51 protein-coding genes (2 of these 51 running past the window's edge) are annotated in these 56,775 nt (G+C 75.5%); 11 read left to right on the top strand and 40 right to left on the bottom strand.

Annotation, left to right across the window (positions count from 1 at the left end):
- The 3 genes in view from ACI79R_RS04760 to ACI79R_RS04750 are tightly spaced (at most 10 nt apart) and all read right to left on the bottom strand, a layout consistent with a single transcriptional unit that may run on beyond the window.
- Positions 1 to 261, bottom strand: partial view of a CaiB/BaiF CoA transferase family protein gene (locus tag ACI79R_RS04760; RefSeq protein ID WP_456572431.1) — the beginning only. 939 nt of this gene lie to the left of the window's left edge; only the first 261 of its 1,200 coding nucleotides appear in the window; its start codon is at positions 259 to 261; its stop codon lies off the left edge, out of view.
- A complete protein-coding gene (locus tag ACI79R_RS04755; protein ID WP_456572430.1) occupies positions 254 to 1,378 on the bottom strand; it encodes an acyl-CoA dehydrogenase family protein in 1,125 nt (374 codons plus the stop codon). Before ACI79R_RS04755 ends, ACI79R_RS04760 begins: the two co-directional genes overlap by 8 nt.
- A 10-nt stretch (positions 1,379 to 1,388) precedes the next feature.
- On the bottom strand, positions 1,389 to 2,567 hold the full coding sequence (locus ACI79R_RS04750) for an acyl-CoA dehydrogenase family protein (protein ID WP_456572429.1): 1,179 nt from the start codon (positions 2,565 to 2,567) through the stop codon (positions 1,389 to 1,391).
- A 202-nt stretch (positions 2,568 to 2,769) separates the two neighbouring features.
- Here ACI79R_RS04750 and ACI79R_RS04745 point away from each other — a divergent pair, with 202 nt between their 5' ends.
- Complete coding sequence (locus ACI79R_RS04745; protein ID WP_456572428.1) at positions 2,770 to 3,780, top strand: TIGR03617 family F420-dependent LLM class oxidoreductase; 1,011 nt, start codon at positions 2,770 to 2,772, stop codon at positions 3,778 to 3,780.
- Between the two features lie 141 nt (positions 3,781 to 3,921).
- Here ACI79R_RS04745 and ACI79R_RS04740 read toward each other — a convergent pair whose 3' ends face one another.
- From ACI79R_RS04740 to serA, 11 genes are all read right to left on the bottom strand, one after another.
- Entirely contained in the window at positions 3,922 to 4,737 is an 816-nt protein-coding gene (locus ACI79R_RS04740; RefSeq protein ID WP_456572427.1) for an enoyl-CoA hydratase/isomerase family protein, read from the bottom strand.
- Between the two features lie 13 nt (positions 4,738 to 4,750).
- The gene (locus tag ACI79R_RS04735; protein WP_456572426.1) at positions 4,751 to 5,659 is read right to left on the bottom strand and encodes an LLM class F420-dependent oxidoreductase; all 909 of its coding nucleotides are present in this window, start codon (positions 5,657 to 5,659) and stop codon (positions 4,751 to 4,753) included.
- 5 nt (positions 5,660 to 5,664) lie between these two features.
- A complete protein-coding gene (locus ACI79R_RS04730; protein ID WP_456572425.1) occupies positions 5,665 to 6,543 on the bottom strand; it encodes a TIGR03619 family F420-dependent LLM class oxidoreductase in 879 nt (292 codons plus the stop codon).
- Between the two features lie 11 nt (positions 6,544 to 6,554).
- The gene (locus ACI79R_RS04725) at positions 6,555 to 8,063 is read right to left on the bottom strand and encodes an acyl-CoA carboxylase subunit beta (protein WP_456572424.1); all 1,509 of its coding nucleotides are present in this window, start codon (positions 8,061 to 8,063) and stop codon (positions 6,555 to 6,557) included.
- The gene (locus ACI79R_RS04720; RefSeq protein WP_456572423.1) at positions 8,060 to 8,914 is read right to left on the bottom strand and encodes an enoyl-CoA hydratase-related protein; all 855 of its coding nucleotides are present in this window, start codon (positions 8,912 to 8,914) and stop codon (positions 8,060 to 8,062) included. The genes ACI79R_RS04725 and ACI79R_RS04720 overlap by 4 nt, the downstream gene beginning before the upstream one ends.
- On the bottom strand, positions 8,911 to 9,735 hold the full coding sequence (locus ACI79R_RS04715; RefSeq protein ID WP_456572422.1) for an SDR family NAD(P)-dependent oxidoreductase: 825 nt from the start codon (positions 9,733 to 9,735) through the stop codon (positions 8,911 to 8,913). Before ACI79R_RS04715 ends, ACI79R_RS04720 begins: the two co-directional genes overlap by 4 nt.
- Positions 9,732 to 10,361, bottom strand: coding sequence for a PaaI family thioesterase (locus tag ACI79R_RS04710; protein WP_456572421.1), 630 nt, complete (start codon positions 10,359 to 10,361; stop codon positions 9,732 to 9,734). Before ACI79R_RS04710 ends, ACI79R_RS04715 begins: the two co-directional genes overlap by 4 nt.
- Positions 10,358 to 11,497 (bottom strand): steroid 3-ketoacyl-CoA thiolase, encoded by a 1,140-nt coding sequence (locus ACI79R_RS04705; RefSeq protein ID WP_456572420.1) that lies wholly within the window; start codon positions 11,495 to 11,497, stop codon positions 10,358 to 10,360. The genes ACI79R_RS04710 and ACI79R_RS04705 overlap by 4 nt, the downstream gene beginning before the upstream one ends.
- 87 nt (positions 11,498 to 11,584) lie before the next feature.
- On the bottom strand, positions 11,585 to 12,292 hold the full coding sequence (locus ACI79R_RS04700; protein WP_456572419.1) for a hypothetical protein: 708 nt from the start codon (positions 12,290 to 12,292) through the stop codon (positions 11,585 to 11,587).
- Between the two features lie 172 nt (positions 12,293 to 12,464).
- Positions 12,465 to 13,487 carry a 3-isopropylmalate dehydrogenase gene (locus ACI79R_RS04695; protein ID WP_456572418.1) on the bottom strand — a complete coding sequence of 341 codons (1,023 nt, stop codon included), beginning with the start codon at positions 13,485 to 13,487 and terminating at the stop codon, positions 12,465 to 12,467.
- Between the two features lie 37 nt (positions 13,488 to 13,524).
- Positions 13,525 to 15,117, bottom strand: coding sequence for a phosphoglycerate dehydrogenase (gene serA, locus ACI79R_RS04690; RefSeq protein ID WP_456572417.1), 1,593 nt, complete (start codon positions 15,115 to 15,117; stop codon positions 13,525 to 13,527).
- A gap of 96 nt (positions 15,118 to 15,213) precedes the next feature.
- On the opposite strand from serA, the gene ACI79R_RS04685 reads away from it, so the two are divergent.
- The 3 genes from ACI79R_RS04685 to ACI79R_RS04675 all read left to right on the top strand — a co-directional run bounded on the left by ACI79R_RS04685 (position 15,214) and on the right by ACI79R_RS04675 (position 17,102).
- Positions 15,214 to 15,918 carry a hypothetical protein gene (locus ACI79R_RS04685; RefSeq protein ID WP_456572416.1) on the top strand — a complete coding sequence of 235 codons (705 nt, stop codon included), beginning with the start codon at positions 15,214 to 15,216 and terminating at the stop codon, positions 15,916 to 15,918.
- Positions 15,919 to 15,943: 25 nt separating this feature from the next.
- On the top strand, positions 15,944 to 16,402 hold the full coding sequence (locus ACI79R_RS04680) for a hypothetical protein (protein ID WP_456572415.1): 459 nt from the start codon (positions 15,944 to 15,946) through the stop codon (positions 16,400 to 16,402).
- Positions 16,403 to 16,565: 163 nt separating this feature from the next.
- Complete coding sequence (locus ACI79R_RS04675) at positions 16,566 to 17,102, top strand: hypothetical protein (protein ID WP_456572414.1); 537 nt, start codon at positions 16,566 to 16,568, stop codon at positions 17,100 to 17,102.
- A 101-nt stretch (positions 17,103 to 17,203) separates the two neighbouring features.
- Here the strand turns inward: ACI79R_RS04675 and ilvC are convergent, their stop codons facing one another.
- The 6 genes from ilvC to ilvD all read right to left on the bottom strand — a co-directional run bounded on the left by ilvC (position 17,204) and on the right by ilvD (position 28,140).
- Positions 17,204 to 18,232: a ketol-acid reductoisomerase gene (gene ilvC, locus ACI79R_RS04670; RefSeq protein ID WP_456572413.1), complete on the bottom strand. Its 1,029-nt coding sequence runs from the start codon at positions 18,230 to 18,232 to the stop codon at positions 17,204 to 17,206.
- Positions 18,233 to 18,285: 53 nt separating this feature from the next.
- Positions 18,286 to 18,813: an acetolactate synthase small subunit gene (gene ilvN, locus ACI79R_RS04665; RefSeq protein WP_456572412.1), complete on the bottom strand. Its 528-nt coding sequence runs from the start codon at positions 18,811 to 18,813 to the stop codon at positions 18,286 to 18,288.
- Positions 18,814 to 18,826: 13 nt separating this feature from the next.
- The gene (locus ACI79R_RS04660) at positions 18,827 to 20,698 is read right to left on the bottom strand and encodes an acetolactate synthase large subunit (protein ID WP_456572411.1); all 1,872 of its coding nucleotides are present in this window, start codon (positions 20,696 to 20,698) and stop codon (positions 18,827 to 18,829) included.
- 276 nt (positions 20,699 to 20,974) lie between these two features.
- On the bottom strand, positions 20,975 to 23,668 hold the full coding sequence (locus ACI79R_RS04655) for a putative bifunctional diguanylate cyclase/phosphodiesterase (protein ID WP_456572410.1): 2,694 nt from the start codon (positions 23,666 to 23,668) through the stop codon (positions 20,975 to 20,977).
- Positions 23,665 to 26,304: a putative bifunctional diguanylate cyclase/phosphodiesterase gene (locus ACI79R_RS04650; protein ID WP_456572409.1), complete on the bottom strand. Its 2,640-nt coding sequence runs from the start codon at positions 26,302 to 26,304 to the stop codon at positions 23,665 to 23,667. The genes ACI79R_RS04655 and ACI79R_RS04650 overlap by 4 nt, the downstream gene beginning before the upstream one ends.
- A gap of 129 nt (positions 26,305 to 26,433) precedes the next feature.
- Complete coding sequence (ilvD, locus tag ACI79R_RS04645; RefSeq protein ID WP_456572408.1) at positions 26,434 to 28,140, bottom strand: dihydroxy-acid dehydratase; 1,707 nt, start codon at positions 28,138 to 28,140, stop codon at positions 26,434 to 26,436.
- An 82-nt stretch (positions 28,141 to 28,222) separates the two neighbouring features.
- Between ilvD and ACI79R_RS04640 the strand changes: the two genes are divergently transcribed.
- Entirely contained in the window at positions 28,223 to 29,044 is an 822-nt protein-coding gene (locus ACI79R_RS04640; protein ID WP_456572407.1) for a helix-turn-helix transcriptional regulator, read from the top strand.
- Positions 29,045 to 29,068: 24 nt separating this feature from the next.
- A complete protein-coding gene (locus tag ACI79R_RS04635) occupies positions 29,069 to 29,446 on the top strand; it encodes a PH domain-containing protein (RefSeq protein ID WP_456572406.1) in 378 nt (125 codons plus the stop codon).
- Between the two features lie 5 nt (positions 29,447 to 29,451).
- Here the strand turns inward: ACI79R_RS04635 and ACI79R_RS04630 are convergent, their stop codons facing one another.
- A complete protein-coding gene (locus tag ACI79R_RS04630) occupies positions 29,452 to 30,183 on the bottom strand; it encodes a DUF2332 family protein (protein ID WP_456572405.1) in 732 nt (243 codons plus the stop codon).
- Positions 30,183 to 31,133, bottom strand: coding sequence for an NAD(P)-dependent oxidoreductase (locus ACI79R_RS04625; protein ID WP_456572404.1), 951 nt, complete (start codon positions 31,131 to 31,133; stop codon positions 30,183 to 30,185). Before ACI79R_RS04625 ends, ACI79R_RS04630 begins: the two co-directional genes overlap by 1 nt.
- 50 nt (positions 31,134 to 31,183) lie before the next feature.
- Here ACI79R_RS04625 and ACI79R_RS04620 point away from each other — a divergent pair, with 50 nt between their 5' ends.
- Complete coding sequence (locus ACI79R_RS04620) at positions 31,184 to 32,350, top strand: PQQ-dependent sugar dehydrogenase (RefSeq protein ID WP_456572403.1); 1,167 nt, start codon at positions 31,184 to 31,186, stop codon at positions 32,348 to 32,350.
- A 135-nt stretch (positions 32,351 to 32,485) separates the two neighbouring features.
- On the opposite strand, the gene gatB is transcribed toward ACI79R_RS04620, so the two are convergent.
- The 4 genes from gatB to gatC are packed head-to-tail and all read right to left on the bottom strand — an operon-like array spanning position 32,486 to position 36,034.
- Positions 32,486 to 33,988 carry an Asp-tRNA(Asn)/Glu-tRNA(Gln) amidotransferase subunit GatB gene (gene gatB / locus ACI79R_RS04615; RefSeq protein WP_456572402.1) on the bottom strand — a complete coding sequence of 501 codons (1,503 nt, stop codon included), beginning with the start codon at positions 33,986 to 33,988 and terminating at the stop codon, positions 32,486 to 32,488.
- On the bottom strand, positions 33,985 to 34,185 hold the full coding sequence (locus ACI79R_RS04610; RefSeq protein ID WP_456572401.1) for a hypothetical protein: 201 nt from the start codon (positions 34,183 to 34,185) through the stop codon (positions 33,985 to 33,987). Before ACI79R_RS04610 ends, gatB begins: the two co-directional genes overlap by 4 nt.
- Entirely contained in the window at positions 34,182 to 35,714 is a 1,533-nt protein-coding gene (gene gatA / locus ACI79R_RS04605; RefSeq protein WP_456572400.1) for an Asp-tRNA(Asn)/Glu-tRNA(Gln) amidotransferase subunit GatA, read from the bottom strand. The genes ACI79R_RS04610 and gatA overlap by 4 nt, the downstream gene beginning before the upstream one ends.
- Complete coding sequence (gatC, locus tag ACI79R_RS04600) at positions 35,711 to 36,034, bottom strand: Asp-tRNA(Asn)/Glu-tRNA(Gln) amidotransferase subunit GatC (RefSeq protein ID WP_456572399.1); 324 nt, start codon at positions 36,032 to 36,034, stop codon at positions 35,711 to 35,713. Before gatC ends, gatA begins: the two co-directional genes overlap by 4 nt.
- A gap of 216 nt (positions 36,035 to 36,250) precedes the next feature.
- Here gatC and ACI79R_RS04595 point away from each other — a divergent pair, with 216 nt between their 5' ends.
- From ACI79R_RS04595 to ACI79R_RS04585, 3 genes are all read left to right on the top strand, one after another.
- Positions 36,251 to 36,922 carry an ACT domain-containing protein gene (locus ACI79R_RS04595; RefSeq protein WP_456572398.1) on the top strand — a complete coding sequence of 224 codons (672 nt, stop codon included), beginning with the start codon at positions 36,251 to 36,253 and terminating at the stop codon, positions 36,920 to 36,922.
- Between the two features lie 76 nt (positions 36,923 to 36,998).
- On the top strand, positions 36,999 to 38,717 hold the full coding sequence (locus ACI79R_RS04590; protein ID WP_456572397.1) for a DUF222 domain-containing protein: 1,719 nt from the start codon (positions 36,999 to 37,001) through the stop codon (positions 38,715 to 38,717).
- Between the two features lie 28 nt (positions 38,718 to 38,745).
- The gene (locus tag ACI79R_RS04585; RefSeq protein WP_456572396.1) at positions 38,746 to 38,958 is read left to right on the top strand and encodes an HNH endonuclease signature motif containing protein; all 213 of its coding nucleotides are present in this window, start codon (positions 38,746 to 38,748) and stop codon (positions 38,956 to 38,958) included.
- Between the two features lie 36 nt (positions 38,959 to 38,994).
- On the opposite strand, the gene ligA is transcribed toward ACI79R_RS04585, so the two are convergent.
- The 9 genes from ligA to cds1 form a co-directional block, all read right to left on the bottom strand.
- Complete coding sequence (gene ligA / locus ACI79R_RS04580; protein WP_456572395.1) at positions 38,995 to 41,160, bottom strand: NAD-dependent DNA ligase LigA; 2,166 nt, start codon at positions 41,158 to 41,160, stop codon at positions 38,995 to 38,997.
- A 55-nt stretch (positions 41,161 to 41,215) separates the two neighbouring features.
- Positions 41,216 to 42,253 (bottom strand): methionine synthase, encoded by a 1,038-nt coding sequence (locus ACI79R_RS04575; protein ID WP_456572394.1) that lies wholly within the window; start codon positions 42,251 to 42,253, stop codon positions 41,216 to 41,218.
- A 44-nt stretch (positions 42,254 to 42,297) separates the two neighbouring features.
- Complete coding sequence (locus tag ACI79R_RS04570; RefSeq protein WP_456572393.1) at positions 42,298 to 42,663, bottom strand: DUF6221 family protein; 366 nt, start codon at positions 42,661 to 42,663, stop codon at positions 42,298 to 42,300.
- Positions 42,660 to 43,745: a tRNA 2-thiouridine(34) synthase MnmA gene (gene mnmA, locus ACI79R_RS04565; RefSeq protein WP_456572392.1), complete on the bottom strand. Its 1,086-nt coding sequence runs from the start codon at positions 43,743 to 43,745 to the stop codon at positions 42,660 to 42,662. The genes ACI79R_RS04570 and mnmA overlap by 4 nt, the downstream gene beginning before the upstream one ends.
- A 2-nt stretch (positions 43,746 to 43,747) precedes the next feature.
- Positions 43,748 to 44,935 (bottom strand): cysteine desulfurase family protein, encoded by a 1,188-nt coding sequence (locus tag ACI79R_RS04560; RefSeq protein ID WP_456572391.1) that lies wholly within the window; start codon positions 44,933 to 44,935, stop codon positions 43,748 to 43,750.
- Positions 44,932 to 46,344, bottom strand: coding sequence for an MFS transporter (locus ACI79R_RS04555; protein WP_456572390.1), 1,413 nt, complete (start codon positions 46,342 to 46,344; stop codon positions 44,932 to 44,934). Before ACI79R_RS04555 ends, ACI79R_RS04560 begins: the two co-directional genes overlap by 4 nt.
- Positions 46,345 to 46,510: 166 nt before the next feature.
- Positions 46,511 to 47,473 (bottom strand): electron transfer flavoprotein subunit alpha/FixB family protein, encoded by a 963-nt coding sequence (locus ACI79R_RS04550; RefSeq protein ID WP_456572389.1) that lies wholly within the window; start codon positions 47,471 to 47,473, stop codon positions 46,511 to 46,513.
- Between the two features lie 33 nt (positions 47,474 to 47,506).
- On the bottom strand, positions 47,507 to 48,286 hold the full coding sequence (locus tag ACI79R_RS04545; RefSeq protein ID WP_456572388.1) for an electron transfer flavoprotein subunit beta/FixA family protein: 780 nt from the start codon (positions 48,284 to 48,286) through the stop codon (positions 47,507 to 47,509).
- 115 nt (positions 48,287 to 48,401) lie between these two features.
- Positions 48,402 to 49,577: an L-cysteine desulfhydrase Cds1 gene (gene cds1, locus ACI79R_RS04540; protein WP_456572387.1), complete on the bottom strand. Its 1,176-nt coding sequence runs from the start codon at positions 49,575 to 49,577 to the stop codon at positions 48,402 to 48,404.
- A gap of 175 nt (positions 49,578 to 49,752) precedes the next feature.
- On the opposite strand from cds1, the gene ACI79R_RS04535 reads away from it, so the two are divergent.
- Complete coding sequence (locus ACI79R_RS04535; protein ID WP_456572386.1) at positions 49,753 to 51,912, top strand: protein kinase domain-containing protein; 2,160 nt, start codon at positions 49,753 to 49,755, stop codon at positions 51,910 to 51,912.
- A 5-nt stretch (positions 51,913 to 51,917) separates the two neighbouring features.
- Here ACI79R_RS04535 and ACI79R_RS04530 read toward each other — a convergent pair whose 3' ends face one another.
- The 5 genes from ACI79R_RS04530 to ACI79R_RS04510 all read right to left on the bottom strand — a co-directional run.
- Complete coding sequence (locus ACI79R_RS04530; RefSeq protein WP_456572385.1) at positions 51,918 to 53,051, bottom strand: ABC transporter ATP-binding protein; 1,134 nt, start codon at positions 53,049 to 53,051, stop codon at positions 51,918 to 51,920.
- Positions 53,048 to 53,932, bottom strand: coding sequence for an ABC transporter permease (locus ACI79R_RS04525; protein WP_456572384.1), 885 nt, complete (start codon positions 53,930 to 53,932; stop codon positions 53,048 to 53,050). Before ACI79R_RS04525 ends, ACI79R_RS04530 begins: the two co-directional genes overlap by 4 nt.
- Positions 53,929 to 54,759 (bottom strand): ABC transporter permease, encoded by an 831-nt coding sequence (locus tag ACI79R_RS04520; protein ID WP_456572383.1) that lies wholly within the window; start codon positions 54,757 to 54,759, stop codon positions 53,929 to 53,931. The genes ACI79R_RS04525 and ACI79R_RS04520 overlap by 4 nt, the downstream gene beginning before the upstream one ends.
- 116 nt (positions 54,760 to 54,875) lie before the next feature.
- Entirely contained in the window at positions 54,876 to 56,030 is a 1,155-nt protein-coding gene (locus tag ACI79R_RS04515; RefSeq protein ID WP_456572382.1) for an ABC transporter substrate-binding protein, read from the bottom strand.
- A gap of 130 nt (positions 56,031 to 56,160) precedes the next feature.
- Positions 56,161 to 56,775: the 3' portion of an enoyl-CoA hydratase/isomerase family protein gene (locus ACI79R_RS04510; protein ID WP_456572381.1), read on the bottom strand. Its footprint extends 153 nt past the window's final position; only the last 615 of its 768 coding nucleotides appear in the window; the start codon falls outside the window, past its right edge; its stop codon occupies positions 56,161 to 56,163.

The following is a 56,775-nucleotide window of genomic DNA, read 5'->3' as shown; positions in this document are numbered from 1 at the left end:
GTCGTCGTCGGCCCGCAGGTCGAGGGCGACGGAGCGCTTGTTGGTGTTCAGGTGCAGGAACAGGGCGCTGCGCTCGGGATCGGGGACGTCGTCCGGGAACGGCCCCCAGGCGCGGGTGAGGCTGCCCTCCCCCGGCTTCTCCACCTTGTCCACCTGCGCGCCGAGGTCGGCGAACAGCTTGGTGGCGAACTCACCGGCCACCCAGCGCGACAGGTCCACGACCCGCACGCCGGAGAGCACCTGGCGGGACGGCTCAGCCACGGCGCAGCTCCTCCTGCAGCCGGCGGGCGGCGACGTCCGGTCCGCCGCCCAGCGTCGACAGCGTGCGCGCCCGCTCCGACCACAGGTGCAGGTCGGTCTCGAGGACGTAGCCCATCCCGCCGTGCAGCTGGTGGGCGTCGAGGGTGATCCGCCGGTAGGCGGTGCCGGCGTGCAGCACGGCGATCGCCGCCTCCCGCGGCGCGGGCCGGCGGCCCACCCGCGCGACGGCGCTCTGCGCGGCCAGCCGGGCGGCGGCCAGCGCGATGTGCATGTCGGCGACCAGGTGCTGGGCGGCCTGGAAGGAGGCGATCGGCCGGCCGAACTGCCGGCGGTCGCGGGTGTAGGTGACGGTGCGCTCGAGCACCGCCTCGCCGCCGCCCACCATGTCGAGGGCCTGCAGCGCCATCGCGGTGTCGGCGGCCCGGCGCAGGTCGGCCTCGGCCAGGCCGGCGCCCTCGGGGCCGGCGAGCACGTCGGCGGCGGCCACCGCGACGCCGTCCAGCACGACGCGGGACAGCCGGTCGCCGGCGCTGGTGGCCATCGGCTCGATCCGCAGCCCCGGCGCGGACGCCGGCACCAGCAGGCCGACCGAGCGCCCGCCGTCGCCGGCGGAGACCAGCAGCAGGTCGGCGAGGTCGGCGTCACCCACGAAGCGCAGCGATCCGTCGACGACCAGGCCGCCGTCGGCGCCCGCGCGGGCGGTCAGCCGGGGCCGGACGTCGCCGGCGTCGGCCGGGTTCCACAGCGCCACCGTGCCGCGCAGCTCCCCGGCGCACAGCCGCGGCAGCACGCGGGCCCGCTGCTCGTCGGTGCCCAGGAGGTCCAGGGCCAGGCCGAGCTCGACGGTGCGGTGCACGACGGTCGGGCACAGCGCCCGGCCGCCCTCGCGGTAGAGGACGCCGACGTCGTCGAGCGTACCCCCGGAGCCGCCGTGCTCCTCGGCGATGCCCAGGCCGAGGGCGCCGGCCGAGGCCAGCGCCGACCACAGGGTCTTGGGGAACCGCTCGCCGCCCGGCTCGGCCAGCGCGCGCACCAGCGTCGTCGGGCAGTGCGTGGTGAGCAGGTCGCGCAGCATCGCCGCGAGGTCCCGCTCCTCGTGCGTGGCGACCAGCCTCATCGGTGTCCCCTCATCGCCCGTAGCCGGGCATGCCGTGGCCGCGCTGGGCGATGACGTCGCGCAGCACCTCGTTGGTCCCGGCGCCGAAGCGCAGCAGCGGCGCGGCGCGGTACAGCCGCTCGAAGCGGCCCGCGCCGGGGGCCTCGGGGTTGCGGTGGGCCAGCAGCCCCTCCGGGCCGAACAGGTCCAGCGCGACGTCGGCGATGCGCTGCCGCAGCTCGCTGGTGAAGATCTTCTCGGTGCTGACCTCGACGGTCGGGATGGTGCCGTCGGCCAGGAGCGAGGAGGCCTCCCAGCCCATGAGCGTGGCCACCTCGACGTCGGCGTCCAGCCGGGCCAGGCGGTCGAGGACGGCGGGCCGGTCGGCCGGCACGCTGCCGTCGGGCAGCGGGCGGTACGCCGCCTCGATCAGGTCGTCGACGGCGCGGCGGAGGTCGCCGGCGTTGGTCAGCGCCCCGCGCTCGAGGTCGAGGGCGCCGGTGATGTACCGCCACCCCTCGTTCACCTCGCCGATCAGGTTGGTGGCCGGCACCCGGACGTCGTCGAAGAACGCCTCGTTGGTGCGGTAGCCCGACCACGCGATCAGCGGGCGGATGGTCACGCCCGGCGCGTCGATCGGCACGATGATCACCGAGATCCCCTTGTGCCGCGGGGCGTCGGGGTCGGTGCGCACGCAGAGCCACTCGTGGGTGGAGCGCTGGGCGCCGCTGTTCCAGATCTTGGAGCCGTTGATGACCCACTCGTCGCCGTCGAGCACCGCGCGGGTGCGCAGGCTGGCGAGGTCGGTGCCGGCGTCGGGCTCGGAGTAGCCGACCGCGCAGATCATCTCGCCGCGGGCGATCGGCGGGAGGAACTCCGCCTTGTTCTGCTCGGTGCCGTTGCGCATGATCATCGGCGCCACCGAGGTGACCGTGAGGTCGGGCCCGGGCACGCCCCAGTACTCGAACTCGGTGGCGAGCAGGTGCAGGTGCACCGGGCTGAGGCCCAGGCCGCCGTACTCCCGGGGCCAGCTCACGCCGAACCAGCCCTTGGCGCCGATCTTGCGACGGAAGGCGGCGACCTCACCGCCGGGGAACTCCAGGTCGTGCTCGGCCATCTCGGCGCGCAGCTCGGGCGTCACGTTCTCCCGCAGGAAGGCGCGGATCTCCTCGACCCAGGCGCGCTGTCCGGCGTCCAGCTCGAACTCCACCCACCCCTCCTCTCAGCTCGCCCGTTTGGTTCGAACTATGCCGAACAGGCATAGCGAGTCAACTGGAGTCAGGACCCGGCTGTCAAGGCACCTGGTGGCCCGCGGCACACACCAAGCAAATGCTAGATTGCCGACCCCGTCGCTGACCAGGGCCGTGCCGGAACGCCGCCGGTCCGGTCGTCCCGCCGCCCGAGGAGGCCCCGTGCGCGTCGACGTGCAGCTCGACGCGCCGCCCGACCGCGCGGCCGCCCGGGCGCGCGAGCTCGCCGACACGGGCGTGGACGGGGTGTTCACCTTCGAGGGCCGGCACGACGCGTTCCTGCCGCTCGCGCTGACCGCACCGGTCGTGCCGACCGACCTGATGACCAACGTGGCGATCGCGCTGCCGCGCAGCCCGCTGCACCTCGCGCACCTCGCCGCCGACCTGCAACTGCTGTCCCGGGGCCGGTTCCGGCTGGGCCTGGGGTCGCAGACCCGCCCGCACATCGAGCGGCGCTACGGCAGCACCTGGTCGCGGCCGGCGGCCCGCATGCGGGAGGCGGTGCTGGCGGTCAGGGAACTGCTGACCGCCTGGCAGGAGGAGCGGCCGCCGGCCTTCCGCGGCGAGTTCACCGAGCACACGCTCATGCCGCCGATGTTCGCTCCCCCGCCCAACCCCTACGGCGTGCCCCCGGTGCTGCTCGGCGCGCTGGGTCCGCTCATGACGGCCGCGGCCGCGGAGGTCGCCGACGGGCTGCTGGTGATGCCCTTCCACAGCAGCCGGCACTTCCGCGAGCGCACCCTGCCGGCCGTCGCCGAGGGGCTCGCCCGGGCCGGCCGGACCGAGGGGGAGCTGGCGATCGTGCCGCAGGTCGTGGTCGCCACCGGGCGGACGCCGGCGGAGCTCTCCGCCGCGTCGGACGGCGCCCGGCGGCTCATCGCGTTCTACGCCGCCACCCCGGCCTACCGGCCGGTGCTCGAGGTGGAGGGCTGCGGGCACCTCCAGCAGGAGCTGCACCGCCGCTCCCGCGCCGGGGACGTCGACGGCATGGCCGCCCTGGTCGACGACGAGCTGCTCGCGACGTTCGCCGTGCGCGGCACCCCCGAGGAGTGCGCCGCCGAGATCGCCCGCCGGTTCGGGGACGTCGCCGAGCGGGTCTGCGTCTACTTCCCCGGCTACGAGGTGGCCCCGGAGGCGATGGCCGCGCTCGCCGCCGCGCTGCACGAGGCCTGACCGCCGCCACCGGCCCCGCCGGCGTCCGCACCGCGCCGGGCGGCAGGTGTGTCCCTCCGGACGCTCGTGCTCTGCCCACCACCGTGGGCAGAGCACGAGGATCGGCCGGTACCGATGCCGGCCGTGTCCGCCGTGCGGTCCTCAGCCCGGCCCCTCCTCCGGGAGGGACCAGTCGGTGACCCGGCCGGTCCACCGGGGCGCGCGGCGGTCGAGGAACGCGCGGACGCCCTCCCGGGCGTCGTCACCTCCCATCAGCCGCCGATGCCAGAGGGTCTCGCCGCGCTCCACGGCGGCCGCGTCGGACTGGAACGACGACCACAGCAGCGCCTTGCTGGCCGCCACGGCGACCGGCGCCGTCGAGACGGCGATGTCCCGGGCCGTCTCCAGTGCCGCCGGTAGCACCTCGTCGGCCGGGAGCACCCGGCTGCACAGGCCGAGCTCGCGCGCCCGGTGCCCGTCGAAGGTCGCGCCGGTCAGCAGGATCTCGGCTGCTGCGGCGATGCCCACCAGCCGCGGCAGCACCCAGTGGGAGTACGCGTCGCCGAGCACCCCGCGGCGCACCTGGACCACGCCGTAGCGGGCCTCGGCGGCCATGAACCGCAGGTCGCACTGGAGAGCGAGGGTCAGCCCGATGCCCAGGGCGTGCCCGTTGACCGCGGCCAGCACCGGCTTGCGCACCCGCCAGGCCGGCATCGCGGTGCCCGCGGCGGAGAACGCCGGGTCCTCCGGCGCGGCGAAGGTGCCCTCGCCGGCGCTCATGTCGGCCCCGGCGCAGAAGGCCGGCGGCGCGCCGGTGAGCACCACCGCCCGCACCGCGTCGTCGGCGTCGCAGGCGCGGTAGGCCGCGGCCAGCTCCGCGCCCATCCCGGCGGAGAAGGCGTTGCGCTTCTCCGGCCGGTCGAGGGTCACCACGGCCACGCCGTCGGCGACCTCCAGCCGCACGGAGGGGCGGGTCATCCGGAGGGCCGTGTCACGGCGCGGCGGCGCCGGCCGCCACCGGCAGCCCGGCGATCTCGGCGTAGGCGGCGAGCTGGTCGAGGTAGCGCTCCAGCGAGTCGTGGACGACGGTCAGCCGGAACACCGTGCCGCCGGACTCCGCCACCTGCCCCAGCACGTCGCGCACCTCCTCCGGCGAGCCCATCGGGTCCAGCGGCGCCGCGGCGCCGACGAGCACGTCGAAGCCCTCGGGCAGGTCCGCCTCGGCCAGCGTGGCGCGCAGCGACCCGGCGTCCGGCCCCCGGAAGGCGACCGGCGCCGGCGCCCAGCCGTCGCCGAGTTCCACCGCGCGGCGCAGCGCCCGCCGGGTGTGCCCGCCGACCCAGATCGGCAGCCGCTCCTGCACCCCGTGCGGGTCGACGACCATGTCGGTGAAGGAGAAGTACTCCCCCGCGTAGCTGACCACCCGCCTGCCGAAGGCCGCCCGCAGCGCGCGCAGCGCGTCGTCGGTCCGCGGGCCGCGCTCGGCGAACGGCACGCCGAGCTGGGCGAACTCCTCCTCCAGGTGCCCCACGCCGACGCCGAGGGTGAGCCGGCCGCCGCTGAGGTGGTCCAGCGTCCCGTACCGCTTGGCCACCTCCAGCGGGTGCAGGTAGGGCAGCACCAGCACGAAGGGCAGGAACCGGATCCGCTCGGTCACCGCGGCGAGGAAGGAGAAGGTGGCCAGCGGGTCGTAGAAGCGCTCCTCCTCCGGCAGCCCCCGCGACCACGCGGCCGGCACCGCCACGTGGTCGGGGCAGGTGAGGAACTCGTAGCCCAGCCGGTCGGCGGTGGTGGCGACCCGCAGGATCTCCGGCGCACCCGCGTCGTGCTCCCAGCGCGGGCGGCCGCCGGAGAGGGCGAGGACGGGCGAGGCGATGCCGGTGCGCATGCCGGTGCGCATGCCGGTCACCGCACCCGGGTGCCGGCGGGCAGCCCGGCGATCTCGGCGTAGGCGGCCAGCTGGTCGAGGTAGTGCTCCAGCGACTCGTGGACGACGGTCAGCCGGAACACCGTGCCGCCGGCGTCGGCCGCCTCGCCGAGCACGTCGTGCACCTCCTGGGCGTCGGCCATCGGGTCCAGCGGCCGGGCCGAGCCCACCAGGACGTCGAAGCCCTCGGGCACGTCGACCTCGGCCAGCATGCTGCGCAGGGTCCCGGGGTCCGGACCGCGGAAGGCCACCGGCGCCGGCGCCCAGCCGTCGCCGAGGGTCACCGCGCGGCGCAGCGCCCGGCGGCTGTGCCCGCCGACCCAGAGCGGCAGCCGCTCCTGGGCCGCGTGCGGCTGGACGACCCACCGGTCGAACGAGTAGTACTCGCCGGAGTAGCTCACCTCGCGCCTGCCGAGCGAGGCCCGCAGCGCGCGCATCGCGTCGTCGGCGCGCGCTCCGCGGTCGGCGAACGGCCTGCCGAGGAGGTCGAACTCCTCCTCGAGGTTGCCCACCCCGATGCCGAGGGTGAGCCGGCCGCCGCTGAGGTGGTCCAGCGTCCCGTACCGCTTGGCCAGCTCCAGCGGGTGGTAGAGCGGCAGCACGAGCACGAACGGCAGGAAGCGGATCCGCTCGGTCACGCCCGCGAGGAAGGAGAAGGTGGCCAGCGGGTCGTAGAACTGCTCGCCCCGCTCGATGCCCGGGGGCACCGCCACGTGGTCGGGGCAGGTGAGGAACTCGTAGCCCAGCCGGTCGGCGGTGGTCGCCACCCGCAGGATCTCCGGCACCCCCGCGTCGTGCTCCCACTGCGGCCGGGTGCCGGAGAGGGCGAGGATCGGTGAGCTGATGCCGGTGCGCATGGACGGGCTCCTCAGGGCAGGTAGCCGGTGCGGACCACCGGCTCGGGCGGCGCCGACAGCCGCGCGCGGGCCAGCCGCAGCGCGTCGAGCAGGGCGTTGCGCAGCTCCCGCGGATCGATGACGTCGTCGTAGGTCACCGAGCCGGCCAGCCGCCACGGACCGCCGGCCTCGTTGGCGACCAGCGCCTCCCGCGTGGCGTCGTCCTCCTTGGCCGTCGCCCCGCCGACGGCGGCCGGGATGCCCCCGAGGACGGCGCCGGGGAAGGCCAGCGAGACGGTCTGCTCGTCGAAGGCGTTCTGGCCCATGACCGAGCTGCCGAAGCCGAAGGCCTTGCGCAGGGTGACGTGCAGCTTGGGCACCCCGGCGCGGTGCTGGGCGGCGAACATCCGGGCGCCGGCCCGGAGGATGCCGGCCCGCTCGGAGATGCTCCCGGCCAGCACGCCCGGGTTGTCGGCGAGCTGCACGAGCGGGAGGTGGAAGGCGCTGGTCCGCTCGACGAACCGGGCGGCCTTCTCCGCGGCGGCGACGTCGATGGCGCCGGCCAGCACCGCCGGCTGGTTGGCCACCACCGCGACGGGGTGCCCGCCGAGCCGGGCGAGCGCGGTGACCAGCGAGGGCCCGTAGGCGGCGCCGACCTCCAGCAGGGAGCCGGCGTCGACCAGCTCGCCCAGCACCTCGTGCACGTCGTACGGACGGCGGGGGTTGGGCGGCACCACGTCGAGCAGCCGGTCGAGGGTGCGCGGCCCGGTGTCGACGGTGCCGGCCGGCGGCCGCGTCCAGGCGCTGGAGGGCAGGTAGGAGAGGTACCGGCGGACGGCGGCCAGCGCGGCGTGCACGTCGGCGGCGACCTCCTGGGCGATCCCGGACAGCACCGCGTGCACCGCCGGCCCGCCGAGCTCCTCCTTGGTCACCTGCTCGCCGAGGGAGGCGCGGACCAGGGGCGGTCCGGCGGTGAACAGCGCGGCGTCGCCGTCGACCATGATCGTGTGGTCCGACAGCGGCGCGGCCAGCGCGCCGTGCCCGGCCGAGGGGCCGGTGACCACCGCGACCGTCGGCACCAGCCCCGCGAGGTCGGCCATGGCCTGCAGGTCGTTGGGCGCGGGGCGGTGCGCGGACAGGGCGTTGGTCGCCCGGTGGCCGGCGCCCTCGAGCATCATCACCAGCGGCACCCGCTCCTGGCGGGCCAGGTGCGCGATCCGGGCCCGCTTGGTCGCCCCCGCGGTGCCGATGGAGCCGCCGGCGACGCTGAAGTCCTCCGCGCCGACCAGCACCGGCCGGCCCTCGACCAGACCGGAGCCGGCGACGAACGCGTCCGCGGGCACGGAGCCGTCCCCGGCGAGCAGGCCGACCTCGGTGAACGTGCCGGGGTCGAGCAGCTCGGCGATCCGGGCGCGGGCGTCGAGCCGGCCGGCGGCGCGCACGCGGGCGAGCTTCTCGGGGCCGCCCATCTCCCGGGCCGCCGCCCGGCGCCGGCCGAGGTCGGCCAGCAGCGGCGCCCACTCGTCCCGGTGACCGCTCATGCGCCGGCGTCCTCCCGGCCCGCGGTGCGGCCGTCGCCGAAGACGCCGTCCCGGGCGTCGAGGGCGCGGGTGACCCGGCCGCCGGCGGCGGCGTCCATGAACGCGGCGAACGCGCCGGTGGTGGTCGACAGCGCGGAGGTCTCGGTGCCGGCCCGCACCGCCGAGCGCATGCCCATGGCCTCCATCGCACGGTGCACGGTGCGCTTGTTCAGCTGGGCGACCTCGCTGGGCACCGCGGCGATCCGGACGGCGATGCGCAGCACCTCCGCGTCGAGGTCGGCGGCCGGGAAGGCGCGGTTGGCGAACCCCGCGGCCACCGCCTCCTCCCCCGTCATCGTGTCGCCGGTGAGCACCGCCTCCATGGCCCGCCGCATGCCGAGCAGCCAGGTGTGCCACTGCAGGTCGGGCACGCCGAACCGGACGGCGGGATAGCCGATCCGGGCGTCGGTGGCGGCGTAGACCAGGTCGCAGGAGGCGGCCAGCTCGCTGCCGCCGGCCAGGCAGTGCCCGTGCACCTGGGCGATCACCGGCACGCCCAGCTCCGCCAGCGACAGCCAGCCGTCGACGACGGCGCGCTGGAAGCGCCCGGCGCCGGACCCGATGCCGCCGTAGCGCTCCTCGTCCGAACCCGGGTCGAGGTCGTAGCCGGCGCAGAAGTCCCGGCCGGCGCCGCGCACCACGACCACGCCGACCCCGGGGTCGGCGTCGGCGGTGCGGATCGCGGCCAGCAGCTCCCGCCGCAGGGAGGCGTTCAGCGCGTTGCGCTTGGCCGGCCGGTCGAGGGTGACCCGGCGGACCCGGGGCGCGGGGTCGTCGACGCGCACCAGCGGCGCGCTCCCGGGCGCGCTCACCGGATCGTCAGCTGCCCGCCGTCGACGTTCCACGACTGCCCGGTCACCCAGGCGGCCTGGTCGCTGGCGAGGAAGACCGCGGCGTAGGCGACCTCCTGGGGCGCGCCGACGCGCTGCAGGGGCAGGTTGGCCCGCACGTAGGCCTGCCAGGTGTCGTCGGACCAGTCGTCGAGCCGGCTGGTGCCGGTGACGCCCGGGCAGATGGCGTTGACCCGGATCCCGTGCGGGCCCAGCTCCTTGGCCATCGAGGAGGTCAGCGACTGGACCCCGGCCTTCGACGCCGAGTAGGCCGCCGTCCGCGGGCCGCCGAGCTTGCCGCCGATCGAGGAGATGTTGACGATGCTGCCGCCCTCCCCCTGCTCGACCAGGTGGCGGCCGAAGGCGCGGCTCATCAGGAAGGTGCCGCGCAGGTTCACCGCGATCACGGTGTCCCAGGCCTCGACGTCCAGCTCGACCACCGGCACGCGGTCCTGCCCGCGGTTGGCCGCGGCGTTGTTCACCACGACGTCCACCCGGCCGTACTCGGCGAGGGTCCGGGCGAGCAGGTCCTCGACGCCGTCCTCGGAGGCGACGTCGGCGACCACCGGCAGGGCCCGCCGGCCCAGCGCGCGCACCTCCTCCGCGACCGAGTCGATGTCGCGCCAGCCCGCGGCCTTCTCGTCGTCGGGGTACCGGGACGGGTCGCGCCCGGTGCCGGTGAGGACGACGTCGCACCCGGCGCGGGCGAACTCGACGGCGAGGGCCCGGCCGATGGAGCGCATCCGGCCGGCGCCGGTGACCACGGCGACCCGGCCGTCCAGCCCCGTGAGCTCCAGGCTCACGAGGGGTTCCGCAGGTCGACGAACAGGCCGCGGGCCTCGACGGCGCGCACGCCGGCCTGCTCGATCCATCCCTCGACGACGGTCTTGCGGCCGTCGCGGGAGGCGATCCGCGAGCCGAGGTCGATCCGCTCGTCCAGCCGCACCCGGTTCCGGTAGTCCAGCTGCAGGCTGGCGGTGACCGCCCGGCGGCCCTGCGCCTGCACGAGGACGCCGAGCATGGTGTCCATCAGCCAGGCGCTCCACCCGCCGTGCAGCGAGTCCGGCGGCCCCTCGGCCAGCGCCCCGGGCACGAGGGTGCCGCGGGCGCCGTCCTCGACGAAGCGGATGAGCACCGGCAGGCCCAGCGGGTTGTGCTGGCAGATCGGGTAGGCCGCGCCGGCGCCGGCCGCCCGGGCCTCCCCCGGCCCCTCGAAGTCCGGCCGCAGCGCGCGCGGCCGGGTGGCGGCGGTGAGCAGCGCGCTCGCCTCGGTCACCAGGGCCCGGGCGGTGGTCAGGACGCCGTCGTCCACCTCGGTGACGGCGGCGGCGGTCATGAGGTCGCGGACGGCGCCGATCAGCTCCGCGGTGGCCTGCCGGCGCGGCAGCGGCACGTCCGAGACGCGTTCGACGGGGAGGGTGCCGGTCATCGGATCCGCTCGATGATCATGCCGGTCGCCATGGCGCCGCCGGCGCAGACGCAGACCATGCCGACGTTCTGGTCGGTGCGCTCCAGCTCGTCGAGCACGGTGGCGATCAGCCGGATGCCGGTGGACCCGACGGGGTGGCCCAGCGCGATCGCGCCGCCGTTGACGTTGAGCCGCTCGGGGTCGACGTCGTGGACCTGCGCGAAGGACATCGGCACGGAGGCGAAGGCCTCGTTGACCTCGAAGACGTCGATGTCGCCGATCTTCATGCCGGTGCGCTCGAGCATCCGCTCGGCGGCCTGCACCGGGCCGTCGAGCAGGAAGTGGGTCTCGGCGCCGACCAGCAGCGAGGTGACGATCCGGCCGCGCGGGCGCAGGCCGAGGTCGCGGGCGCGCTGCTCGTCGACGACGAGCGCGGCGGTGGCGCCGTCGGAGATCTGCGAGGCCGTGCCGGCGGTGTGCAGACCGCCCTCGAGGATCGGCTTGAGCCTGGCCAGGGCCTCGAGGCTGGTCTCGCGAAGGCCCTGGTCGCGGGTGACGACGTCCCCGTCCGGGGTGGTCACCGGGAGGACCTGGCGGTCGAAGCGGCCCTCGTCCCACGCGCGGCGGGCCCGCTGCTGCGACTGCAGCCCGAAGGCGTCGATCTGCTCGCGGGTCAGGCCGCGCCGGCGGGCGATCCGGTCGGCGGCCTCGTACTGGGCGGGGAGGTCGACGTCCCAGCCGGCCGGCCGCGGGCGGCCGTAGTCGCCGACGCCGATGTTGGCCAGCAGCGGCACCCGGCTCATGACCTCGACGCCGCAGGCCACGCCGGCCTCGATGCTGCCGAGCGCGATCTGGCCGGCGATCAGGTGCACCGACTGCTGCGCCGAGCCGCACTGGGCGTCGATGGTCGTGGCGCCGGTGGCCTGCGGCAGCCCGGCGTGCAGCCAGGCGGTGCGCACGAGGTGACCGGACTGCTCCCCGGCCTGGGTGACGCAGCCGCCGATGACCTCGCCGATCAGCTCCGGGTCGATGCCGGTGCGCTCGAGGAGGCCCTTCTGGGCGAGGCCGAGCAGCTCCGCCGGATGCAGGCCGGACAGGACGCCGCCGCGCCGGCCGTACGGGGTGCGGACTGCGTCGACGATGACCGGGGTGGGCATGGCGGTTCTCCTCGGGAGTGCTGGGGTTCGGCGGACGCTAGCTCCGGGGCGCCGCGGGCAGGCGTCGCGTCCCGGTGGACGAACGGGTCAGGAGCCGGGGGCGAACAGGACGACGGCGACCTCAGCGAGCTCGCCGTCGTCGTCCGCGGCGCGCAGCCCGGCCAGGTCGGTGACGGTCTCGAGGTCCACGAGGCTGCCCTCGGGCAGGGTGCGCCCGCCGGCGACCACCGAGCCGGTGAGGACGACGGCGTAGCCGGGCGCACCCTCCGGCAGCCCGCCGACGTCGAGCGCCTCCCCTGCCGGCAGCCGCACGCCGGCGGCCAGCGCGCCGCGGTCGGTGCGGGCCAGGACCGTCGGCCGCGGTCCGGCGGGGACGGCGTCGTCCAGCACGCAGGTGAAGTGCCCGCCGAGGCCGCCCGCGAGCCGGCGCTTCTCGCGCTCCTCGGGCATGTAGTTCAGCCCGGTGGCCGGCTCCCGGCGCAGCGTCAGGTAGGCCAGGCCGGCCGAGGGCTCGGTGCGGATCGGCCCGTAGGGGGTGAAGGCGTCGGCGTAGTGCAGCACGCCGCGGCCGACCGGCTGCCGGCCGAGCGTGCCGGTGCCGCCGATGACCACCTGGAACTGGTCGACCTCGTGGAAGTGCGGGCGCAGCTCCGGCGACTCCTGCTGGACCAGGTAGGCCTGGGGCCGGCCGGGCTCGGGCGCCCGGAAGCTGCCCAGGTAGTCGGTCATCACGTAGCGGTTGCCGTCGTGGCCCACCGCGACCGACTCGGTCTCCGCGGGGGTCACCGTGCGCATCCCGCTCCTCCCGCCGCCACCCCCGGCCGGACTGTCGGGCTGGGGTATTACGAACAGGCATACCCGAGCGAGGTCGGCAGCGTCAACCACCGGCCCGCGCAGCGGTCCCCCGCAACGCGACGCGCCCGCCGGCAGCAGCCGGCGGGCGCGTCGAGGGGACGTCGGGGGCGGGTCAGCCGCCGGCGAGCGCGGCGAGCCGGTCGCCGACCTCCGCGGTGCGCACCGGGCCCTGCGGATCACGCGTGGACAGGTCGAAGGCGACGGCGGCGTTGACCTTGCGGGCCTGGTCGGCACGGCCCAGGTGGTCCAGCAGCATGCCGACCGAGAGCACCGCGGCGGTGGGGTCGGCCTTGCCCTGCCCGGCGATGTCGGGCGCCGAGCCGTGCACCGGCTCGAACATGCTGGGGTTGGTGCCCGAGGCGTCGAGGTTGCCGCTGGCGGCCAGGCCGATGCCACCGGTCACCGCGGCGGCGATGTCGGTGACGATGTCGCCGAAGAGGTTGTCGGTGACGATGACGTCGTAGCGGGTCGGGTCGGTGATGAAGAACATCGACGCGGCGTCGACGTGCTGGTAGGCCACGGTGACCTCGGGGAACTCCGCGGAGACCTCCTCGACCGTGCGCGACCACAGCGACCCGGCGTGGGTGAGCACGTTGGTCTTGTGGATCAGCGTCAGGTGCCGGCGGGGGCGGGTCATGGCCCGCTCGAAGGCGTAGCGCACCACGCGCTCGACGCCGAAGGCGGTGTTCAGGCTGACCTCGGTGGCCACCTCGTGCGGGGTGTCCTTCCGGAGCACGCCGCCGTTGCCGACGTAGGGGCCCTCGGTGCCCTCGCGGACGCAGAGCATGTCGATCGGGCCGGGGTCGGCCAGCGGGCTGCGCACGCCGTCGTAGAGCTTGGCCGGGCGCAGGTTGACGTGGTGGTCGAGCTCGAAGCGCAGCCGCAGCAGCAGGCCGCGCTCGAGGATGCCCGGCGGCACGCTCGGGTCGCCGATGGCGCCGAGCAGGATCGCGTCGTGCTGGCGCAGCTCGTCGATCACCGTCTCGGGCAGCAGCTCGCCGGTGCGCTGCCAGCGGGCGGCGCCGAGGTCGTAGGGGGTGCTCTCGATGTCGGGAGCCACCTCGCGGAGGACCTTCAGGGCCTCACCGACGACCTCGGGGCCGATGCCGTCTCCAGGGATCACTGCCAGGCGCATGGGGACCGACACTAGTGGTCGGCCCCCACGCGTCCGGTCAGAGGTCGGCGGAGCGCGCCTCGCGGGCGCCGATCCGCCCGGCGATCTCGGCCAGCAGGTCGGCCGGGACGGGGCTGTCCACGGTCACGGCCATGAGCGCCTCGCCGCCGCGGGTGGTGCGGCTGACCTGGGCGCCGGCGATGTTGATCCCGGCCTCGCCCAGCGCCGCGCCGACCGCGCCGACGACGCCCGGGCGGTCGGTGTAGACGAAGAACAGCAGCGAGCCCGACGGGTCGATGTCCATGTCGAAGCCGTTGACCTCGACGAGCTTGGACACCTGGTTCTTGCCGAACAGCGTGCCGGAGACGGTCACCTCGGTGCCGTCGGCCATCGCGCCGCGCAGCCGGATGAGGTTGCGGTAGTCGGGGCTCTCCACGTCGCTGGTCAGGGCGACCTCGAGGCCGCGCTGCTCGGCGAACAGCGGCGCGTTGACGTAGGTGACCTGGTCCTCGACGACGTCGGAGAAGACGCCCTTGAGGACGGCGAGCTGCAGCACCGACACGTCGAACTCGGCGAGCTTGCCGCGCACGTCGACGGTGACCGACTGGGCCAGGCCGCCGGCCACGGCGGTGAACACCCGGCCGAGCTTCTCGGCCAGCGGCAGCCCCGGGCGGACGTCCTGGGCGACGACCCCGCCGGCCTGGACGTTCACCGCGTCGGGCACGAACTCGCCCTGCAGCGCCAGGCGCACCGAGTGCGCCACGGCGGTGCCGGCCTTGTCCTGGGCCTCGGTGGTGGAGGCGCCCAGGTGCGGGGTGACGACGGTGTTCGGCAGCCCGAACAGCGGGCTGTCGGTGCACGGCTCCTTGGCGTAGACGTCGAGACCGGCCGCGCCCACCTGGCCCGAGCGCAGCGCGTCGGCCAGCGCCGCCTCGTCGACCAGCCCGCCGCGGGCGGCGTTGACGATGATGACGCCCTTCTTGGTGGTCGCCAGCTCCTCGGCGCCGATGAGGCCGAGGGTCTCCGGCGTCTTGGGCAGGTGGATGGTGATGAAGTCGGCCTCGCGGAGCAGCTCCTCCAGCGACACCATGCGCACCCCCAGCTGGGCCGCGCGGCCGGGCTGGATGTAGGGGTCGTAGGCGATCAGCGTGACGCCGAAGGCGGCCAGCCGCTGGGCCACGAGCTGGCCGATCCGGCCCAGGCCCACCACGCCGACGACCTTGTCGGTCACCTCGACGCCCATGAACTTCGAGCGCTTCCACGCGCCCTCGCGCAGCGAGGCGTCGGCGGCCGGGATCTGCCGGGCGGCGGCCAGCAGCAGGGCGACGGCGTGCTCGGCGGCGCTGACGATGTTCGACGTCGGGGCGTTGACCACCATGACGCCGCGCTCGGTGGCGGCGGCGACGTCGACGTTGTCCAGGCCGATGCCGGCGCGGGCGACCACCTTCAGGTTCGGCGCGGCGGCCAGCGCCTCGGCGTCGACCTGGGTGGCGCTGCGGATCATGATCGCCGCCGCGTCGGCGAGCGCCGGCAGCAGCGCGGACCGGTCGGCTCCGTCGACGTGACGGATCTCGACGTCGTCGCCGAGGACCTCCAGCACGCTCGGGGCGAGTTCTTCGGCGATCAGGACGACGGGTGCGCTCGTGGTCACGGGACCACAGCCTAGGGGCGCGCCCGGGACAGGCCGCCGCCGCCCCGTACACCCCATCGGACGCATGCGTTCCGGCGACATGCCGCGTAGGGGGTGATGACCTTGCCCCTCCCCTGCCCTGCCGACATCCTGGCCCGCAGCGCCGGCGTGGCCGGCCCGATGGAGGAGAGCATGAGCACCTACGGCAACGAGCAGCAGTCCGGCGCGGGGGCGTACGGCCAGCAGCCCTACGGCCAGCAGGGCTACGGGCAGCAGGCCCAGCCCTACGGCCAGCAGGGGTACGGGGCGCAGCCCCAGGCCTACGGCCAGGCCGCGCCGCAGGCCTACGGGCAGTACGGCGGAGTCCCCGCGCGACCCGGGGGTGTCGTCACCGCGGCGGTGTTCGGCTTCATCTGGGGCGCCCTGGGCGTGCTGGTCACCATCTACATGTTCTCGGTCGGCGCCGTGGCCGGCAGCGTCGCCGGTGACGCCGGCATCTTCGGTGACGCGCTGGGCGCCTTCGCCGGCGTCCTGGTCGTCGTCGGCATCCTCGCCCTGGCCTGGACGGTCATCACGATCTGGGGCTCGATCTGGGCGCTGACCGGCCGCAGCCGGGTCATGCTGATCGTCAGCGGCTCGATCGCCATCGCCTTCACCGCGCTGGTGTTCTTCGGCGGCATCGGCAGCCTGGACACCGAGGGTCCCGGCGGCCTGATCGTGGGCCTGATCGGCCTGGTGATCTCGATCCTCATCGTCGTCCTGCTCAGCAACAAGCAGGCCGCCGACTTCTTCGCCGCCCACCGCGCCCGCCGCGGCCGCTGACCCACGTCCCGACAGAGGAGATGGCATGACCACCCCCGACCCGAACGCCCCGCAGGGGCAGCCCGGCTACGGCCAGCAGCCGGCCTACGGCGGCCCCGCCGGCGGCGCCGCCCGGCCGCCGCAGGTCCTGACCGCGGCCATCCTGGGCTTCGTCACGGCGCTGCTGCTGCTGCTCGCCGCGTTCGCCTACTTCGCGTTCTCGAGCATCGTCGGCTTCCTGGCGCTGTTCGGCGTGCTGTTCCTGGCCCTGGCGGCCGGCTGCATCACCGGCGGGGTCCTCGCGATCACCGGCAAGGGCGGCCAGGTGCTGACCATCAGCGCGGCGGTCGCCGGCGCGCTCGTGCTGCTCGGCATCATCATCGCGCTGGCCGGCGGGGCGGGGTTCGACACCTTCTCGCTGCTGGTGCTGGTGATGTGCGTCGGCATCGTCGTGCTGCTGAACCAGGCGCCGGCCAAGCAGTACTTCGCGAGCAAGCGGCGCTGACCCGCACCGTCCGACCGGGCCCCCGCTGCACCGCAGCGGGGGCCCGGTCCGTTCCGGGGCAGGTCACCCCGTGTCCCGGGACTCCCCACGGTGCGTCGCGGCCCCCTATGCTCCGCCGCCGACCGCCAACACGGCGGAGGTCTGCACCAGGAGGAGCCTGCCCATGTCCAGCCCCGACCCCAACTACCCGCCGCAGGGAGCTCCGTACGGGCAGCCTGGCCCGGGACCGCAGGGCTACGGCCCCGGCCCCCAGGGATACGGCGCGCCCGTCCCGGGCTACTCCGGCGCGCCCGCCGGCTACGGCGGAACGGGTGGCCAGCGGCCGGGCATGGCGACCGCGGCGGCGATCGTGGCCATCGTCTGGGGCGGCCTGGGCATCCTGCTCGGCCTGCTGGCGCTGAGCCTGGCGTTCCTGATCGGCGCGCTCTACGGCCTCATCATCCTGCTGTCGGTCGCGATGTCGGCGGCGCTGCTGGTCGGCGGCATCTTCGTGCTCCAGGGCAAGTCGCCCAAGCTCCTGCTGCTGCTGTGCTACATCGCGATCGCGGTGAACCTGCTGTCGCTGATCATCTCGCTGGCGCAGAGCGGCGGCTCGGTCTTCAGCGGCCTCCTCGGGTTCGTCATCCCGGGCGTGATCATCGGCCTGCTGATGCAGGCCCCGGTCAAGCAGTACTACGCGGCCCGCGGCCAGTCCTACTGAGCGAGCCCTCTGCTCCGCCTTTCGCGCGCGGAAGGCGGGGCCGGAACGCCGAAGGCCCCCCACTGCCGAGGCAGTGGGGGGCCTTCGCGCGTTCCGCGCCGTCAGTTGCGGGCGGCGGTGCCGGTGTAGTCGTCGGACGCCGACACCCAGCTCATCAGGCCGCGCAGCTTGCGCCCGGTCTCCTCGATCGGGTGCGCCTCGGCCTCGGCCCGGCGGCGCTTGAAGTCCGGCGCACCGGCGTCCTGGTCGGCGATGAAGGCCGCGGCCCACGAGCCGTCCGTGATCGCGCCGAGGACCTCCTTCATCGACTCCTTGACGCGGGCGTCGATGACCTTGGGACCGGAGGTGTAGTCGCCGTACTCGGCGGTGTCGGACACCGACCAGCGCTGCTTGGCGATGCCGCCCTCGTACATGAGGTCGACGATCAGCTTCAGCTCGTGCAGGCACTCGAAGTACGCGACCTCGGGCTGGTAGCCGGCCTCGGTCAGCGTCTCGAAGCCGGCGGTGATCAGCGCGCTCGCGCCACCGCAGAGCACGGCCTGCTCGCCGAACAGGTCGGTCTCGGTCTCCTCGGCGAACGTCGTCTTGATGACGCCGGCGCGGGTGCCGCCGATGGCCTTGGCGTAGGACAGCGCCAGCGCCAGGGTGTTGCCGCTCGGGTCCTGCTCGACGGCGACCAGGCAGGGCACGCCCTTGCCGTTCTCGAACTCGCGGCGCACGAGGTGGCCGGGGCCCTTGGGGGCGACCATCGCGACGTCCACGCCGGCCGGGGGCTTGATGTAGCCGAACCGGATGTTGAAGCCGTGCCCGAAGAACAGCGCGTCGCCGTCCTGCAGGTTGGGCTCGACCGACTCGGTGTACAGCTTCCGCTGCACGTGGTCGGGGGCGAGGATCATGATCAGGTCGGCCTCGGCGGCCGCCTCGGCCGGCGTGACGACCCGCAGGCCCTCGGCCTCGGCCTTCGGCCGGCTCTTGCTGCCCTCGGGCAGGCCGACGCGGACGTCGACCCCGGAGTCGCGCAGCGACAGCGCGTGCGCGTGCCCCTGGCTGCCGTACCCCAGGACGGCGACGGTGCGCCCCTGGATGATCGACAGGTCGGCGTCGTCGTCGTAGAAGATCTCGGCGGCCATGCGGTGGTGTCTCCTTCAGGTCGTGCTGTGTCGTGGTGCTCGGACTGGGGGCGTCACGCGGTTCGTTCGACCGGGCGCAAGGTACCGGCGCCGCTCATCGCGCGCGGACCCCGCCCCAGGGCGACGGTGCCGGACTGGGCCATCTCCTTGATCCCCAGCGGGGAGAGGACGGCCAGCAGGGCCTGCAGCTTGTCGGGCGTGCCGGTGGCCTCGAGGGTGACGGTGTCGGTGTTGACGTCGACCACCCGGGCGCGGAAGAGCTGGGCGGTCTCCAGCACCTGGCTGCGGTCGGCCAGCGGCGCGCGGACCTTGACCAGCAGCAGCTCGCGCTGCACGGCGGCGCCGCCGTCCAGCTCGACGATCTTGATGATCTCGACGAGCTTGTTGAGCTGCTTGGTGATCTGCTCGAGCGGCTGGCTCTCGGCGTCGACGACGATCGTCATCCGCGAGAGGTCGGGGTTCTCGGTCGGCCCGACGGCGAGGGACTCGATGTTGAAGCCGCGCCGGCTGAACAGGGCCGAGACGCGGGCGAGCACTCCGGACTTGTTCTCGACCAGGACCGACAGGGTGTGGCGGGTCATCTCGTCGTTCCTCTCAGACCTGGCCGTCGCCGAAGACCGGGCGCAGGTCGCGCGCGGCCAGGATGTCGTCGTTGCTGGCGCCCGCGGCGACCATCGGCCACACCTGGGCGTCGGCACCGACGACGAAGTCGATGACCACGGGGGCGTCGTCGATCTCCATGGCCTTCTGGATCACGGCGTCCACCTCCTCCTTGGTCTCGCAGCGCAGCCCGACGCAGCCCAGCGCCTCGGCGAGGGCGACGAAGTCGGGGATCCGCACCGGCTTGGGCGACCCGTCGGCGTTGCGCGCGTGCAGGCGCGTGTTGGAGTAGCGGCCCTCGTAGAAGAGGGTCTGCCACTGCCGGACCATCCCGAGGTTGCCGTTGTTGATGACGGCGACCTTGACCGGGATCCCCTCGATGGCGCAGGTGGCCAGCTCCTGGTTGGTCATCTGGAAGCAGCCGTCGCCGTCGATGGCCCACACGGTGGTCTCCGGGCAGCCGTACTTGGCGCCCATGGCCGCGGGGACGGCGTAGCCCATCGTCCCGAGCCCGCCGCTGTTGAGCCAGGTGCCCGGCTTCTCGTACTTGATGAACTGGGCGGCCCACATCTGGTGCTGGCCGACGCCCGAGGTGTAGATGGCGTCGGGGCCGGCGATGGCGCCGAGCCGCTCGATGACGTACTGCGGCGACAGCGAGCCGTCCTCCGGCCAGTCGTAGCCGAGCGGGTAGCGCTCGCGCCAGTCGTCCAGCTGCGCCCACCAGGCGGTGAGGTCGGGGGTGCGCCCGGCCTCGTGCTCGGCGCGCAGCGCGCCGACCAGCTCGCCGATCGTCTCCTTGGCGTCGCCCACGATCGGGACGTCGGCCTTGCGGTTCTTCCCGATCTCGGCGGGGTCGATGTCGGCGTGGACCACCAGCGCGTCGGGCGCGAAGGTGGACAGCTTGCCGGTGACCCGGTCGTCGAAGCGGGCGCCGAGGGCGACGAGGACGTCGGCCTTCTGCAGCGCGGTCACCGCCGCGACGGTGCCGTGCATGCCGGGCATGCCCAGGTGCTGCGGGCTGCTGTCGGGGAACGCGCCGCGGGCCATGAGCGTGGTGACCACCGGCGCGCCGGTGAGGGCAGCCAGCTCGGCCAGCTCCTCGGTCGCCTGCGCCTTGAGGACGCCGCCGCCGACGTAGAGCACCGGGCGCTGGGCGCCGGCGATCATCGCGGCGGCCTCGCGGACCTGCTTGCCGTGCGGGCGGGTGGTCGGCTTGTAGCCGGGCAGGTCCATCCGGGGCGGCCAGGAGAAGTCGGTGGTGGCCTGCAGGACGTCCTTGGGGACGTCGACCAGGACCGGGCCCGGCCGGCCGGTGCTGGCCAGGTGGAACGCCTCGGCGATCCGCTGCGGGATCTCGTCGGCCGAGGTGACCAGGAAGTTGTGCTTGGTGACGGGCATCGTGATGCCCCGGATGTCGGCCTCCTGGAAGGCGTCGGTCCCGATGTAGCCGGTGGCGACCTGCCCGGTGATGGCGACGATCGGCACCGAGTCCATGTAGGCGTCGGCCAGCGGGGTGACCAGGTTGGTGGCCCCGGGGCCGGAGGTGGCCATGCAGACGCCGACCCGGCCGGTGGCCTGCGCGTACCCGGTGGCGGCGTGGCCGGCGCCCTGCTCGTGCCGCACGAGCACGTGCCGGATCCGGGAGTCGAACAGCGGGTCGTAGAGCGGCAGGATCGCCCCACCCGGGATGCCGAAGGCGACCTCGACGCCGACCGCCTCGAGGGAGCGGACCAGGCTCTGCGCTCCGGTGATGCCGGTGAGCGGCTCGGCGGCCGCCTCGGCGATCGACCGGTCGACGGTCTCGACACCGGCGAGGGATGCGGCGGCCTCGCGGGTGGCGTTCTCGCTCGGGCTGGTGGTGCTCATGGCGGCGTACTCCTGGCGGCCTGGGGGGGCTCGGCTCGTGGTGCGGGGACCGGATGGGCGGCGGTGCGGGGCGTCTGCTCGGGCGGGGAGCTGCCGGGTCCCCGCAACAAAAAACCCCTCGTGCACCAGGGCACGGAGGGGTGAGCGCGTCGGTCGGGTGACCGGCGCGCTAGGCGACTACGAGGATCGAGCAGACGGGACGCACGGGTCCACTGTGCGCCTCGGACGCCGCGACGTCAACCGACCTGTCCCAACACGTGGACTGCGTGTCGCAGGTCATGGGACGACGGCGGCGCCGACCAGCACGGCGGGGTCGAAGCCGTCGACCACCCCGGCCAGCTCCTCGGCGGGCACCGGCCGGCCGAGCAGCCACCCCTGCAGGTACCGGCAGCCCAGGTCCATGAGCAGCGCGGCCTGCGCCGGCGTCTCCACCCCCTCCGCGACGACGTCCATCCCCAGGGTGCGGCCGAGGTCCACCACGCTGCCGACCAGCGCGGCGGCCCGCGCGTCGTGCTCGACGCCCGAGACGAACTCGCGGTCCATCTTCAGCACGTCGACCGGCAGCCGGGCGAGGTAGGCCAGCGAGGAGTAGCCGCGGCCGAAGTCGTCGAGGGAGATGACGCACCCGAGGTCGGACAGCTCGGCCAGGCAGGCGCGCAGCAGCTGCTCGTCGTCCAGCAGGACCGACTCGGTCAGCTCGATCATGAGCAGCCCCGCGGGCAGCCCGGAGCGGGCCAGCGCGCGGGCGACGTCCTCGGTCAGGCACCCGGCCTGGACGTGCAGCGCCGAGACGTTCACGCCGAGCTTGAGGTCCCGGCCGCCGGCCACGAGGCGGGCGTGGTCGGTCGTCGCGCGCCCGAGCACCCAGCGCTGCAGCGGCACGATCAGCCCCTCGTCCTCGGCCAGTCCGATGAACTCGTCCGGCGCGATCGGGCCGAGCTCCGGGTGGTCCCACCGGACGAGCGCCTCGACGCCGAGCACCCGCCCCTCGGCCCAGCCGACCACCGGCTGGTAGACGACCCGCAGCTGGTCCGCCTCGAGCGCGCCCGGGAGGTCGCGGGCCAGCCGGCTGCGGCGGCCCATCGCGCTCACGATCTCCTGGCCGGAGGCCCGGACGCCGTTCTTGCCGTCGGCCTTGGCCGCGCGGAGGGCGAGGTCGGCCTCGCGCATGGTGTCGGAGGGGGCGCCGGCGGGGTCGATCTCGGCGACGCCGACGCTGCACGACACCCGCAGCGGCGGCCCCGCGACCGGCGCCTCCCCCGGTGCCGCGGGCTCGCCGGCGAACCGGTGGGTCCGCGCCAGCAGCGGCACCAGCCGCTCGGCCAGCGCGATGGCCTCGTCGGGGTCGGCGTCGACGACGATCGCGAACTCGTCGCCGCCCAGGCGCGCGACCAGGTCGCCCTCGCGCGCCGCGTCGCGCAGCACATGCGCCACCTCGACGAGCAACCGGTCCCCCGCGTCGTGCCCGGCCACGTCGTTGACCGACTTGAAGCCGTCGAGGTCGAGCAGCAGGACGCAGGACCGCCGTCCGCCGGCGGCCCGGGCCCGCGCCGCCTGCAGCGCCACCATGAACCGGGCCCGGTTGGGCAGGCCGGTGAGGGAGTCGGTGTAGGCCATCCGCTCGAGCTCGCGCTGGGTCGCGCTGCGCTCGGAGACGTCGCGCAGGTGCAGGACCAGCCCGGTGTCCCCGCTCCCCGCCTCGCCGGCCGCCGCCGCCCCGACGACCTCGATGTCCCGCGTCGCGCCGCCGGTGCGCAGGCGCAGCACGGCCGGCAGGTGGTCGGCCGCGGCCTCACGGACCGCCGCGGCGACCGGCGGCCGGTCCGCCTCGTGCAGCAGGTCGGTCAGGGGCCGGCCGAGCAGGTCGGCGGGCTCCGCCCCGAGCTGGCCGGCCACCGCACCCTCCGCGCTGGCCACGCGCCCGGCGTCGTCCAGGACGAGCGTGGCGGCGTCCCCGCTGTGCACCAGCGCGCGGAACCAGCCCTCGGTGCGCTGGAGCCGGCGGGTGAGCCGGTGCGCGTCGACCGCCCAGAGCAGCGTGCGCGCCGACGTGAGGACGACGAGCAGCACTCCTCCCGCCGCCTCGACCGGCTCCGGCGCCCGGCCCGTGGCCGCGGAGCCGGCGAGCACGACGAGCACGGCCGCGGCGGCGACGTGGGCGACGACGCCGCCGCGCAGCGGCAGCGTGCGGTGCACCGGGCCGGGGTCCGCGGCCGGGACGGCGTCCGCGGCGGCCGCGCAGGCGGCGGTGGCCAGCATGCCGAGCCAGGCGAGCACGGTGAGCACCGAGGAGCCGGTGTCGCCGAGCGTGCGGCCCAGGGCGCCGGACACGGCCACCACGGCCATGCAGACGTAGCAGGCGAGCAGCCAGGTGGCCGCCCGGCGGCGGGGCGCCGCCACGGCGGTCACGGTGACCAGCCCGACGCCGCACAGGACGGCCCCCACGGCCGGATAGCCGACGGTGATGAGGCCGCGCGCCGCGTCGGTGGCCACGCCGAGCACCCCGCCGAGGAGCACGTGACCGAGCACGGCGACGGCGAGGGTGACGACGGCGCCGTCCAGCAGGACGCGGGAGCCGACCCGGCGGCTGCGGCGCGGCGGCATCAGCAGCAGCGCGGCGGCGATGCCCAGCGGTACCGCCACGAGCATGGGCAGGTCCTCGGGGCCACCGGCGGCGAGGTCCCGGCTGCCGCTCCGGGCGGTGGCCAGTGCCTGCCCGGACGCCAGCAGCGCGGCCGCCACGGCCAGGACGGCCCACGGCCGGCCGGCGCGCCCGCCCAGCCGGCGGGCACGGCGGGCCAGCTCGGCGGCCGCGGCGCCGGAGGCGAGGGCCAGGCAGACGGGCACCAGCCACGGCGGCGGCGACCCGGCCAGTTCCAGGACGGTCGTGCCGGTGCCCAGCACGGCCGCCAGTGCGAGCGCGACGCCGGTCGTCGCCGTCCGCCGGGCGGAGGGCACGACCCCGGTCATCGGGAGCCGACCAGCCCGGGCCAGAGGCTGCCGGCGCCGGTCGCGAGCAGCTCCCGGAGGTCGGCCGGCCGCATGGGCCGGGCCAGCAGGAAGCCCTGGGCGAAGCCGCAGCCCAGGCCGCGCAGGACACCGAGCTGGGCCGGCGTCTCGACGCCCTCGGCGACGATGTCCAGGCCGAGCGCGCGGCCGATCGCGACGATCGACTCGCACAGCGCGCGGCTGCGCGGATCGCGGTCGATGCGGGTGACCAGCGCCCGGTCGAGCTTGAGGATGTCCAGCGGCAGCCGGGTCAGGTGGGTCACCGACGAGCCGCCGGTGCCGAAGTCGTCCAGCGCGACGTGCACGCCCATCAGCCGCAGCGCCTCCACGTCGGCGGCGACGTCGTCGCCGTCGGCCAGGAGCGTCGCCTCGGTGATCTCGAGGATCAGCCGCTCGGGCGCCAGCCCGGTGCACCGCAGCACCGACGCGACGTCGCCGACCAGGGTGCGGGCGGCCACGTGGGCGGCGGAGATGTTGACGCCCAGGCGCAGCGGCGCCCCGGTGCTCGGCAGCTCCCCCACCACCGTGGCGGCCTGCTCCAGCGCCCAGCGCTGCAGCTCGACGATGACACCCGCCCGCTCGGCGATCGCGACGAACTCCGCGGGCGGGACGTCGCCGAGGTCGGGGTGCCGCCAGCGCAGCAGCGCCTCCACGCCCACCACTCGCTGCTCCTCCAGGGAGACGATGGGCTGGTAGGCGACGGACAGCTCGCCGCGCGCGGAGGCACCGGGCAGGTCCTCGCGGAGCCGGGCCCGGCGGGCCGCGGCGTAGCCGAGGGCCGGGGTGTAGCGGGTGGCCGTGCCCGGGCCGTCGCGGCGCGCGGCCCCGACGGCGAGCTCGGCGTGCTCCATGACGTCGTGCACCGCCATGCGGGCGGTGATCGGCACGATGCCGACGTTGCCGCTGAGGTCGTAGATCCCGGCCGAGGTGAGCACCGGCTGCTCGACGACCGACAGGCAGCGGTCGGCGAGCTGGTCGGTGACGGCGTCGTCCCCCGTCGTCAGGACGGCGAAGGCGTCGCCCCCGAGCCGCGCGACGAGGTCCTCCCCGCGCACCGTGGCCCGCAGCCGGCGCGCCAGCTCGGCGAGCACGCTGGTCGCGAGATCCCGCCCGGCGTCCTCGCGCACCAGCGCCAGCCCGTCGACCTCGATGAGCAGCAGCGTGCGCCCGTCGGCGGTGCCGGTGTCGAGCGCCTGCTGCAGCACCCGCGCGCAGCCGGCCCGGTTCGGCAGCCCGGTGCTGGGGTCGGTGAACGCGACGTCCTCGAGCCGCTGCTCGCGCTCGTGCCGCTCGGTGGTGTCGCGGCAGTGCAGCACCACGCCGCGCACGTCGGGGTCGTCGCGCAGGTCGGCGACGCTGGCCTCGACGTAGCGCCAGGTGCCGTCGGCGTGCGGCAGGCGCAGGGTGAGGATCGACGCGGGGGTGTCCGCCGGCGCCGGCCCGTGCAGCGCCCGGACCAGCGGCAGGGCGTCGCCCTGGTGCGCCAGGGCCAGCAGGTCCCGGCCGATCGTGGCGCCCGGGGTGCAGCCCAGCAGCGTGTCGCTGGTCGGCGACGCCCAGACGATGCGCAGCTCGCCGTCGAGGATGAGGACGGCGTCGCTGCTGGACCACACCAGCGAGCGGAAGTAGGCCTCGCTGCGCCGCAGCCGGGCGCCGAGCAGCTGCTCGTCGCGGGCGGTGACACAGCGGTGCACGGCCGACAGCGCGACGCAGACGACGGCCCCGAGCGTGGAGACGGCGCTGGGCCGGGAGCCGAGCAGGTGGATCGACCCGACGGCGACCACGGCGACGAACATGGCCACGTGCGGCAGCACCTGGCCGAGCTGGGTCGAGCGCCCGGTGCGCTCGCGGTCCGGGCCGGCCGCGGAGGGGCCGGGGTCGGCGAGGGCGGCGAGGACCATCAGGGCCAGGCCGCCGAGGCCGAGCAGCCGGCCGACGTCGGTGGGCACGGTGGCGCCGGAGAGCATGGCCGAGGTGCCCAGGGCACGCCCGGCGGTGAGCAGCAGCGCGCCGGCCAGCAGCAGCGTGGCCATCCGCTGCCGGCGGCCCTCCACGGAGGCGAGCAGGACCAGCGCGGCGACGACGAAGGAGGCGTTGGCCACGACCGCGACGGGGACGACCAGCTGCTCGGCGGGCGTCAGGCCGGTCCACCCGCCGTCCGGGCCGAGGACCAGCAGCTGCACGCCGATCAGGCAGGCGACGGCGAACAGCGCGGTCTCGACGGCGCCGCGGGCGCCGGTGCGCAGCCGCTGCGGCCCGACGAGGGTGAGGACGCCGAGCGCGGCCAGCAGGTAGCCGGGGACGGCCGGCAGCCAGTGCAGCAGGACCTCCTGCACCGGACCGCTCGGGGTGACGGCCGTGTTCAGGACGTAGCCGCCCAGGGGGCACAGCGGGGCGAGGGCGATCAGCCGCCAGCCGCGCAGCCCGCGGCCCCCGCGCGTGGCGGCGCACCGCCACAGGACGACCGAGGAGAGCAGGCCGGAGCCGACGACGACGGCGTCGGCCGACCGGCTCCACCCCGGCACGAGTGTGGCCACCGTGCAGGCCACGACGGCCAGCACGGTGCTCGCCAGGAGCCACCACCTCTGCCTGTCCACACCGCTGGAGTCGGCACGGGCACCCGTGCTCTCCAGCGGCGTGGACCGCGGGTCACTCCAAGGGGGTGAGGTGGCGCCCTCGCAGGGACCCGCCGCGAGCCTGCGAGGGGCGGGGGGCGAGGGGGCCCTTTACCCGCAGATGGCGCCGTTCGCCGCGGAGCCGACGAGCTTGGCGTACTTGCCGAGCACCCCGGTCGTGTAGCGCGGGGGCAGCGGCGCCCAGCCCTGGCGGCGCCGGGCCAGCTCGTCCTCGTCGACCAGCAGGTCGAGGGTCCGGGCGGCGAGGTCCAGCCGGATCCGGTCGCCGTCCTGCACCAGCGCGATCGGCCCGCCGTCGGTGGCCTCGGGGGCGACGTGGCCGACGCACAGGCCGGTCGTGCCGCCGGAGAAACGCCCGTCGGTGAGCAGCAGGACGTCCCTGCCCAGCCCGGCGCCCTTGATGGCGCCGGTGACGGCGAGCATCTCGCGCATGCCCGGGCCGCCGCGGGGGCCCTCGTAGCGGATGACCACGACGTCGCCGGCCTTCAGCGTGCCCTCGGTGACGGCGTCCATCGCGCCCTGCTCGCCGTCGAAGACGCGGGCGGTGCCCTCGAAGACGTCGGCGTCGAAGCCCGCGGACTTCACGACCGCGCCCTCCGGGGACAGCGAGCCACGGAGGATCGTGAGGCCGCCGGTCGTGTGGATCGGGTTGTTCATCGCGTGCACGATCGTGCCGTCGAGGTCCGGCGGGGCGATCTCGGCGAGGTTCTCGGCCATCGTCCTGCCGGTGACGGTGAGGGTGTCGCCGTGCAGCAGGCCGGCGTCCAGCAGCGCGCGCAGCACGACCGGGACGCCGCCCACGCGGTCGATGTCGGTCATGACGAACCGGCCGAAGGGCTTGACGTCGGCCAGGTGCGGCGTGCGGTCGCCGATCCGGTTGAAGTCGTCGAGGGTCAGCTCGACCTGCGCCTCGTGCGCGATCGCCAGCAGGTGGAGGACGGCGTTGGTCGAGCCGCCGAGCGCCATGACGACGGTGATGGCGTTCTCGAACGCCTCCTTGGTCATGATCTGGCGCGCGGTGATGCCCTTGCGCAGCAGGTTCACGACGGCCTCGCCGGAGGCGACGGCGAAGGCGTCGCGGCGGCTGTCGGGCGCCGGCGGGGCGGCGCTGCCGGGCAGGCTCATGCCGAGCGCCTCGGCGACGCTGGCCATGGTGTTGGCGGTGTACATGCCGCCGCAGGAGCCCATGCCCGGGCAGGCGGCGCGCTCGACGGCGGCCAGCTCGTCCTGGCTGATCAGCCCGCGGGCGCAGGCGCCGACGGCCTCGAAGACGTCGATGATCGTGAGGTCGTCGCGGTCGCCGAGCTTCCCGGGCAGCGTGGACCCGGAGTAGAGGAAGACGCTGGCGAGGTCGAGGCGGGCGGCGGCCATGAGCATGCCGGGCAGCGACTTGTCGCAGCCGGCCAGCAGCACCGAGCCGTCGAGGCGCTCGGCGAACATGACGGTCTCGACCGAGTCGGCGATGACCTCGCGGGAGACCAGCGAGGCGCGCATGCCCTCGTGCCCCATGGAGATGCCGTCGGAGACCGAGATCGTGCCGAACTCCAGCGGGAACCCGCCGGCGGCGTGCACGCCCTCCTTGGCCCGCTTGGCCAGCCGGTCCAGGGAGAGGTTGCAGGGGGTGATCTCGTTCCACGACGAGGCGACGCCGATCTGCGGCTTCTCCCAGTCGTCGTCCCCCATGCCCACCGCGCGCAGCATCGCGCGGGCCGGGGCCTTGGTGATGCCGTCGGTCACCTCGCGGCTGCGGGGCTTGACGTCGGCGGTGGTGGTGGAGGGGTCCTCGACGGTCGTCACGTCCGGCGATGTTAGGCGCGCGCGCAGCCCGCGGGGAGACAGCGCTGATACTGGTGGTGACACCACCACCGAGGAGCCCTCCGTGCCCACCCCGCTGCGCCGCGAGCTCGGCGAGTTCCTGCGCTCGCGACGACGCCAGGTCGACCCGGCGACGGCCGGCCTCCCGGCGGTCGGCGCGCGCCGGGTGCCGGGCCTCCGCCGGGAAGAGGTCGCCCTGCTGTCGGGGGTCAGCCACACCTGGTACACGTGGCTGGAGCAGGGCCGCGACATCCACCCGTCCCGCCAGGTGGTGGACGCGCTGGCGCGGACGCTGCGGATGTCGGCCGCCGAGCACGAGTACGTGCTGCGGCTGACCGGTCACGGCTCGCCCGCGCCGGCCGGCGGCGAGGCGGGCATGCCGGCGCACGTGCAGCGGCTGCTCGACGCGCTGGACCCCTCCCCCGCCTACGCCATCACCGCCAGCTGGGCGATCGTCGGGTGGAACGCCGCCTACGAGCGCTTCTACCCCGGTGTCGCCGCCGCGGCGCCGGGCGACCGCAACCTGCTCTGGCTGGTGTTCACCGATCCCGCCGTCCGGGCGCTGCTCGACGACTGGGCGGCCGACAGCCGCCGCTTCCTCACCCAGTTCCGCGCCGAGGTCGGCGCGCGCCTGCAGGACCCCGAGGTGGTGGCCCTGCTGGCCCGCCTGGAGGCGGCCAGCGAGCACTTCCGCTCCGGCTGGGCCAGCCACGACGTCGACCGGTTCAGCTCCGGCGAGCGCCGCTTCCACCACCCGGTGGTCGGCCCGCTGCTGCTCGAGCACCACCAGCTGACCCCCGCCGACGCCCCCGGGGTGCAGGTGGTCGTCTACACCGCCGCGCCCGGCAGCGAGACCGCCGAGCGGCTCCTCCGGCTGGTCGGCTGAGCCGGTCTGGGAGCATCGGGAGGCGTGTCAGCCCCTGCGCGCCTGCGGATGAGCCGTTCCGCGCTCCTGCCCGTCGTCCTGCTCCTCATCTGCGTCGTCCCCGCCGCCACCGCCACGCCCTGGGCGCTGCTGCTGTTCGTGGTGCCGATCGCGGTCGCCGCGTGGGTGCTGCGGGTCGGCGTCGACCTCGGCGACGACGGGGTCACGGTGCGCTCGCTGCTGTCCGCGCGCCGGGTGCCGTGGTCGCAGGTGGCCGGGATCCGGGTGGGCGAGCGCGGCGACCTGTGGGTGGTGACCACCGGCGGCACCGAGGTGCGGCTGCCGGTCCTCCGGGCGCGCGACCTGCCCCGGCTGGCCGCCGCGTCCGGCGGGCGCATCCCGCTGCCCTCGACCGCGGCCTGACCGCGCTAGGGGCCGGCCAGCCACGCCAGCAGCCGGCCCCGCGACCAGCAGCGCGCGACGGTCTCGACGTGCCGCGCGGCCCCGTCGAGCAGCGTCACGCCGACCAGGCTGTGGCCGGAGGCGGGCCGGTCGCCCAGCGTCGGCACGCCGGGGGCGACCCCGACGCCCTCCGCCGACACCCACGCGACCGGCCGGCCGGCCGCCGCCTCCCCGAGGCGGGCGAGGAAGCGCGGCCGGCGCTGCGGGGACAGGCGCGACAGCGCCCACGTGGTGGTGACGACGGGCAGGGCGTGCGCGGGCACCCGGGCGAGGGCCTCGGGCAGCACCTCGACCGGGTCGCCGCGCACCGGCGCGGGCGGATCCGCCGCCAGCAGCGCCACCTCCGCGTCGAGCCCGGCGAGCCGGTCCGGCTCGTGGGCGGCCCGCAGCCGGCGGACGTCGTCGGCATCGGTCGGGTCGAGCGGCGCCCGGTCGACGACGACCCGGGCGACGACCTCCGGCACCGCCCGCGCCGGCACCGGCCGCCGCCCCACGAGCGCGGCCGCGTGCTGCACCGGGGATGCCGGGTCGCCCAGCACCAGCCGGTCGCCGTAGGTGATGCCGACGCGGTCCAGCGTGAGGTTCAGCCCGGCCGGGCGGCCGACGTCGACCAGGCCGACGGCGGCAGCGCCGGCGACGCGCGCCGCCTCGGCGACCGCCGGGTACAGGACGGCGCAGCGTCCGCGCTGGTCGTGCACTAGTAGTCGCCCACCACGTTCTCCAGCGGCCGGCCCTCGAGCAGCCGGGCGAGCTGGGCGGTGACCGCGGCCGCCGCGCGCTCGTCGGTGTCCGGCACGACGCCGGCCACGTGCGGGGTGAGCAGCAGGCCCGGGGCCCGCCAGAGCGGGTGACCGGCGGGCAGCGGCTCGGGATCGGTGACGTCGAGCGCCGCGCGCAGCCGGCCGCCGGTCAGCTCGGCCAGCAGCGCGTCGGTGTCGACCAGCTCCCCGCGGGCGACGTTGACCAGCAGCGCCCCGTCGCGCATCCGGGCGAGGAAGGCCGCGTCGGCCAGGCCGGCCGACTCCGGGGTGAGCGGGAGGGCGAGGACGACGACGTCGGCCTCCGGGAGCAGGGCGGGCAGGTCGGTCACCGGCCGCACGCCGTCCCGCGCCGTCCGGGCGACGAGGGTGAGGTCGACGTCGAAGCCGGCCATCATCCGGGCGATCCGCCGGCCGATGTCCCCGGCGCCCACGACGACGACCCGCGCCCCGACCAGGGTGCGCTCGACCGTCACCTCCCAGCGGCCGACGTCCTGGGTGCGGGTGTACGCGGGCAGGCCGCGCTGCGCGGCGAGCACGGCGGCGACCACCCACTCGGCGGTCGCCGCGGTGTGCGCGCCGCGGGCGTTGCACAGCACCACGCCGTCCGGCAGCCGGCCGGTGAACCGCTCGGCGCCGGCGCTGAGCAGCTGCACCAGCCGCAGGTGCGGCAGCGCCGCGAGGAACGCCGGATCGGGCACGGGCGCGCCGCCGCGGGGCACCCAGACCTGGGCGAGGGCGGCGTCGCCGCTCGGCGGCGGATCGCCCGGCAGCATGCGGTGGCCGCGGACCCGCGGATCCACCGCCTCCACCGCCCGCACGAGCGAGGTGGACGGGACCAGGACGTGCAGCGTCCCCTCGACGGAGAGGACCGGACCGGAGGGCGGCACGGGGACCGACCCTAGGCCTCTTCCCGGCCCGCGCACGTACTGTTGCTCGGGTGGGGCGCGCGCGGGGACGACGGACGGCTCGGCTGGCGGCCGCGCTCCTGACGGCCACCGTGCTCACCGCCTGCGGCAGCGACGGCTACGAGCCGGCCGGCGACTTCCGCCCGCTGCCGGAGGGCCCGCCCCCGCAGGTCTCCCCGCCGTCGAACCAGGCGGAGACCCCGCCGCCGGGCACGCCGCCCGAGCAGTCCGAGGGCGGCGACCCGATCGACCCCAACGTCGTGGCCACCGGGCTCACCGTGCCCACCGGCCTGGTGCTGCTGCCCGACGGCACCGCCATCGTCGGGGAGCGCGAGACCGGGCGGCTGCTGCAGGTCTTCCCCGACCGCTCCCCCGCCCGCGAGCTCATGACGGTGCCCGGCATCGACACCGCGGGCGACGGCGGCCTGCTCGGCCTGGCGCTCTCCCCGACCTATGACGAGGACGGGCTGCTCTACGCCTACGTGTCCACCGCGACCGACAACCGGGTGGTGCGCTTCCCGATGGGCGGCACCCCCAACCCGGTGCTGACCGGCATCCCGCGCGGCGAGATCCACAACGGCGGGGGGCTGCTGTTCGCCGCCGACGGCACGCTGTTCGTGGGCACCGGCGACACCGGCAACCCGGCGCTCGCCCAGGACCCGGTCTCGCTGGCGGGCAAGGTGCTGCACATCGACGTCTTCGGGCAGCCGGTGGACGGCGGGTTGATCTACAGCCGCGGGCACAGCGACGTCCCGGCGCTGTGCCTGGCCGGTGACGACACCCTCTACGCCACCGACGAGTTCGCCACCGAGGACGACGAGCTCGACGTCGTCGAGCAGGGCGGCGACTCCGGCTGGCCCGAGGCCGGCGCCTCGGCGTCCGAGCCGGTCATCGCCATCGACGGCGCGGCCGGCGGGCTCGGCGGCTGCGGGGTCGCCGGGCCGACGGTCTACCTCGGCGCCCTGGACGGCCAGCGGGTGTACGTGGTCACCCTCGACGGCAGCGGCGCCCCGGTCGACGTCCCCGAGGAGCTGCTGTCCGGCGAGTACGGCCGGCTGCGCACCGTCGTCGTCGAGCAGCAGACCGGCGCTCTGTGGATCACCACGTCCAACCGGGACGGCATCGGCACCCCGGCCGAGGACGACGACAAGGTGCTGCGCATCCTGCCGCCGGGGGCGTCGGGCGACTCGCCGCTGTGACACTGCGGCCCTACCGGGCCGCACCGCGGCCCGGTGCCGTACCCCTGTCGCGCTGAGCCCCTCCGGCGCGCCGTGGGCACGTCGGCCGGAGCGGCCCGATCGCGATCCGTAGAGGATCCCGACCGGGCCGCGGCGTCACTCCGCCAGGACCCTTTCTTCCAGCATCCGCTTCACCGTGGGGGCGTCGGCCTTGCCGCGGGTGGCCTTCATGACCTGGCCGACCAGCGCGCCGAGGGCCTGCACCTTGCCGCCGCGGACCTTCTCCACGACGTCGGGCGCCCCGGCGATCGCGGCCTCCACGGCGGCGACCAGCTCGTCGGACTCCCCCATGACCGCCAGCCCGCGGGCCTGCACGACCTCGGCCGGGCCGCCCTCGCCGGCGAGCACGCCGTCGAGCGCCTGCCGGGCCAGCTGGTCGTTGACCGTGCCGGCGGCGACCAGCTGCGTCAGCTCCGCGACCTGCGCCGGGGTGACGGCCAGCTCGGTGAGCTCGACGCCGGCGTCGTTGGCGCGGCGGGCGAGCTCACCCAGCCACCACTTCCGGGCGTCGGCCGGGGTGGCGCCGGCGGCGACGGTGTCGGCGACCAGGCCGAGGGCGCCGGCGTTGACCAGCCACGCCATCTCGGTGGGCGTGATGCCCCACTCCTCCTGCAGCCGCGCGCGGCGGGCGGCCGGGAGCTCCGGCAGCTCGGCCGCGAGCTTCTCCACCCACTCGGCGTCCGGCGCCAGCGGCACCAGGTCGGGCTCGGGGAAGTACCGGTAGTCGGTCGCCTCCTCCTTGCTGCGCCCGGGCGAGGTGGAGCCGGTGTCCTCGTGGAAGTGCCGGGTCTCCTGCAGCACCCGCCCGCCCTCGTCGAGGACGGCGGCCTGGCGGCGCATCTCGAAGCGCACCGCGCGCTCGACCGACCGCAGCGAGTTGACGTTCTTGGTCTCGGTGCGGGTGCCCCACTCGAGGCTGCCGTGCGGCGCCAGCGAGGTGTTCACGTCGCAGCGCAGGCTGCCCTGCTCCATGCGGACGTCGGAGGCGCCCAGCGTCTGGATGATCTCGCGCAGCTCGGTGACGTACGCGCGCGCGACCTCGGGGGCCTTGGCGCCGGCGCCCGGGATCGGCCGGGTGACGATCTCCACCAGCGGGATGCCCGCGCGGTTGAAGTCGACCAGCGAGTGGGAGGCGCCGTGGATGCGACCGGTGGCCCCGCCGACGTGCAGGTTCTTGCCGGTGTCCTCCTCGAGGTGCACCCGCTCGATCTCCACGCGGTAGGTCTCGCCGTCCACCTCGACGTCCAGGTGCCCGGCGGTGCACAGCGGCTCGTCGTACTGGCTGGTCTGGAAGCCCTTGGGGATGTCCGGGTAGAAGTAGTTCTTCCGCGCGAACCGGCTCCAGGAGGCGATCCGGCAGCCCAGCGCCAGCCCGATCCTGATGGTCGCCTCGATCGCGGCGGCGTTGGCCACCGGCAGGGACCCGGGCAGGCCCAGGCAGACCGGGCAGGTCTGGGTGTTGGGCTCGGCGCCGAAGGTGGTCGAGCAGCCGCAGAACATCTTCGACTCGGTACCCAGCTCGACGTGGGTCTCCAGGCCGATGACCGGCTCGTACCGGGTGAGGACCTCGTCGTAGTCGACCAGGCGCTCGGTGCTCATGGGGTCTCCTCCTCGGAGGCGGGGGGCACCGGGCCGGCCGGCGTGGTGCGACCGGTGACCCAGGCACCGAGGCCGGTGAGGACCCCCAGGACGATGAAGACGGCGAAGACGGCGCGGCCGGTGACCAGCCACAGCACGATGCCGGCGACGACGACGAACGCGGTCAGCGCCCAGGCGGCCTTGAGCGCGCCGTTCACGCCGGGCTCCCCGCCACCGGCGCGCGGCCGGCCAGCTCGTCGAGCAGGCGGTGCCCGCGTGCCGAGTCGAGCGCGGCCTCGACGGCGGCGGCGACCTTGTAGCAGCGGTCGTCGGACAGCGCCGGCGCCATGATCTGCAGGCCGACCGGCAGCCCCTCGGACAGCCCGCACGGCACCGAGATCGCCGGCAGCCCGGCCAGGCTCGCCGGCAGCGTGCACAGGTCGGCGGCGTACATCGCCAGCGGGTCGTCGACGCGGGTGCCCAGCGGGAAGGCGACCGTCGGCGTGGTGGGGCTGACCAGGACGTCGACGTCGGCGAAGGCGGCGGTGAAGTCGCGGGTGATCAGCGTGCGCACCTTCTGCGCCTGCCCGTAGTAGGCGTCGTAGTAGCCCGCCGACAGGGCGTAGGTGCCGAGGATGATGCGGCGCTTGACCTCCGGCCCGAAGCCCTGCTCGCGGGTCAGCGCCATGACCTCGTCGAGGTCGTGCTCGCCGTCGTCCCCGACCCGCAGGCCGAAGCGCATGCCCTCGAACCGGGCCAGGTTGGACGACGCCTCGCTGGGCGCGATCAGGTAGTAGGCCGGCAGCGCGAGGTCGAAGGAGGGGCAGGAGACCTCGCGGACCTCCGCGCCCATGCCCTCCAGCAGCTGCACCGCCTCGGCGACGCGCTCGAGCACCCCGGCCTCGTAGCCGTCGGTGTGCCCCTCCCCGCCGAGCTCGCGGACGACGCCGACGCGCACGCCGGACAGGTCACCACCGGCACCGCGGCGGGCGCACTCGGCCAGCGGCGGCAGCGGGGCGTCGATGCTCGTGGAGTCGCGCGGGTCGTGCCCGCCGATCGCCTCGTGCAGGACGGCGGCGTCGAGCACCGTGCGGGCCATCGGGCCGGCCTGGTCGAGGCTGGACGAGAAGGCGATCAGCCCGTAGCGCGACACCGAGCCGTAGGTGGGCTTGTGCCCGACCAGGCCGGTGACGGCGGCCGGCTGGCGGATCGAGCCGCCGGTGTCGGTGCCCAGCGCCCAGGGCGCCAGCCCGCCGGCGACCGCGGCCGAGGAGCCACCGGAGGAGCCGCCCGGGATGCGGGCGAGGTCCCACGGGTTGCGGGTGACCCGGTAGGCGGAGTTCTCCGTCGACGAGCCCATCGCGAACTCGTCCATGTTGGTCTTGCCCAGCAGCACCGTGCCGGCGTCCTTGAGCCGGCCGGCGACGGTCGCGTCGTACGGCGGCCGCCAGCCCTCGAGGATCCTCGAGCCGCTGGTGGTGGGCACGCCCTCGGTGACGAAGACGTCCTTGAGCGCCACCGGCAGGCCGGCCAGCGGGCCGAGCTCCTCGCCGGCGGCGCGGGCGGCGTCGACCGCCGCGGCGCGCTGCAGCGCGGCCTCGCCGTCGACGTGCAGGTAGGCACCGATCGCGCCGTCCTCGGCGGCGATGCGGTCCAGGTAGGCCTGGGTCAGCTCCACCGAGCTGAGCTCACCGGCGGACAGCCGGCGGCCGAGCTCGACGGCGTCGGTCTCGGTCAGCTCGCTCACTGCTCCTCCCCCAGGATGCGCGGCACGCGGAAGCGGTCGTCCTCGGCGGCGGGCGCACCGGCCAGGACGACGTCGCGGGGCAGGCTCGGCGTCGCGACGTCGGCGCGCAGCACGTTGGTCAGCGGCACCGCGTGCGTGGTCGGCGGGACGTCCTCGACGTCGGCCTTGCCGACCTGGGCAACCGCGTCGAGCACCGCGCCGAGCTGGCCCGCGAAGCGCTCGAGCTCCTCCTCGGTGAGGGCCAGTCGGGACAGGCGCGCCAGGTGCGCGAGGTCCTGCGGCCCGAGGCCGGCGGTCCCCTCTGGGCTGTTGGTGCTCATGCTGTGGCCGTACTCCACTCCTGTGGCGCCGCGCGGAACGAGACCCGCACGGCCAGGGACTGCAACCCCGTCACTGTACGTGGGCAGGCCGACGCGCCGTCCCGGACGAGGACCGCGCGTGGGCTGCTCGACCCCGCCCCCGCCCATGGGGGAAGCTGGTCCCCTCCGATCGACGCCGATCGACTCCGCACTCGACGCCGCCCCGGAGGGTCTGCCGTGTCCTATCTCCTGCGCCTGGTCGTGCCCGACCGGCCCGGCATCCTCGGCGCGGTGGCGACCTCGCTGGGCACCGCCGGGATCGACATCGTCTCGGTCGACGTGCTGGAGCGCGGAGGTGGCGTGGCCGTCGACGACATCGTCGTCGACCTCCCGTCCGACCGGCTGCCCGACAGCCTGATCACCGCCGCGCAGGCGATCGAGGGCGTGCAGGTCGAGTCGCTGCGCCCGTTCGCCGGCCCGCTGGACACCCACCGCGAGCTGGAACTGCTCGAGGCGCTGGCCCGCGCCGGCGAGGACACGGCGGTGAAGCTGCTGGCCGCGGAGCTGCCCCGGGTCTTCCACAGCGGCTGGGCGGCGGTGCTCCAGACCGGGGACGGCGGCGCGGTCGAGGTGCTCGCCGCCTCGGACGCCGCCCCCACCCTGGACGGCGGGCTGGCCCTGCCCTGGCTGCCCCTCGAGGCGCCGCGGCTGCTGCCCAGCGAGGACGACTGGCTGCCCGAGCGGTGGCGCGAGATGGCCATCGAGATGATGGCGGCACCCTTCGGCGACCCGCGCACCGCGGTGCTGCTGGGCCGCTCCGGTGGCCCGGCGTTCCGGCGTTCGGAGCTGCTGCGGCTGGTGCACCTGACCGGGATCGCGGCGACCGTCACGCACCTGCCGCCGGTCTGATCCCGGACCTCTCGTACCGCCCTGACCTGCCCTTTTCCTCTTGCAGCGTCATCTAATCGAACATATGATCGAACGCATGACGGCGGCCGGACCCACCACGAGCGACCCCGCGGTCGGGTGGGCGTCCGGGCCGCTGGGCGCGGTCCAGGCCGCCGCCCGGGAGATCGCCCGGCAGTCCGCGGTCCAGGCCCGCGCGGTCGTCGAGTTCGCCGCCACCCGGCCGGCCTCGGCCGACCGCCCAGCCGGGACGAAGGGGGCGATGTCGGCATCCCGTCGCGCCGCCCGGCCGGACGTGCTCACCGAGGTGAGCGAGTGGGCGGCGCAGGAACTGGTGGTGGCCCTGTCGATCTCGTCGCGGGCCGCCGAGGACCTGCTGGTCCGCTCGCTCACGCTGGCCCAGCGCCTGCCGGCCACCCTCACCGCGCTGGAGGAGGGGCGCCTGCACGTCGGGCACCTCGCCCCGCTGCTCGACCACGTCGCGCCGGTCACCGACGACGCGCTGCGCGCCGGGATCGAGGAGGAGGTACTGGCCTGGGCCGGCCGCCGGCACCGCGTCACCACGCCGGGCCAGCTGCGCGACAAGGTCCGGCGGGTGGTGCTGGCTCGGGATGCCCGGGCGGCCGCCCGGAAGCTGGAGGCCGCGCTCCGCGACCGCGGGGTCTCGCTCCGACCGGACGCCGACGTCGCCGGGATGGCGACGCTGAGCGCGTACCTGACCCTTCCCGAGGCCCGCGCGGTGCAGGCCGTGCTCGGCGCCTACGCCGACGCCCTGCCCGACGACCCCGACCGCCCCGCGCGCAGCCGCGGGCAGAAGATGGCCGATGCGCTGCTCGACCTCGTGCTGCGTCCCGGCGAGCACGGCATGGCCCCGGTGCAGGTACAGCTGCTGGTCGCCGCCTCCGTGCCCACGCTGCTCGGGGGCGACGCCCCGGCCGAGGTCGACGGGCACGTGGTGCCGGCCGAGATGGTCCGCGACCTGCTGCGCGCGCTCGGGCTGCTCCCCGAGCCCGACCGGCCACCCGCGGACCCCGCGCCCGGCACCGGCACCGGCACCGACACCGGCACCGACGAGGTCCCCGACGCCGACACGCAGATCCGGCTCTGGGAGGCGCAGTTCGCTGCCGGGACCGACCTCCCCGACCCCGCCGACGCACCATCCACGATCCCCGACCACGTCCTGCGGCAGTGGGCCGAGGAGCCGGCCGCCGAACGCGCGGAGGTCGGCGCACTCCTGCCCGCGGAGGGATCGGCCGGAGCCCCTGACCCCGGCACCGGCCCCGGATCCGCTCCGGGCAGCGGCGGCAGCACCGGCTGGTGGGCCGAGGCCGACCGCGCGGTGCAGACCACCGGCACCGCTCTCCACGAGCTGGTCGGCGCCCTCGGGCACGCCCAGCGCCTGGTGACCACCGCCGAGGCCACGGACGCCGCCGACGAGACGGTGCACACCGCCTCTCCCGCCGGACAGGTCAGCGCCGCTCCCGACGCGATCGCCGCGGCACGCGCCGCAGCGGCCACCCAGCGGGCGGCACTCGCCGACCTGCTGCTCCGCAGCGGGGGCGGCGGGCTGGCCGACCGGCCCCGGGGTCGCCCTCACGCACGCGCTGTCGGGCACGCTGCTCGCGCTCACCGATGTGGCCGGGATGACCCGCGCCGCCACCTGCGGCCGTCCGGCCTGCCGCCGCCGGCCGGCGCGCTGCGACCACGACCTGGGCAACCGACCCGGCCTCGGGCCGCCGGCTCCCACCGACGGCTACCGCCCCGCCACCGCACTCGACGGGTACCAGCGTGCCCGTGACCGGCGCTGCCGCTTCCCGGGCTGCCGGATGCCCGTGGCCGCCGGCGGCGAGCTCGACCACGACCACCCCTACGCCGAGGGCGGCCCGACCGCGGCCGCCAACCTGGCCGGGTACTGCACCCCGCACCACCGCGGCAAGCACCAGGCACCCGGCTGGGCCAGCGGGCTGGCCCCTGACGGCACCCTCACCGTCACCACCCCGAGCAGCCTGGCCGCGGTCACCGAGCCGCCGCCGTTCTGACCGGTGCGGCCGCGCGGGCGGCGGGCGACGGGCGGGTCAGTTCTCGGCGGCCGGCGTCTCCGCCGCCTCGCTGCCGTCGCCGATCGTCGCGACCGCGCGGGCGGCCTCGGGCCCCTCGTCGAGCAGCACCCGGAAGCCGTCGTCGGAAAGGATCGGCGCCTTGACCTGCACGGCCTTGTCGTACTTGCTCCCCGGGTCGGCACCGACGACCACGAAGCCGGTCTTCTTGCTCACCGACCCGGTCACCTTGCCGCCGCGCTCCTGGATCGCCGCGATCGCCGAGTCGCGGCTGAAGTCCCGCAGCGAGCCGGTGACCACGACGGTGACGCCGGTCAGCGGACCCGGGCCGGCGGCCTCCCCCTCGTCGGCCATCCGCACCCCGGCGGCCCGCCACTTCTCCACGACCTCGCGGTGCCAGTCGACGGCGAACCAGTCGCGGATCGACCGGGCGATCGTCGGGCCCACGCCGTCGGCGGCGGCGAGCTCCTCCTCGCCGGCCTCGGCGATCCGGTCGATCGAGCGGAAGTCACGGGCCAGCGCCTGGGCGGCGGTGGGGCCGACGTGCCGGATCGACAGGGCGACCAGCACCCGCCACAGCGCGACGTCCTTGCGGGTCTGCAGGTTGGCCAGCAGCTTCTGGCCGTTGGCCGAGAGCGTGCCGTCCTTCTTGGTGAAGAACGCCGACCGCTCCAGCTTCTCGGCGTCGAGGAAGAACAGGTCGCCCTCGTCCTGCAGCAGCCCGCTCTCGAGCAGCGCGATCGCCGCCTCGTAGCCCAGGTTCTCGATGTCGAACGCGCCGCGCCCGGCCACGTGGAAGACCCGCTCCCGCAGCTGCGCGGGGCACGAGCGGGCGTTCGGGCAGCGGATGTCGGCGTCGCCCTCCTTCTCCGGCCGCAGCTCGGTGCCGCACTCCGGGCAGTGCGTCGGCATGACGAACGGCACCTCGTCGCCGGTGCGCGCGGCCACGACCGGCCCCAGCACCTCGGGGATGACGTCGCCGGCCTTGCGGATGACGACGGTGTCGCCGATCAGCACGCCCTTGCGCTGCACCTCGCTGGCGTTGTGCAGGGTGGCCAGCTGCACGGTCGAGCCGGCCACCTTCACCGGCTCCATGTACGCGAAGGGGGTCACCCGGCCGGTGCGGCCGACGTTGACCCGGATGTCGAGGAGCTTGGTGGTGGCCTCCTCCGGCGGGTACTTGAACGCGATCGCCCAGCGCGGCGCCCGCGAGGTCGAGCCCAGCCGGCGCTGCAGCGCCACCTGGTCGACCTTCACCACCACGCCGTCGATCTCGTGCTCGACCGAGTGCCGCTGCTCGCGGTAGCGCTCGATGTAGGCCCACACCGCCTCGAGGTCGTCGACCACCTCGACGCGGTCGCTGACCGGCAGCCCCAGCTCGCGCAGCCGCGCGTAGGCCGCCGACTGCCGCTCGGGCTCGAAGCCGGTGCGCGCGCCCAGCCCGTGCACCACCAGGCGCAGCGGGCGGGACGCGGTGACCTTCGCGTCCTTCTGCCGGAGGGACCCGGCGGCGGCGTTGCGCGGGTTGGCGAACGGCGCCCGGCCCTGCTCGACCATGCCGGCGTTGACGTCGGCGAAAGCAGCGACCGGGAAGTAGATCTCGCCGCGCACCTCGAGCAGCGCGGGGACGTCGTCGCCGGTGAGGGTCTGCGGGACGTCGCGCATGGTGCGGACGTTGGCCGTGACGTCCTCCCCCGTCACGCCGTCGCCGCGGGTGGCCGCGCGCACCAGCCGGCCGCGCTCGTAGACCAGGTCGACCGCGACGCCGTCCACCTTCAGCTCGCACAGGTAGCTGGCCGCGTTGCCGACCTCCCGCTCGACGCGGGCGGCCCAGGCGGAGAGCTCGTCGCTGCTGAACGCGTTGTCCAGGCTCTGCATCCGCTCCAGGTGCTGGACCGGCGAGAACGTGGCGGTGAAGCCGCCGTTGACCTTCTGGCTCGGCGAGTCGGGGGTGACCAGCGCCGGGTGCGCCGTCTCCAGGGCCTTGAGCTGGCCCATGAGCTCGTCGTACTGCCCGTCGCTGACGAGCGGCTCGTCGCGCACGTAGTACGCGAAGGCGTAGCGGTCGAGCTCCTCGGAGAGGTCGCGGTGGCGGGTGCGGACGTCGTCGGGCACCTCGGTGAGGTCCTCCCGGTCGGTGGCCGCGGCGACCTGCGGGGTGTCGAGTTCGGCGTCCGTGCTCACGCCGGAACGGTAACCGGCGGGTACGACGACGAATCGGGAGCGACCCGGTCGGGTGTCACTCGGGTTGCAGGTACTTCGCCGCCTCGCGCACGTGCGTGAGCGCCTCCCGCGCGTAGCCCGGGGTGGCACCGGCCAGCCCGCAGGCGGGGGTCAGCGTGACCGCCCCGGCCAGCCGGTCGGCCGGGAAGCCGAGCTCCCGCCACCAGGCCTGCAGCCGGCTCGCGGTCGCCTTGGGCCGGGGCAGCACGGCGTCGGTACCGGGGACGACGCCGAGCAGCAGGTGGGTGCCGGCCTCGACCGCCTCCCCCACGGCGTCGAGGTCCTGCACCAGGCCGTGGTCGAGCGAGACGCCGGCCGCGCCGGCGGCCCGGAACAGCCCCAGCGGCGCCCGCGGCGCGCAGCAGTGCACGGCCACCGGGCCGGGCAGCGCGCCGAGCATCCCGCCGAGCTCCTGCTCGACCACCTGCTCCGGGACGGCGGGCAGCTTGCCGAACCCGCTCACCGTCGGCAGCGCGCCCTGCAGGACGGCGGGCACCGACGGCTCGTCCAGCTGGACGACGACACGGGCGCCGGGCACCCGGGCGGCCACCTCGGCGGCGTGCTGGGCCAGCCCCTCGGCGAGGGACTGCGCGAGGTCGCGCCGGGCCCCGGCGTCCACGACGGCGCGGTCACCGCGGGTCCGCTCGAGCGCGGCGGCGAGGGTCCACGGGCCCGCCGCCTGCACCTTCAACGGCCCGGTGTAGCCGTCGGCGACGTCGGTGAGGGCGTCGAGGTCGCGGGCGAGGAACTCGGCTGCCCGGCGCTGGTCGATCCCCGACCGCGGCACCAGCCGCCACCCGGCGGGGGTCAGCTCGACGGCCAGGTCGACCAGGAGCGCCGCGGTGCGGCCGACCATGTCGGCGCCGGCGCCCCGACCCGGCAGCTCGGGCACGTGGGCGAAGCCGGGCAGCTCGCCGGTGACGATGCGCACCGCCTCGACCGGATCCCGGCCGGGCAGCGACCCGACGCCCGTGGCCGGGCCCCAGGCCGGTGGCGGGGTGGGGTCGGCGGCGGGCGGTTCTCCGGACGGGACGGGCTCGAGCGGCGGCACCACGTCGGCGACGGTAGTCCGCCGCCGGAGCCGCCCGGCGACGTCGGTCAGGGACGCCACTCCGGCCGGTGCTCCGGGTGGCCGCAGTACGGCAGGGCCAGTGCGCGCAGCACCGCCGCGCCGTCCGTGCTCGCCGCGGCGGACTCCACGAGCAGCCGCCGGGCCGCGCACTCGGCGAGCACGCGCTCGGGGTCCCAGCGGGCGATGTGGTGCGCGGCCGGCTGGTCCATCGGCTGCCGCCACGGCCCGCAGGCCACGGGCTCGGAGGTGCCGTCGAGGAAGACCGCGTCGCCGGCGCCGCTCCAGTACCAGCCGGCGACCTCGCGGCCGGCCACGACCCGCACCGCCGCACGGGCGGCCTGCTCGTCCTCGGCGATGCGGGCGAGCATGAAGGCGGTCAGCCCGGCCGTCACGCCGGCCGGCGCGCGGCGGCCGCGACGGCCGCCTGGCCGAGCACCAGGTCACCGTGCTCGGGGTCGGGCAGGTAGAGCACCGCCGACTGCCCCGGCGCCACCCCGCGCTGCACCTCGGCGAGCAGCAGCCGCAGGCCGCCGTCCTCCCCCGCCGTGACCTCGCACGCCACCGGGGCGCCATGCGCCCGGAGCTGCACCTGCGCCGCGAACGGCAGCGCGGGCGCGGCGGCGGTCCAGGTCGGCGGCGCGGTGCGCACCTCGTCGACGCCGGCCAGGTCGGCGGTGCCGATGGTGACCGTCCGGCTGACCGGCTCGATGCCGAGCACGTACCGCGGCCGCTGGTCGCCGACGCTCACGCCGAGCCCGCGGCGCTGGCCGACGGTGAACCCGTAGGCCCCCGAGTGCTGCCCGACCGTCGCCCCGGTCGCGGCGTCGACCAGCGGGCCGGGCTGCTCGCCCAGCCGGCGGGCGAGGAAGCCGCGGGTGTCGCCGTCGGGGATGAAGCAGATGTCGTGCGAGTCCGGCTTGGCCGCCACGCCGAACCCGCGCTCGGCGGCGATCTCGCGCACCCGCCGCTTGGTCATCGACCCCAGCGGGAAGACCGCCCCCGCCAGCTGCTCGGCGGTGAGGACGGCGAGCACGTAGGACTGGTCCTTGGCCGCGTCGACCGAGCGGCGCAGCTGCCCGCCGGCCAGCCGGGCGTGGTGGCCGGTGACCACGGCGTCGAAGCCCAGCGCCCGCGCCCGGTCCAGCACCGCCGAGAACTTGATCTTCTCGTTGCAGCGCAGGCACGGGTTCGGCGTGCGGCCGGCGGCGTACTCGGCGACGAAGTCCTCGACGACGTCCTCGGTGAACCGCTCGGCGAGGTCCCACACGTAGAACGGGATGCCGAGCTCGTCGGCGACCCGGCGGGCGTCGTGCGCGTCCTCGACGCTGCAGCAGCCGCGGGCGCCGCTGCGCAGCTGCTGCCGGTCCGGGGAGAGCGCCAGGTGCACGCCGGTGACCTCGTGCCCCGCGTCCACGGCCAGCGCCGCGGCCACCGCGGAGTCCACCCCGCCGCTCATGGCGGCCAGGATCCGCACGGTCAGCGCCCCGACCGGGCCCGGCGGGCGCGCTCGACCACCGGCCCGATGACCTCGAGCAGCGCGTCCACGTCGGCGTCGCCGGACGTCGAGCCGAGGCTGAACCGCAGCGAGCTGCGCGCGCGGTCCGGGTCCGCGCCGACGGCCAGCAGCACGTGACTGGGCCGGGCCACCCCGGCGCTGCAGGCGGAGCCGGTCGAGCACTCGACGCCGCGGGCGTCGAGCAGCATGAGCAGCGCGTCGCCCTCCGCGCCGGGGAAGGACAGGTGGGCGTTGCCGGGCAGCCGCCCGGGGCCGCCGGCCACGACGTCGTCCAGCGGTGCGCCGTTGAGCTGCACGTCGGGCACCTGGGCCACCACGCCGGCGACCAGCCGGTCGCGCAGCGCGGCCAGCCGGCGGGCCCGGGGCTCGCGGCCGGTGATCGCGGCGTCGACGGCCACGGCGAGGCCCACGATCGCGGCGACGTCGAGGGTGCCGGAGCGGACGTCGCGCTCCTGGCCGCCGCCGTGCAGCAGCGGCATGCACTCGGCGTCGCGGCGCAGCAGCAGCGCGCCGGCGCCCATCGGCCCGCCGAGCTTGTGCCCGGTCATGGTCAGCGCGTCGACGCCGCTGGCGCCGAAGTCCACCGGCACCTGGCCGACCGCCTGCACCGCGTCGGTGTGCAGCGGCGCCCCGACGGCGTGCGCGACCTCGGCGAGGGCGGCCATGTCGCTGACCGTGCCGATCTCGTTGTTGGCCCACATGACGCTGACCAGGGCGACGTCCTCGCCGTTTCCCAGCGCCGCCCGCAGGGCCTCCGGCGTGACCCGGCCGGTGGGCTCCACGGGCAGCCAGGTGACGTCGGCGCCGTCGTGCTTGGCCAGCCACTCGACGCTGTCGAGGACGGCGTGGTGCTCGGCCGGGCTGGCCACGATCCGCCGCCGGCGGGAGTCGGCCTCCTGCCGGCCCCAGAACAGCCCCTTCACGGCGAGGTTGTCGCTCTCGGTGCCGCCGGCGGTGAACAGCACCTCCGACGGCCGGGCGCCCAGGGCGGCGGCCAGCCGCTCGCGGCTCTGCTCGGCGACGCGGCGGGCGGCCCGGCCGCTGGCGTGCAGCGAGGAGGCGTTGCCCACCCGGCCCAGCTGCTCGGTCATCGCAGCCAGCACCTCGGGGAGCACCGGCGTGGTGGCCGCGTGGTCGAGATACGTCATGACGGAGCAAGGGTAGTCGCGGCGGCTGCGGGCGCCGGGGCCCCGGCCGGGTGCCGGGCCGGGTCCTGCGCCCGGCCGGCCACCAGGGCACCGGCCAGCGCCGGCAGCACCAGGAAGCCCCCGGCCACCAGGACGGCGGCGGCGAACGGCACCGCGCCGGCCGACGCGGCCGCCACCAGCACGCCGACCAGCCCCACGCACAGCGCCGAGCCGGTGACGTCGGCGATCTGGACGGCGGCGGAGTCGGCGCCGCGGCGCTCCTCCGGCGACTGGTCGAGCAGCAGCACCCCGATGCTCGGCATGCCCAGCCCCATGCCGAGGCCGGCCACCGGCCAGGTCAGGTAGGTCACCCAGCCCCCGACGCCCGGCACCGCCACCAGCGCCGTCCCCGCCAGGCCGACGGCGACCAGCACGAAACCGATCCGCAGCAGGCGGGCGCGCGACACCCCGGGGTACCGGCCCTGCAGCTGGGAGGCCAGCGACCAGCCCACGGCGGCGGTGGTGAGCGGGATGCCGGCGGCGGTCGGGCTGTAGCCGTGCAGCGCGGTGAGCCCGAGCGGCAGCAGCGCGTCCATGCCGAAGAAGGCGCCGGCGAGCAGGCCGCGCGAGGCGACGACCGTGGGCAGGCCCCGGCCGGCCCGCACGGTCCCGGCGGGCAGCAGCCGGGACAGCCCGGCGGCCAGGGCGAGGGCCCCGGCGACGGCGACGGCGATCGCGACGCCGTCCAGCCGCTGCCCGGCGTACTGCAGCCCGCCGATGCCCAGGCCGGCCAGCACCGCCCACCAGCGGCGCGACGCGGTACCGGCCGCGGCCCCCGCCTCCGGCACCGGGAGCACCCGGAGCGCGGGCAGCACCAGCAGCAGGCCGGCGGCGATCAGCGGCAGCAGGCCGAGGAACACCCAGCGCCAGCCGACGTGCGTGGTCACCAGCCCGGACACCAGCGGACCGAGCAGCGCCGGCAGCACCCACGCCGCGGAGAACGCACCGAACAGCCGCGGCCGCAGCTGCGGCGGATAGGCCTGGCCCGCGACGACGTACAGCGAGACGGCGATCAGCCCGCCGCCCAGGCCCTGCACCGCCCGGCCGGCGACGAACAGCGCCATCGAGCCGGCCAGGCCGCCGGCGAGCAGCCCGGCGGCGAACACCGCGACGCCGGCCAGCAGCGCCACCCGCGAGCCGCGCCGGTCACCGACCTCCCCGCCGGCGACCATCCCGACCACGGAGGTGACGAGGAAGGCGCTGAACGGCCACGCGTACCAGGCCAGCCCGTCGAGCTCGGCCACGGCCGTGGGCATCGCCGTCCCGACCGCCATGGCCTCGAAGGCCACGAACGTGACGAGCATGAGCAGCCCCGCCGTCCGCAGCCGGTATTGCCGGGAGAACACCCCCGGGGGGCGAGACGGTTCCACGTCCTCGGCCAACCCCGCTCCCCTCCTCGTGCTTCCGGACCGGCCCCGACACGCCGCGAGCGCCGGCCCCCGGACGGGGACCGGCGCTCGCAGTGAGCTGCTGGAACGGTCTCGCTGCAGGGTCCCGCGGCCCGCGTCAGCGGGTCGCGGGGGCAGCGAGGTCCGCTTACTTGCGGGCGGTGATGAGCTCGGTGGCCTGCGGGACGACGACGTTGAGGTCGCCGACCACGCCGAAGTCGGCCAGCTCGAAGATCGGGGCCTCGGGGTCCTTGTTGATGGCCACGATGGTCTTCGAGGTCTGCATGCCGGCGCGGTGCTGGATGGCACCGGAGATGCCGACGGCGACGTAGAGGTTCGGCGACACCGTCTTGCCGGTCTGCCCGACCTGGAAGCTGTGCGGGTAGAAGCCGGAGTCGACCGCGGCGCGCGAGGCACCGACGGCGGCACCGAGCGAGTCGGCCAGGCCCTCGATGATCGCGAAGTTCTCCGCCGAGGCGACGCCGCGGCCACCGGAGACCACGATCGAGGCCTCGGTGAGCTCGGGGCGGGAGGACTTCTGCTCCACGACCCGGTCGACGACCTTGACGGCCTTGGCGGCGTCGGAGATCGAGACCGCGACCTGCTGCTCGGTGCCGGCGGCCGGGGCCGGCTCGGGGTTCACCGAGTTGCCGCGCAGCGTGTAGATCGGCGTCCCGGCGGTGACCTTCGAGTGCACGATGACCTGGCCGGCGAACGCCGCCTGGGTCGCGGTGCCGTCGGCGGTGATCTCGGTGACGTCGGTGAGGAAGCCGCTGCCGGTCTTCACCGCGAGGCGGGCGGCGATCTCCTTGCCCTCCGGGGAGGACGGGATGAGCACCGCGGCCGGGCTCTTCTCGCCGACCAGCTGGGCCAGCACCTCGGCCTTGGGGGCGACGAGGTAGGCGTCGACGTCCTCGGACTCGGCGACGTAGACGGTGGCCGCGCCGTACTCGGCCAGCTGCTCGCGGACGCCCGCGGCGGTGCCGGGGGCGGCGATCACGACGGCCGAGGGCTCACCGAGCGCGCGGGCCGCGGTGAGGGCCTCCAGGGTGGTCTTGCGGACTCCGCCGCCGGCCGGGTTGAGCTCGGCCAGGACCAGGACCTCTGCCATGGGGTTGTCTCCTCTTCCTTCGATCCGGGCCGGTCAGACGATCTTCTGGCTGGCGAGGAAGTCGACGAACTTCTGCGCGCCGTCGCCCTCGTCGGGCACCTTCACGCCCTCGCCCTTGGGCGGGCGGCCGGCGAAGTCGAGGACCTGGGTCGCGGCGGCACCGAGGCCGACGGAGCCGGCGTCGACCCCGACGTCGGCCAGCGTCAGGCTCTGCACCGGCTTCTTCTTGGCGGCCATGATCCCCTTGAAGGAGGGGTAGCGCGGCTCGTTGATCGTGTCCCAGGTGGAGACGATCGCCGGGAGCGGAGCCTCCAGCGCCCAGTAGCCGCCGTCGGTCTGCCGCTCCACCTTGGCCACGCCGCCCTCGACGGTGAGCTTGCGCGCACCGGACAGCTGCGGGATGCCCAGCCGCTCGGCGAGCAGGGCCGGCATGACGCTCATCTGGCTGTCGGTCGCCTCGGCGCCGCAGAGGATGAGGTCGTACTCCAGCTGCTGCAGCGCAGCGGCCAGGACGGCGGAGGTCGCCAGCGCGTCCGAGCCGTGGATCGCCGGGTCGGAGACGTGGACGGCCTTGTCCGCACCCATCGACAGCGCCTTGCGGATCGCGTCGGTCGCGGTGTCGGGGCCGACGGTCAGGACGGTGACCTCACCGCCCTGGGCCTCCTTGACCGTCAGCGCCTCCTCGATCGCGTACTCGTCCATCTCGTTGATGACGTTGTCCGCGGTCGCCCGGGCGACGGTGTTGTCGGACGGGTCGAGCTTGCGCTCGCTGCCCGAGTCCGGGACCTGCTTGACCAGAACGACGATGTTCACCGTCAGACCCACCTCCACGGGGGACACAAGGACGCGGGCGGCGGCCCGCCTGGCTCCGATCATGGAGGTTACCCAGGAGTAACGCGGACGAGCGTCCCGGTCCCGGTGAGGCCCGTCACGCCGCCGCCGGCCACTCTCCCGTGGCGGCGAAGCGCCGCAGCGTGGCGGCGTGCGGGGCCAGGTCCAGGCCCTGCGCGGCCACCCACTCGTCGGAGTAGTAGGTGTGCGCGTACCGCTCGCCGCCGTCGCACAGCAGGGTGACGACGCTGCCGGTGCGGCCGGCGGCCAGCATCTCGGCGACCAGCGTGAACGCGCCCCACAGGTTGGTGCCGGTGGAGCCTCCGGCCCGCCGTCCGGTCACCTCCTCGAGGTGGCGCATCGCGGCCAGCGACGCGGCGTCGGGCACGCCGATCATCCGGTCGACGATCGTCGGGACGAACGACGGCTCCACCCGGGGCCGGCCGATGCCCTCGATCCGCGAGGGCATCCCGGTGGTCCAGTCCGGCCGGCCGGCGGCGTAGCCCGGCAGGAAGGCGGAGTTCTCGGGGTCGACGACGGCCAGCCGGGTCGGGTGCCGCCGGTAGCGCAGGTAGCGGCCGATGGTCGCGCTGGTGCCGCCGGTGCCGGCGCCGACCACGACCCACTCGGGCACCGGGTGTCGCTCGCGGGCCAGCTGGTCGAAGACCGACTCCGCGATGTTGTTGTTGCCCCGCCAGTCGGTGGCGCGCTCGGCGTAGGTGAACTGGTCGAGGTAGTGCCCGCCGCACTCGGCGGCCAGCCGGCGGGCCTCGTCGTACATGTCCGGCGCGCGGTCGACGAAGTGGCAGCGGCCGCCGTGGAACTCGATGAGCGCGACCTTCTCCTCGCTCGTCGAGCGCGGCATGACCGCGACGAAGGGCAGCCCGAGCATCCGCGCGAAGTACGCCTCGCTGACCGCGGTCGAGCCGCTGGAGGCCTCGACCACCGGGCTGCCCTCGGTGATCTGCCCGGAGCACAGCCCGTAGAGGAACAGCGACCGGGCCAGCCGGTGCTTGAGGCTGCCGGTCGGGTGGGTCGACTCGTCCTTGAGGTAGAGGTCGATCCCCCACTCCGGCGGCAGCGGGTAGACCAGCAGGTGCGTGTCGGCACTGCGGTGCGCGTCGGCCTCGACCATCGCCACCGCCCGGTCGACCCACGCCCGGCGGGCGGGGTCGGACCGGTCGACGTCGGTGCGGTCGACGTCCGTGTGATCCGCGTCGGTGTGATCCGCGTCGGGGTGATCCGCGTCGGGGTGGTCGTCGGCAGCGCTCATCCCGCCATGATCGGGCACGCGCCGTGACGCCGGGCGTGCACTGCGCCATCCCCGCGGGGAGTCGCGCGGCCGGGCGCCGTCCGGGGCGCCGCGGCACTCCCCGTCCCGCCCCGCGCGTCCTACCCTGCGCGGCACCGGGGGCGGCCGTGGCCCGCACCCGCAGAGGGGGGTGCCGATGACCGCGACCCCGCGCCGCTTCGGGTCCTACGAGCTCGAGGAACTGGTCGGCGTCGGCGGGATGGGTGAGGTCTGGCGCGCCCTGGACACCCGCCGCGACCGCTGGGTCGCCCTCAAGCTGCTGCCCGACCTGCTGCACGCCGACCCCGAGTACGTCAGCCGGTTCCGCCGCGAGTCGCACGTGGCGGCCCGGCTGCGCGAGCCGCACGTCATCCCCATCCACGACTTCGGGGAGATCGACGGCCGGCTGTTCATCGACATGCGGCTGGTCGACGGCCGCGACCTCGGGCAGGTGCTGGCCGACGGCCCCCTCTCGCCGGCCCGCACGGTCGCGCTGCTCACCCAGGTCGCCGACGCGCTCGAGGCCGCCCACGCCGACGGCCTGGTGCACCGGGACGTCAAGCCCAGCAACGTGCTGGTGACCCCGCAGGACTTCGTCTACGTCGTGGACTTCGGGATCGCCCGCTCGGTCGGGAGCACCCGGACGTCGCTGACCATCACCGGGGCGACGGTCGGGACGCTGGACTACATGGCGCCGGAGCGCTTCACCGACCAGCCGCTCGACGGCCGCGTCGACGTCTACTCCCTGGCCTGCGTCCTCGCCCAGTGCCTGACCGGCACCCGGCCGTTCCGCGGCGAGGACCTCCCCGCGCTGCTCTACGCCCACCTCTACACCGATCCGCCGCGCCCGAGCCAGGTCATGCCGGGGATCCCGCCCGCGCTGGACGAGGTGGTCGCCCGCGGCATGGCCAAGCGGCCCGAGGACCGGTTCTCCAGCCCCCGCGAGCTCATGGACGCCGCCCGCGCGGCCCTCGCGCCGGCCGCGGCGCCGGTGCCGCGGGCCCCGGAGACGGTTCGGGCGGGGCCGCCGCCGATCCCCGCGAGCGGAACGCCGGACCTCGGTCTGGCCGCCCGCGGCGGCCACCGCTCCGTGGACCCGCTGCCCTCGCCGGCACTGGCGTCGGCCGTCCCCCCACCGCCGGGCGCCTCCGCGGCGCCCGGGGGACGCGGCGGCGGCCGGCGGGGGCGGCGGCCGGTGCTGCTGGCGGCGCTCGCCGCCCTGCTGCTCGTCGCCGGGGTGGTGGCGGTGCTCCTCTGGCCCCGCGACCAGACCCCGACCGCGACCGGCAGCACCACCGGCGGAGCAGGTGCGGGAGCGGGCGCCGGGTCCGCGCAGCCCGGGGCGCCGTCGGCCGACCGCGAGCGGCCCGGCGACGAGGCGCCGGCCGATCCGGCACCGAGCCTGGCCGTCCCGACCCAGGAGGGTCAGCCGGTGCCGGTGCCGCCCACCCCGGGGTACCTGGCCGTGGCGCCCAACGGCCGGTACGCCTACATCGCCCACCGGGCGGAGGGCATCGTGTCGGTGCTGGACCTCACGTCCCTGCAGGTCGCCGCCCGCATCCCGATCGACGCCGGCCCGCCGCAGTTCATCACCTTCTCGCCGGACGGCAGCCGGGCCTACATCACCGTCACGAACGCCGACTACACCGAGAACTTCGTCGTCTACGTCGACACCGCCACCAACCGGCCGCTCGAGACCGTGCCGGTGGGCCTGCGGCCCTTCGCGCCGGAGACCTCCCCCGACGGCGCGCTGCTGTACGTGCCGCTGCACAACGAGGGCCGGGTCGAGGTCCTCGACACCGCGACCGGCGAGGAGGTCGACTCCTACGAGGTCGCGCCGAACCCGCACTGGATCGACGTCAGCGCCGACGGCCGGTACGGGTACACCGCCAACCACGAGTCCAACGTGGTGTCGGTGCTCGACCTCTTCGACGGCGGCGCGGTGGTCGCCGAGCTGCCCGCGGGCACCTCACCGCACAGCGTGGCGGTGTCCCCCGACGGCAGCCTGGTCGCGGTGGTCGCCTTCGACAGCGGCGACCTGCACGTCATCGACACGGCCAGCAACACCGTCGTCGCCACCCAGCAGGTCGGCGCGCAGCCGCAGGACGTCACCTGGGCGCCCGACGGCGCGCACCTCTACACCGCCGACGTCCGCGGCGGCACGATGACCGTCGTCGACACCGAGACCTGGCAGGTCACCGCGAGCCCGCCCACCGGCTCCTCCCCGACCAGCGTCGCGGTCTCCCCCGACGGCACCCGCGCCTACGTCACCAACCTCGACGACGCGACCGTCACGGTCTTCGCCCTGTCGGCCTGACGCCGTCAGGCCGGGGCGTCGGGCTCGACCGGCGCCACCAGCGCCGGCCGCTCGGCCGGGGTGACGGTGACCGCCGTGCCGGGCGTGAGCCCCTGGCTGTCGGCGCTGGCGACGTCGACCTGCACCTCCAGCCCGTCCGGCAGGGCGACCGCCAGGCGGGTGGAGGCACCGGAGAAGGTGCGGGTGACCACGCGGCCCTCGCCCCGGGGGTCGGCCGCGACGGTCAGCGCCTCGGGCCGCACCAGCGCGACCGCGGGCCCGGGCGGCGGGGTGTCGCCGAGGATCTCCCGCCGCACGCCGAGGAACTGCACGTCGCCGTCGCCGAGGACGGCGGGGATGCGGTTCATCGTGCCGACGAACTGGGCCACGAACGCGGTGGCCGGCCGCTCGTAGAGCTCGTCGGGCGAGGCCACCTGCTCCAGCCGGCCGGCCCGCATGACGCCGACCCGGTCGGCCACCGACAGCGCCTCGGACTGGTCGTGGGTGACGAACACCGTGGTGATGCCGAGCTCCAGCTGGATCCGCCGGATCTCCTCGCGCAGCTGCACGCGGACCTGGGCGTCCAGCGCGGACAGCGGCTCGTCGAGCAGCAGCACCCGCGGGGCGACGGCGAGCGCGCGGGCCAGCGCGACCCGCTGCTGCTGGCCGCCCGACAGCTGGTGGGGGTACCGCTGCGCCCGGTCGGAGAGGCCCACCAGCTCCAGCAGCTCGTGCGCCCGCTCCCGCCGCTCGGCCCTGGCCCCCCGCCGGCGCACGCGCAGGCCGAAGGCGACGTTGTCGGCCACGGTCATGTTGGGGAACAGGCTGTAGGCCTGGAACACCATCCCCATGTCCCGCTTGTTCGCCGGGACGGCGGTGATGTCCTCCCCGCCGAGCAGCACCCGGCCGGCGTCGGGCTGCTCGAACCCGGCGATGGCCCGCAGCGCGGTCGTCTTGCCGCAGCCGGAGGGGCCCAGCAGCGCGAGGAACTCCCCGCCGGCGATGTCGAGGTCCAGCCCGTCGAGGGCGAGCACCGAGCCGTAGCGGCGGGTCAGCCCCTCCAGGCGGACGGCGACGCCCGGTCGCTCGCGCAGGGCGTCGACCGGCGCCGGGCCGGCGGCGTCCCCGGTGGTCGTCGACTCTGCGGGCACCGTGGTCACGCGGACTCCTCTCCCGACCGCCGGCGGTCCAGCGCCGAGATCAGCAGCAGCAGGACCCAGGTGAGGAGCAGGGAGAGCACCGAGACCGCGACCGACAACTGCGGCTGCGATCCGCCGATCCGCACGATCCACGTCGGGAACGTCTCGAACCCGAGGATCGCGGCGATCGTGTACTCCCCCAGCACCAGGGCGAGGGTCAGGAAGGCGGCGTTGAGCACCGAGGTGCGCAGCGCCGGGAGGACGACCGAGACCAGCACCCGGGGCCAGGAGGCGCCGAGGTTGCGGGCGGCCTCGGTGAGGGTGCGCAGGGGCACCCCGCGCACGCCGGCGTCGAGGGCGCGGTAGACGAACGGCAGCGCCAGGACGACGTAGACCAGCACCAGGATCCAGGGCAGCGACGGCTCCTGGAGAGCGAACATCGCGTCGGCCAGCGGCGTCCCGAAGAAGTAGTCGGGGGCCCAGGCCAGCACGCTGCGCACGCCGACGACCAGCGCGATCGGTGGCAGCACCAGCGGCAGCAGGGTGAGCAGCTCGACCGTCGTCCGCAGGCGGGGCAGCCGCAGGTCGACCAGGACGACCGTCGGCACCATGAGCACCAGCGCGATGACGACGGTGAGCGCGGCCAGGGCCAGGGAGCGGCCGAACGCCTCGGCGAAGCCCTCGGCGCCGGGGATGCCGGTGTAGTGCTGCCCGGTCAGCCCGCCCTCGCGGCGGTCGCGGACGGTGAACCACACCGAGGCGCCGATCGGCACCAGGAAGTACACGCCGAGGACGGCGAGCACGACCCACCGCCACCAGCCGGTGCCGCGCCGCTCGGGGCGCACCGGCGCGTCGGGCGCGACGCTCCCGGCACCGGCGACGCCGGCGGTCGACAGCGTCACGACAGCCACCGCTGCGTGCGCCGCTGGACCCAGGCGTAGAAGACCATGACCAGCCCGATCAGCACGACCATGCCGAGGGCCAGCGCCTTGCCCAGGTTCTCCGCGCCCACCACGACGTTGCTCGACAGCGCGTCGGCGATCTGCAGGGTGACCAGCGGCAGGCTGCTGCCCACGAGGGCCTTGGCCGTGGCGTAGGCGGCGAACGCCGAGGCGAACAGCAGCATCGCGGCGCCGATGACCGGCGGGGCGAGCACCGGGCCGCCCACGTACCGCCAGTACTGCCAGCCACTGGCGCCCAGGTTGTCGGCGGCCTCGCGCCACTGCGGGCGCAGCGCCTCGAGCGCCGGGGTGATGGTGAGGACCATCAGCGGCACCAGGAAGTACAGGTAGACCAGGCCCAGCCCGACCATCGACGCGAGGGTGAAGCCCCCCAGCCCGAGGCCGAGGGTGTCGGTGAGCAGCGCCGTCACCACGCCCTGGTTCCCGATCGTGGCCAGGAAGGCGAAGGCCAGCGGGATGCCGCCGAAGTTGGCGAGCACGCCGGAGGCGGTCAGCACCAGCCGGCGCAGCAGCCGGCCGCGCCGGGCGCGCAGGATCGCCACCGCCAGCGCCAGGCCCAGCACCGCGCTGACGACCGCGGTGACCACCGACAGCTGCAGGCTGCCGACGTAGGCCCGCCGGTAGGCGCCCTCGGTGATCGTGCCGAAGTTCTCCGCCGACCAGCCCTCCTCGAAGGTGATCGGGTCGGTGACCCGGAAGGCCTCCACCGCGAGGACGAGGACCGGCAGCAGCAGGAACAGCGCGACGTAGAGCAGGAAGGGCAGCACGCCCAGCACCGACAGCAGCCGGGCGCGCCCGGCGCCGCCGCGGCGCCCGCGCAGCGACCGGCCCGGCCCGGCGACCTCGCGGTCGCCGGCCCGGGCCGGGGTGGCGGTGCTGGTACTCAGCCCGACATCTCCTCGTTCCAGCGGGAGGTGACGACCTGCTTGGCCTCGGCCTCCTGCTCCTGGGTCGGGAAGTCGGCCTCGCCCTCGACCTCGGGCAGCGCGTCGACCAGCGCCTGGTCGGCGGTGCCGGCCTCGAGCATGGCCGGCAGCCGGACCGGCCGGGCGCCGCCGGCCAGCCACAGGTTCTGCCCCTCGTCGCTGTAGAGGAACTCCTGCCACAGCCGCGCCGCGGCCGGGTGCGGGGCGTAGGCGCTGATCGCCTGGCTGTAGTAGCCGCCGACCAGGCCGTCGGTGGGCACGTGGACCTCCCACGTGGACCCGGCGGCCTCGAGCTCGTCGGTCTGCGCGGCGTTCACGTAGTCCCAGTCCAGCGAGATCGGGGTCTCGCCGTTGAGCACGGTGGCCGGCGTGGACTCCACCGGGTTGAAGTTGCCGCTCTCCTTGAGGTCGACGAAGAAGTCGATGCCCGGGCCGATGTCGTCGAGGCTGCCACCGTTGGCCAGCGCGGCGGCCCAGACGCCGGCGAAGGCCGCCTGCGCCTGCGTCGGGTTGCCGTTGAGGGCCACCTGACCGGCGTAGCGGGGGTCGGCCAGCTCGCGCATCGTGGTCGGGCACTGCTCGACGATCGAGGCGTTGCAGCCGATCGACAGGTAGCCGCCGTAGTCGTTGTACCAGTGGCCGTCGGGGTCCCTCTGGTCCTCGGGGATGTCGTCCCAGGTGGCCACCTTGTAGGGCGCGAGCAGCCCCTGCGCCTGGGCCTGGCGGGCGAAGGAGAGGCCGAGGTCCAGGACGTCGGGCGCGCGGTCCTGGCCGCGCTGGCTCTCGACCGCGTTCAGCTCGTCCTGGCTGGAGCCGTCGGGCGAGGCGCTGTTGACGGTGATGCCGTACTTCTCCTCGAACGTGGAGATGATTTCGCCGTAGTTCGCCCAGTCCGGCGGCAGGGCGATGACGTTGAGCTCGCCCTCGGCCTGGGCGGCCTCGACGAGGTCCTCCATCGTGCCGAAGTCCTCCAGCGAGGTGGCCGAGGCGGCCTCGCTGTCACTCCCCGAGCCACCGCCGGACGAGTCGCCCCCGCCGCAGGCGGTCAGGGCGAGCGCGGCCGCGGCGAGCACGGCCGCCGTCCTCGTGGTGCTGGTCCTGGGGTGTCGCACGGATCTCCTCCAAGGGTTCGGTGCCGCGGACCGGGACCGCTGTCGGTCCCGGGGCGCGGCCTCCGAGATTGTGACCGAGAGAGCGGCCGCCGGCGCCCGTGCTGGACGACGATCGGGCGAACAGCAGGTGTCAGCGACCGGCGAACCGGGCCTTCCCCGGCCCGCTCTCGAGGAACGAGCGCATGCCGGTCTTCTGGTCCTCGGTGTCGAACAGCCCCGCGAACAGCCGGCTCTCCAGCTCCAGGCCCTGGGGCAGCGGCAGGTCCAGCCCCTCGTCGATGGCCTGCTTGGCCGCCGCCAGCGCCAGCGGCGGGCCGGCGGCGAACTTGCGGGCCATCGCCAGGGCGGTGTCGTACACCTCGGCGTCGGGGACGGCGGCGTCGGCCAGCCCGATCTCCACCGCCTCCTCCGCACCCACGTGCCGGCCGGTGAAGACGAGGTCCTTGGCCCTGGCCGGGCCGACCAGGCGGGCCAGCCGCTGCGTGCCGCCGGCCCCGGGGATGACCCCGAGCAGGATCTCGGGCTGGCCGATCTTCGCGCCCAGGCCCATGACCCGGAAGTCGGCGCACAGCGCCAGCTCGTAGCCGCCACCGAGGGCGTAGCCGGTGATCGCCGCGATGACCGGCTTGGGGATGCGCTGGACCGCGGTGAACGAGTCGGTGAGCTCCCGCCCCCAGGCCACCATGGCCGCGCCGTCCAGCTGGGACATGGCTTTGATGTCGGCGCCGGCGGCGAACACCCGCTC

This window comes from Blastococcus sp. SYSU D00820 (genome assembly GCF_054050695.1).
This window is presented reverse-complemented; position numbering and strand designations above follow the sequence as displayed.

Bases quoted from the DNA above. Each gene is read 5' to 3' on its own strand.
- ACI79R_RS04755 (WP_456572430.1), bottom strand. From the start codon at position 1,378: ATGAGGCTGGTCGCCACGCACGAGGAGCGGGACCTCGCGGCGATGCTG.
- ACI79R_RS04740 (WP_456572427.1), bottom strand. From the start codon at position 4,737: ATGACCCGCCCCTCCGTGCGGCTGGAGGTCGCCGACGGCGTGGCCGTG.
- ACI79R_RS04735 (WP_456572426.1), bottom strand. From the start codon at position 5,659: ATGCGCACCGGCATGCGCACCGGCATCGCCTCGCCCGTCCTCGCCCTC.
- ACI79R_RS04730 (WP_456572425.1), bottom strand. From the start codon at position 6,543: ATGCGCACCGGCATCAGCTCACCGATCCTCGCCCTCTCCGGCACCCGG.
- ACI79R_RS04725 (WP_456572424.1), bottom strand. From the start codon at position 8,063: ATGAGCGGTCACCGGGACGAGTGGGCGCCGCTGCTGGCCGACCTCGGC.
- ACI79R_RS04710 (WP_456572421.1), bottom strand. From the start codon at position 10,361: ATGACCGGCACCCTCCCCGTCGAACGCGTCTCGGACGTGCCGCTGCCG.
- ACI79R_RS04705 (WP_456572420.1), bottom strand. From the start codon at position 11,497: ATGCCCACCCCGGTCATCGTCGACGCAGTCCGCACCCCGTACGGCCGG.
- ACI79R_RS04700 (WP_456572419.1), bottom strand. From the start codon at position 12,292: ATGCGCACGGTGACCCCCGCGGAGACCGAGTCGGTCGCGGTGGGCCAC.
- ACI79R_RS04695 (WP_456572418.1), bottom strand. From the start codon at position 13,487: ATGCGCCTGGCAGTGATCCCTGGAGACGGCATCGGCCCCGAGGTCGTC.
- ACI79R_RS04685 (WP_456572416.1), top strand. From the start codon at position 15,214: ATGACCTTGCCCCTCCCCTGCCCTGCCGACATCCTGGCCCGCAGCGCC.
- ACI79R_RS04680 (WP_456572415.1), top strand. From the start codon at position 15,944: ATGACCACCCCCGACCCGAACGCCCCGCAGGGGCAGCCCGGCTACGGC.
- ACI79R_RS04675 (WP_456572414.1), top strand. From the start codon at position 16,566: ATGTCCAGCCCCGACCCCAACTACCCGCCGCAGGGAGCTCCGTACGGG.
- ilvC (WP_456572413.1), bottom strand. From the start codon at position 18,232: ATGGCCGCCGAGATCTTCTACGACGACGACGCCGACCTGTCGATCATC.
- ilvN (WP_456572412.1), bottom strand. From the start codon at position 18,813: ATGACCCGCCACACCCTGTCGGTCCTGGTCGAGAACAAGTCCGGAGTG.
- ACI79R_RS04660 (WP_456572411.1), bottom strand. From the start codon at position 20,698: ATGAGCACCACCAGCCCGAGCGAGAACGCCACCCGCGAGGCCGCCGCA.
- ACI79R_RS04655 (WP_456572410.1), bottom strand. From the start codon at position 23,668: ATGACCGGGGTCGTGCCCTCCGCCCGGCGGACGGCGACGACCGGCGTC.
- gatB (WP_456572402.1), bottom strand. From the start codon at position 33,988: ATGAGCACCGAGCGCCTGGTCGACTACGACGAGGTCCTCACCCGGTAC.
- gatC (WP_456572399.1), bottom strand. From the start codon at position 36,034: ATGAGCACCAACAGCCCAGAGGGGACCGCCGGCCTCGGGCCGCAGGAC.
- ACI79R_RS04590 (WP_456572397.1), top strand. From the start codon at position 36,999: ATGACGGCGGCCGGACCCACCACGAGCGACCCCGCGGTCGGGTGGGCG.
- ACI79R_RS04585 (WP_456572396.1), top strand. From the start codon at position 38,746: ATGCCCGTGGCCGCCGGCGGCGAGCTCGACCACGACCACCCCTACGCC.
- ACI79R_RS04560 (WP_456572391.1), bottom strand. From the start codon at position 44,935: ATGACGTATCTCGACCACGCGGCCACCACGCCGGTGCTCCCCGAGGTG.
- ACI79R_RS04550 (WP_456572389.1), bottom strand. From the start codon at position 47,473: ATGGCAGAGGTCCTGGTCCTGGCCGAGCTCAACCCGGCCGGCGGCGGA.
- cds1 (WP_456572387.1), bottom strand. From the start codon at position 49,577: ATGAGCGCTGCCGACGACCACCCCGACGCGGATCACCCCGACGCGGAT.
- ACI79R_RS04535 (WP_456572386.1), top strand. From the start codon at position 49,753: ATGACCGCGACCCCGCGCCGCTTCGGGTCCTACGAGCTCGAGGAACTG.